The 50,260-nt window shown below is 65.5% G+C and carries 36 protein-coding genes and 3 riboswitches; of the genes, 23 read left to right on the forward strand and 13 right to left on the reverse strand.

The features are described 5' to 3' along the window. On the forward strand, nt 1-10,254 hold a 10,254-nt coding region (locus PMI42_RS22330; RefSeq protein ID WP_008138217.1), incomplete at its 5' end, for a beta strand repeat-containing protein. 11 nt (nt 10,255-10,265) lie between these two features. Next, nucleotides 10,266-11,954, forward strand: coding sequence for a ShlB/FhaC/HecB family hemolysin secretion/activation protein (locus PMI42_RS22335; protein WP_008138218.1), 1,689 nt, complete (start codon nt 10,266-10,268; stop codon nt 11,952-11,954). Between the two features lie 126 nt (nt 11,955-12,080). On the opposite strand, the gene bluB is transcribed toward PMI42_RS22335, so the two are convergent. The 3 genes from bluB to cobU are packed head-to-tail and all read right to left on the reverse strand — an operon-like array spanning nt 12,081 to nt 14,000. After that, nucleotides 12,081-12,713, reverse strand: coding sequence for a 5,6-dimethylbenzimidazole synthase (bluB, locus tag PMI42_RS22340; protein WP_008138219.1), 633 nt, complete (start codon nt 12,711-12,713; stop codon nt 12,081-12,083). A gap of 4 nt (nt 12,714-12,717) precedes the next feature. Next, nucleotides 12,718-13,500 (reverse strand): adenosylcobinamide-GDP ribazoletransferase, encoded by a 783-nt coding sequence (gene cobS / locus PMI42_RS22345; RefSeq protein ID WP_008138220.1) that lies wholly within the window; start codon nt 13,498-13,500, stop codon nt 12,718-12,720. Next, nucleotides 13,497-14,000: a bifunctional adenosylcobinamide kinase/adenosylcobinamide-phosphate guanylyltransferase gene (gene cobU / locus PMI42_RS22350; RefSeq protein ID WP_008138221.1), complete on the reverse strand. Its 504-nt coding sequence runs from the start codon at nt 13,998-14,000 to the stop codon at nt 13,497-13,499. The genes cobS and cobU overlap by 4 nt, the downstream gene beginning before the upstream one ends. Before the next feature lie 123 nt (nt 14,001-14,123). Between cobU and cbiB the strand changes: the two genes are divergently transcribed. Next, entirely contained in the window at nt 14,124-15,065 is a 942-nt protein-coding gene (gene cbiB / locus PMI42_RS22355; protein ID WP_008138223.1) for an adenosylcobinamide-phosphate synthase CbiB, read from the forward strand. A gap of 11 nt (nt 15,066-15,076) precedes the next feature. Continuing rightward, nucleotides 15,077-16,042, forward strand: coding sequence for a threonine-phosphate decarboxylase CobD (cobD, locus tag PMI42_RS22360; RefSeq protein WP_008138224.1), 966 nt, complete (start codon nt 15,077-15,079; stop codon nt 16,040-16,042). On the opposite strand, the gene PMI42_RS22365 is transcribed toward cobD, so the two are convergent. Both PMI42_RS22365 and cobO read right to left on the reverse strand, forming a co-directional pair. After that, nucleotides 16,031-17,479 (reverse strand): cobyric acid synthase, encoded by a 1,449-nt coding sequence (locus PMI42_RS22365; RefSeq protein ID WP_008138225.1) that lies wholly within the window; start codon nt 17,477-17,479, stop codon nt 16,031-16,033. The two genes, cobD and PMI42_RS22365, sit on opposite strands and share 12 nt — an antisense overlap. Before the next feature lie 5 nt (nt 17,480-17,484). Next, nucleotides 17,485-18,120: a cob(I)yrinic acid a,c-diamide adenosyltransferase gene (gene cobO / locus PMI42_RS22370; RefSeq protein WP_008138226.1), complete on the reverse strand. Its 636-nt coding sequence runs from the start codon at nt 18,118-18,120 to the stop codon at nt 17,485-17,487. 40 nt (nt 18,121-18,160) lie between these two features. Beyond that, a riboswitch (cobalamin riboswitch) is annotated at nt 18,161-18,382 on the forward strand. 96 nt (nt 18,383-18,478) lie between these two features. Between cobO and PMI42_RS22375 the strand changes: the two genes are divergently transcribed. From PMI42_RS22375 to cobJ, 7 genes are read left to right on the forward strand one after another with little or no spacing between them, the layout of a single operon-like run. Next, on the forward strand, nt 18,479-18,853 hold the full coding sequence (locus PMI42_RS22375) for a DUF1636 family protein (RefSeq protein WP_008138227.1): 375 nt from the start codon (nt 18,479-18,481) through the stop codon (nt 18,851-18,853). Further along, nucleotides 18,850-19,884: a cobalamin biosynthesis protein CobW gene (gene cobW, locus PMI42_RS22380; protein WP_008138228.1), complete on the forward strand. Its 1,035-nt coding sequence runs from the start codon at nt 18,850-18,852 to the stop codon at nt 19,882-19,884. The genes PMI42_RS22375 and cobW overlap by 4 nt, the downstream gene beginning before the upstream one ends. After that, nucleotides 19,884-23,132, forward strand: a complete 3,249-nt coding sequence (cobN, locus tag PMI42_RS22385) for a cobaltochelatase subunit CobN (protein ID WP_008138230.1) — start codon at nt 19,884-19,886, stop codon at nt 23,130-23,132. Before cobW ends, cobN begins: the two co-directional genes overlap by 1 nt. After that, entirely contained in the window at nt 23,129-24,292 is a 1,164-nt protein-coding gene (gene cobG, locus PMI42_RS22390) for a precorrin-3B synthase (protein ID WP_008138234.1), read from the forward strand. The genes cobN and cobG overlap by 4 nt, the downstream gene beginning before the upstream one ends. Then, nucleotides 24,292-24,921 (forward strand): precorrin-8X methylmutase, encoded by a 630-nt coding sequence (locus PMI42_RS22395; protein ID WP_008138236.1) that lies wholly within the window; start codon nt 24,292-24,294, stop codon nt 24,919-24,921. The genes cobG and PMI42_RS22395 overlap by 1 nt, the downstream gene beginning before the upstream one ends. A gap of 2 nt (nt 24,922-24,923) precedes the next feature. Further along, the gene (locus tag PMI42_RS22400; protein ID WP_008138238.1) at nt 24,924-25,655 is read left to right on the forward strand and encodes a precorrin-2 C(20)-methyltransferase; all 732 of its coding nucleotides are present in this window, start codon (nt 24,924-24,926) and stop codon (nt 25,653-25,655) included. Further along, on the forward strand, nt 25,652-26,386 hold the full coding sequence (gene cobJ / locus PMI42_RS22405; protein WP_008138240.1) for a precorrin-3B C(17)-methyltransferase: 735 nt from the start codon (nt 25,652-25,654) through the stop codon (nt 26,384-26,386). Before PMI42_RS22400 ends, cobJ begins: the two co-directional genes overlap by 4 nt. On the opposite strand, the gene PMI42_RS22410 is transcribed toward cobJ, so the two are convergent. Next, nucleotides 26,362-27,108: a cobalt-precorrin-6A reductase gene (locus PMI42_RS22410; protein ID WP_008138242.1), complete on the reverse strand. Its 747-nt coding sequence runs from the start codon at nt 27,106-27,108 to the stop codon at nt 26,362-26,364. The two genes, cobJ and PMI42_RS22410, sit on opposite strands and share 25 nt — an antisense overlap. Here PMI42_RS22410 and PMI42_RS22415 point away from each other — a divergent pair. From PMI42_RS22415 to cobT, 8 genes are all read left to right on the forward strand, one after another. Then, a complete protein-coding gene (locus PMI42_RS22415; RefSeq protein WP_035966356.1) occupies nt 27,107-28,288 on the forward strand; it encodes a bifunctional cobalt-precorrin-7 (C(5))-methyltransferase/cobalt-precorrin-6B (C(15))-methyltransferase in 1,182 nt (393 codons plus the stop codon). The two genes, PMI42_RS22410 and PMI42_RS22415, sit on opposite strands and share 2 nt — an antisense overlap. Further along, nucleotides 28,285-28,653 (forward strand): cobalamin biosynthesis protein, encoded by a 369-nt coding sequence (locus tag PMI42_RS22420; protein WP_008138247.1) that lies wholly within the window; start codon nt 28,285-28,287, stop codon nt 28,651-28,653. The genes PMI42_RS22415 and PMI42_RS22420 overlap by 4 nt, the downstream gene beginning before the upstream one ends. Beyond that, complete coding sequence (gene cobM / locus PMI42_RS22425) at nt 28,650-29,432, forward strand: precorrin-4 C(11)-methyltransferase (RefSeq protein ID WP_008138250.1); 783 nt, start codon at nt 28,650-28,652, stop codon at nt 29,430-29,432. The genes PMI42_RS22420 and cobM overlap by 4 nt, the downstream gene beginning before the upstream one ends. Beyond that, nucleotides 29,432-30,742, forward strand: coding sequence for a cobyrinic acid a,c-diamide synthase CobB (locus tag PMI42_RS22430; RefSeq protein WP_008138253.1), 1,311 nt, complete (start codon nt 29,432-29,434; stop codon nt 30,740-30,742). The genes cobM and PMI42_RS22430 overlap by 1 nt, the downstream gene beginning before the upstream one ends. After that, nucleotides 30,739-31,470, forward strand: coding sequence for a uroporphyrinogen-III C-methyltransferase (cobA, locus tag PMI42_RS22435; protein WP_008138254.1), 732 nt, complete (start codon nt 30,739-30,741; stop codon nt 31,468-31,470). Before PMI42_RS22430 ends, cobA begins: the two co-directional genes overlap by 4 nt. A gap of 45 nt (nt 31,471-31,515) precedes the next feature. Beyond that, nucleotides 31,516-31,735, forward strand: a riboswitch (cobalamin riboswitch). Nucleotides 31,736-31,772: 37 nt separating this feature from the next. Then, a complete protein-coding gene (locus PMI42_RS22440; protein ID WP_008138256.1) occupies nt 31,773-32,450 on the forward strand; it encodes an energy-coupling factor ABC transporter permease in 678 nt (225 codons plus the stop codon). A gap of 41 nt (nt 32,451-32,491) precedes the next feature. After that, the gene (gene cobF / locus PMI42_RS22445) at nt 32,492-33,241 is read left to right on the forward strand and encodes a precorrin-6A synthase (deacetylating) (RefSeq protein ID WP_035966358.1); all 750 of its coding nucleotides are present in this window, start codon (nt 32,492-32,494) and stop codon (nt 33,239-33,241) included. A 10-nt stretch (nt 33,242-33,251) separates the two neighbouring features. Further along, nucleotides 33,252-34,304 carry a nicotinate-nucleotide--dimethylbenzimidazole phosphoribosyltransferase gene (gene cobT / locus PMI42_RS22450; protein ID WP_008138261.1) on the forward strand — a complete coding sequence of 351 codons (1,053 nt, stop codon included), beginning with the start codon at nt 33,252-33,254 and terminating at the stop codon, nt 34,302-34,304. A gap of 6 nt (nt 34,305-34,310) precedes the next feature. Here cobT and PMI42_RS22455 read toward each other — a convergent pair whose 3' ends face one another. Next, the gene (locus PMI42_RS22455) at nt 34,311-34,883 is read right to left on the reverse strand and encodes a histidine phosphatase family protein (RefSeq protein WP_008138263.1); all 573 of its coding nucleotides are present in this window, start codon (nt 34,881-34,883) and stop codon (nt 34,311-34,313) included. Nucleotides 34,884-34,955: 72 nt separating this feature from the next. After that, nucleotides 34,956-35,158: riboswitch (cobalamin riboswitch) on the forward strand. A gap of 117 nt (nt 35,159-35,275) precedes the next feature. Here PMI42_RS22455 and PMI42_RS39720 point away from each other — a divergent pair. Together PMI42_RS39720 and PMI42_RS22465 are read left to right on the forward strand one after the other, a co-directional pair. Beyond that, the gene (locus PMI42_RS39720) at nt 35,276-37,633 is read left to right on the forward strand and encodes a TonB-dependent receptor (protein WP_008138265.1); all 2,358 of its coding nucleotides are present in this window, start codon (nt 35,276-35,278) and stop codon (nt 37,631-37,633) included. Nucleotides 37,634-37,645: 12 nt separating this feature from the next. Next, nucleotides 37,646-39,076: a PepSY domain-containing protein gene (locus tag PMI42_RS22465; protein ID WP_008138267.1), complete on the forward strand. Its 1,431-nt coding sequence runs from the start codon at nt 37,646-37,648 to the stop codon at nt 39,074-39,076. Between the two features lie 117 nt (nt 39,077-39,193). Here PMI42_RS22465 and PMI42_RS22470 read toward each other — a convergent pair whose 3' ends face one another. Next, nucleotides 39,194-40,591: an amidase gene (locus PMI42_RS22470; RefSeq protein WP_008138269.1), complete on the reverse strand. Its 1,398-nt coding sequence runs from the start codon at nt 40,589-40,591 to the stop codon at nt 39,194-39,196. Further along, entirely contained in the window at nt 40,572-41,768 is a 1,197-nt protein-coding gene (locus PMI42_RS22475; RefSeq protein ID WP_008138271.1) for an MFS transporter, read from the reverse strand. Before PMI42_RS22475 ends, PMI42_RS22470 begins: the two co-directional genes overlap by 20 nt. 29 nt (nt 41,769-41,797) lie before the next feature. Between PMI42_RS22475 and PMI42_RS22480 the strand changes: the two genes are divergently transcribed. Continuing rightward, on the forward strand, nt 41,798-42,133 hold the full coding sequence (locus tag PMI42_RS22480) for a hydroxyisourate hydrolase (protein ID WP_008138273.1): 336 nt from the start codon (nt 41,798-41,800) through the stop codon (nt 42,131-42,133). Between the two features lie 252 nt (nt 42,134-42,385). Further along, nucleotides 42,386-45,883, forward strand: a complete 3,498-nt coding sequence (locus PMI42_RS22485; protein ID WP_157195814.1) for an NACHT domain-containing protein — start codon at nt 42,386-42,388, stop codon at nt 45,881-45,883. Between the two features lie 77 nt (nt 45,884-45,960). On the opposite strand, the gene PMI42_RS22490 is transcribed toward PMI42_RS22485, so the two are convergent. From PMI42_RS22490 to PMI42_RS22505, 4 genes are all read right to left on the reverse strand, one after another. Then, complete coding sequence (locus PMI42_RS22490; RefSeq protein ID WP_008138276.1) at nt 45,961-46,776, reverse strand: ABC transporter permease; 816 nt, start codon at nt 46,774-46,776, stop codon at nt 45,961-45,963. Further along, on the reverse strand, nt 46,776-47,639 hold the full coding sequence (locus PMI42_RS22495) for an ABC transporter permease (protein WP_008138279.1): 864 nt from the start codon (nt 47,637-47,639) through the stop codon (nt 46,776-46,778). The genes PMI42_RS22490 and PMI42_RS22495 overlap by 1 nt, the downstream gene beginning before the upstream one ends. Before the next feature lie 209 nt (nt 47,640-47,848). Continuing rightward, nucleotides 47,849-48,895, reverse strand: coding sequence for an ABC transporter substrate-binding protein (locus tag PMI42_RS22500; RefSeq protein ID WP_008138281.1), 1,047 nt, complete (start codon nt 48,893-48,895; stop codon nt 47,849-47,851). A gap of 24 nt (nt 48,896-48,919) precedes the next feature. Next, the gene (locus PMI42_RS22505; RefSeq protein ID WP_008138283.1) at nt 48,920-50,014 is read right to left on the reverse strand and encodes an ABC transporter ATP-binding protein; all 1,095 of its coding nucleotides are present in this window, start codon (nt 50,012-50,014) and stop codon (nt 48,920-48,922) included. Nucleotides 50,015-50,260 lie beyond the last annotated feature (246 nt).

Consider the following 50,260-nt stretch of genomic DNA (forward strand, 5'->3'; position numbering starts at 1 on the left):
AACGTCAACGCGCTCAGCACCAAGGGGGTGCTGTCCTACGCGGTCCCCGCCGGCATCGGCGGCAGCGTCGGCATCGGCGCGACCGTCGGCGTCATCATCATCGGTACCAACACCGCCGATGCCGACACCCAGGGCCAGCAGACCGGCCAACTCAATCAGAACGGCAACGGCACCATCGCGTCCGTGAACAACGGCACCAACAACGCGCAGGGCAGCAACGCGGTCGCGAGCGGCACGGCCGGCAATCCGAACAGTGCCAACGTGACGTCGACCTACGACGTCAGCAACGTGCTGAGCGGCGGCAACGACGTCGTGGTCGCGCAGATCGCGGGCGGCAACGTCACGGGCTCGCAGGTCAATGTCTCGGCGACCAGCGCGAATGCGGCCAAGATGTATCTGCTCGGCGCGGGCTTTGCCAAGAATGTCGGCATCGGTGCCGGCATCGGCTACACCAGCGTCAACAGTACCGTGGTGGCCAATCTGAGCGACTACGGACGCAACGGCTCCGGCGTGCTGGTGGCCGCAGATACGCCTTTGGCCGTCACGGCACCGATCGTCACCGTTGCGGCGGTCGTCAAGGACGCGGCCACCGGACCTTATGCCGGCAAGACCATCGACACCGAGGCGATCGCCGGCGGTGCGGCGCTTTATTTCGGTGCGCAGGCGGCGGTGGCGGTCGGCAATGTCAGCAACTCCGTGGTGGCGATGCTCGGCGGCCAGATCACCGGCGCGAGCGGCACCGGCAATGGTGTCGCCGTCATGGCGCAGGATTCGACGACCCAGGTGGTCTTCACCGGCGGTGTCACCGGCGGTGCCGTGGCTGTCGGTGCGTCGGTCGCAACGGCAAGCCGAACGAGCTCGGTCGCAGCACGGGTTCTGAACGGCTCCGCCGTCAACGTCGCGACCCTGGCAGTGGGCGCAAGCGGCGCCGGCACGCTGACGACGACGTCCACCGCCCTCGGCGGCGGTATCGTCGCGGGCGTCGGCGCGGATGCGGAGGCCCACGAAAACTCGTCCGTGCTGGCGGAGATCGGCAGCAGTGCCTCGATCACGACGTCAGCGACCGGCGCCGGCACGCTGGTGTCGGCGTCGATCACGCCCGATCTGTCGAGCGAGGCGATTGGCGTCTCGGTCGGCGGCGCCGCCGTCGGCGTCGCCATCGCCAAGTCCACGGTCGGCGCCACGGTGACGGCGGACGTCGGCGACAATGTCAGCTTCTCGGGAGGTGCGCTGGCGGTGACCGCCATGGCGCTGGTTCCGACCAGCGGCACGACGACCTGGGCCAAGGCGCTCGCCGGCGGCGGCGGCTCGCTGATCGGCGCGCAGGGCAGCCTGGCCATAGCGTCCGAGAACGCGACGGTGAACGCCTATGGCGGCACGGGAATTGTGCTGCCGAACGCCAACGTCACCATCGCGGCCGAAAACGACAGCGCCCAATATGCCGAGGCGACCGGCCTTTCGACCGGATTTCTGGCACTCGGCGCCACTGTCGCGCAGACCTCGTCGAGTGCCCACACCTATGCCTATCTGGGTGCGCCGGCAGACATGGATGCGCTGAACCACGGCGCCTACACCGGCATCCTCCGGATCACGGCGACCGGCACCGACACCAATGTCTCCAACGCAATGGTCGGCGCGGGCGGCACCTATGCCGGTGCGGCAGCGGTGGCCACGACCAGCTCGACCGCCGTGACCAACGCACGGTTCGACGGCGGTACGGCGGACGACACGCTCTATTTCGGCGGCCTCCGCATCAATGCCATCCACACCACGAATTACGCCGCGAGCGGCGACGCCTACCAGGCGTCGACGGCCGGCGTGTCCGCCGGCAAGGCGCAGAACGACGTCGACTCGACCACGACTGCCGAGATCGGAACGCATCTGATCATCAACTCGGCGGGCGGCAACATGGTCGTCATCGCCAACGACATCGTCAACCAGGGCGGCGGCGGCGCGCGCTCCGGCTCCGGCGGCTCGTTCTCGGGCGCTGCCGCGCTCAGCACCTCGACCGTCACGCAGACCGTCAACACCAATATCGGCGCCGGCACGGTGCTGAGCCTCAACGACGATCCGCTCACGTCGGTGGCCTTCATCAATATCGAGGCCTACAACACGCTGAACACCAACGACACGGCGAGCCTGGCCACGGCCAGCTTCTTCGCCGGCGGCGGCGCCGAATCCAACATGACCGCGAATGCCACGCTCGCGGTCAACATCAATGCCCGCGAGCTGTTCAGCGCCGGCAAGATCTATATCGGCACGGCGGCGAAGATGGCGGCGGCGAACAACGCCAATGCCAGCCTCTATGGCGCGATCGCGGGCGTCGGCGCCAGCACCAACACCTGGGTGCACGCCAACCAGTCGGTCAATGTCGGCGACAACGCGAAGATCGTGGCTTGGCGCGACATCAACATCTATGCGGGCCTTGCCGGTGACGGCTCAGTCTTCAGCAGTGTGCAGGCGACGGCGACGACGGTCGTCTACAACAATACCGCCATCCCGATCTCTACGCTCTACCGTGGCACGGCCAATGCCGACGACACGACCAGCCTGACGCTGGCCCCGACCTCGAGCATCCTCGGCGCGCGCGACATCTATCTGGGCGCAACGCAGGGGCAGGTCACCGCGGCCGGCAACGGCAGCAACTACAATCCGTATCTGGATATCTTCAGCGCCAAGAACAGCGACAACCACAGCCACACCAGCGGAACCGGCGACGTCGCGCTCAACGGTCTGGTGGTCGCGGGCATCAACAACGATTTGACCATCACGATCGAGCTCGGCGCGAGCACGCCGACGCTGAGCACGACCAGTCCCTACTCGTCGCTGACGAACGGCTCGTCGTCGGTCCTTGAATATGTTTCCGACGTCGATCACTTCAATCCGACAATGAGCTGGAACCACCAGACAGTCCAGTACACCATCGTCGGCAACTTCAATCCCTACCAACTGGTGGTCAACCAACTGGCGACGCTCACCGGTCTGACCGCGGCGCAGGTCCGCTCGCAACTCGCGGCGGCGACGCCGACGTCGCCCGCCACGATGTCGCCTTCCGGTACCGATCCGACCGGCGACATCCAGCGCCAGATCGACACCTTGATCAAGCAGGCGCCCTTCACTTCCGACGCGCCCGGCAACGCCTTCGCGTTCGGCGACATGCTGGTGTCGGCCGGCAACGTTTCGATCCTGGCGCAGAAGTTGACCGGAAACAGCGGCACGAACCCGGCGGCCCCCGCGGTCATCGCGCGCAGTTCGCCACTGATCAAGATCGAGAACAAGGGCCTCGACTTCATGAGCCTGGCCAACCTCACGGTCACCGATGTGACCGGAGGCAACATCACCTACCGCCAGATCGACCATGTCGACCCGGATTCGCAGTCCAATGTGACCTTCACCGCGATGCCGAGCGCGACGCCGGTCATCGACATCTCGGCCACCTACAACCGCCTCGATCCCGACAGCGGCCAGGGCATCGACCAGAACGGCAACGTACTGATCCGCACGCCAGACATCTATTTCAACGGCGCCGTCAACAACGGCAACGGCCTGCTCAAAGTCGTCAACAATCTCGGCAGCGTCGTCGCATCGCAGTCACTCAGCGCCGCAACCGTCCAGATCGTGGTGCCCAAAGGCACGTTTACCTTCCTCGGCGGTATCGGGAGCTTCTACGACAGCAGCAGCGCGGTCACCTCGCAATGGGAGACCACCGAAAACAGGCCGGAGGACGCGCTGACGGCGGTGATGACGGCGGCGACCTATCTCGGCGCCTACGGCGCCTACGAGACCGCGCCGCATATCGGTTCGGGAGGCGATCACCCGTATTTCTATTATTGCTGCGCCAGCGGCAGTAGCGGCATCTATGCGCCGGTCGGCAACGCCGACGCCAGCACGATCTTCACGGCGCGCATGCTGATGACGTTTTACGACGGCGTCTCGCTCTATTCGTCGATCTTCCTGCCGACGGGCTCGGGTGCGCCCGGCAATGGCAATCCCAACGCGGGCAGCGTGCCGAGCGTCGCCACGCTCCAGCAGATCGAGGGGCCGACCACTCAGGTCATCTCGACTGCGCCATGGGAGAAAACGACCTATGACGGGCGAAATGTCTACGCGGATAGCGGTCCGTACAAGACGCCGTTTAATTGTTCGGGATGCTCGGCCTTCTTCCAGGTCATCAACATCCAGCCGGATGCAATCACGGCGAAGACCGCGAATACGCCGGCGACCGCGACGGCGACCCGGACCATCACCGGCCAGGCGGTCATCATCTCGGCGTCGGTGATCAATATTAACGGCACTATCCAGGCCGGCTCGAGCAGCAATTACTCGGTCAACATCGGCGCGGATGCGTTGCAGCAGGTCACGAATCTCAAGAACAACAGCGCCGCTTTTGCGCAGGCCCAGGCCAACGCGCAGAACGGCAGCTATGTCGAAATCTCAGGGGTCAATCTGACCACGTCAGGCGCCGGCGATACGAAGATCGGCGTGAGATACAACGCTCTCACCGACCAGTTCATCCTGAACGGCGTGGTGCAGGGTGCGGGCGGTTACGTCTACCTGAATGGCAAGATCATCTCGACCTCGACCGACAGCACCCAGACCCAGGGCAACATCGAGATCAAGGGCGGTGCCGGCACGATCACGGTCAACAACACGACCGGGCTTGCGCTTGTCACCAACACCATCAACACCGGTGCCAGCGCCCAGAGCGTGGTCGAGATCGTCGACCAGCTCAAAGGCAAGACGACGTGGTGGGTCTACGATCCCAAGGCCGCGAGCAACCAGCAGGTGTCGCGCTACGAGGTCAACAGCGTCACTGCGGCCGCGATCGACCCGTCGATGCTCACCGCCAGGACCGGCACGGCAGGAATCCAGTACGCGACAAAGGAGAACATGCTCTATCAGTGGGTCGACACCGCGACGCTGGATCGTCCGACCACCAGCACGCAGTTCGACTACGGCTGGGCCTTCACGCCCAATCAGGCCACCGGAGAGAACTGGACCCGCACCACCAGTCTGGTTTCGGGCACGCAGAGCACCAATTACCAGAAGGTCACCACCGCCACGGGCAGCTATCACTGGGCGGGGGGTGTGAATCCGGACGGGTCCCCCGTTGGACTCAACACTCACGTGGAAAAGTGTTGTGGCGCGGACGCCCAGTTCAACTGGTACCAGGCGATCTATGATCACCTGACGCTCACGCTGACCAACACGGTCAAGGCGTCGAATCCGATCAATATCAAGTTCACCGGCGGCGGAAGCAGTGACGTCGTGGTCAATTCGACTTCCGGCATCGTCATCAACGGGTCGATCAACAACCTTCAGGGCACGACGACGCTTAGCGCCACCGGCGCCAACTCGTCGATCACGGTCGGCGCCAATGCCAACAATCCGGTGATCTCGGGAACGAGCGTGACGCTTCGGGGTGACGGCGGCATCGGCACGCTCGGCACCACCAAGGCTCCCGTCCAGGTGCAGATCTATGGCGGCAGCCTGACCGCCAGCTCGATCGACCGCGACATCGCGATCTCCGCGATCGGCGCGCTGTCGATCAACCAGGTGAAGGTGAATTCGGCGGGCGCCACGCCGCAGGGCAACGTCTTCCTGTCGGCGACCGGCGACATCAACTCGGCGTCGGCCTACAACGTCGCCACGCCCGTCGTGATCGGCAAGAACATCGAGATCAACTCCACCTCGGGCGCGATCGGTGCGACGAGCGCCGTCGTCAACGGCGCGTCGACCCTGACCAACATCAATCCGCTGGTGATCCAGGCGACGGGGACGGTTCAGGCGAGCGGCGCCGTCGATGGCGGCGTTCTCGACAGCGCTTCGGCGACCGGCACCTACATCGTCCAGTCCAAGGGCGATCTGCGCCTCGGCACGATCCAGTCGACCGGCGGCCCGGTGTTCCTGGAGGCTGCCGGCGCCGACGGCAACCAGGCCAGCATCCTGAACGGCCGGGCGGCGGTTGGCCTGACCCAGGCGCAGAGCGATCATCTTCAGAGCGTTTGGGCGAGCCTCGACCTGCTCAGCGGCAACGCCGCCACCAATGCGGTCAACAGCTACCAGTCGATGGTGACGTCAGCCTACAACGACTACTTCCAGCTCAAGAACATCGCGTTCCAGGACGGCAGCACCTACAATCCGACCTCGGTGGGGTTGACGGTGCTGCGAGCGCAGGTGGCGGCCAAGCTCGGCATCGATCCTGCCAACGTCTCGACGACGGACATGAAGGTCGAGGCCACCACGCGGTTCCTGCGGGACCAGTTCCTGCTCGGCAAGATCAGCACCGCCGAGCTCAAGAGCTCATTGACCACGCTGCTCGGAAGCGCGCCTGCGGATCCGCTGGCGACGGTGTTCGGCAGCTCGCTCTCGACGACCCTGTTCACCAAGCTGTTTGACGGCGTGACGACGGATCAGCAGTTCCTGCCGACCAACGCCGCGCTCCAGGCCGCCCTGCAACCGGGCCACTTCAGCGCGAATTACAGCTACACGCTCGCATCGACCGAGCGGGTCTACAACATCATCACCGCGGGCTCGCAGTGGACGCAGAGCCAGCTCGCCTACACGGTGTCGTCGTCGGCCGTCGGCGCGGCGCCGCCGCCGATCGACGAGAACGTCGTGGCCAATGTCAGCGCCAACCAGATCATGCTCTACGCGCCGCGCGGCTCGGTCGGCAATTCGGCCGCGCCTCAGACCTTCACCTTCACCAGCGTCGATTCCTCGTCGCTGACGCCGGAGCAGAGGGGCTTGCTCGCCACCGCCGGTCCCGGCCAGCTCACCGTCGGCGCGGTCACGGATCCGACGACCCATGTCACGACCTACACGGTCAGCCTGTCGCAGCAGAACCTCGTCGTCGTCGACAACCCGATCGCGATTTCGGCCAAGGCGCTGACGAATGTCTATCTCGGCAGCAAGAACAGCCTCGCACTCGGTGGCATCACCGCCAATTACGGCCCGATCGCGGCCGCGCAGGCCAATGGCATCCAGGTGACCGGCCGCGGCGACGTCAAGCTCGACGCCGTCAATAGCATCTCCAACAATGCGGGCGGGGCGGTGATCTCGGGTGATATCGGCAACCTGACCCTGATCGCCGAGCACGGCAATGTCGGCGCTCCCGCGGGAACCGCCGGAAGCAATCCCGCGAACAATGCAAACGCGCTGCAGATCGCCTTCGCAGATCCGTCCAACGACCAGCTCGACCAGGTTTCGTCGGCGCAGGGCATCTACCTGAAGCAGACCACCGGCGATCTCATCCTCGGCAACATCGCCGCCGGCAATGCGATCCAGCTCGCCGCGGCCGGCAGCATCTACGCCGAAGCCGGCTTCACCGACCGGTCGGCGATCCACATCCTGGGCGCCGACCTCGATCTGCGCGCCGGCGGCAGCATCGGCTTCAACGGCTCGACCTTCCAGCCGCTGCAGGTGAATATCTCCGGCGCGGTGACCGGTTCGGCGGTCGGCGACCTCAGCATCCTCGCGGTCACCGGCGATCTCATGGTTGGTACGAGCGGCCCCTATGGAACGCTGACGGCTGGCGGCGCGCTGACGCTGAATGCTGCGCGCGGCGGGCTCACCGTCAATGCCGACATCACCAGCGGCGGCCTGATGCAGCTGCTCGCCAACCGCGGCATGAGTTTCGCGGCCGGCACCAGCGCTGCGCCGGTGGTTGCGACCAGCGGCTCAAACGGCGTGACGCTGGTGGCAGCGACGCTGTCGATGGGTGCCTATTCCGCGATCAACGCGCCCGGACTGATCTCGGTGACCACGACCGGCGATGCGACGATCGGCCAGCTGAATTCGTCGCTCTCCTACGCCGCCGCCTCGAATACCCCGTCGATCGTCGTCACCGCCGGCGGCGTCGCCTCACTCGGCGCGATCATCGACAATGGCGACGGCCAGACCAAGTTCCTCGTGTCCGGTGCCGGCGCCGAAGTGTCGCTGAGTGCATCGAACGGCATCGGCAGCGCGGCGAGCCGGTTCACCACCAACGCCACGCGGCTGTCGGCCAGCGCGAGCGCCGGCAGCATCTATCTGAAGGCGCTGACCGATGCCGAGGCGAGCCTGTTGTCGGCGGTGAAGGGCAGCGTGGATATCCTCGGCACCGGCGGCCTGACGCTCGACCAGGTGCTGGCAGGCACGGCGGCCGGCGCCAGCGGTAGCTTCAGTGCCGTCGCAAACAACGGCAGCATCGTCATCGGCACCGCCGACAGCAGCGGTTCGCAGACGGTCCGTGCCAGCCAGAACGTGACGTTCAAGTCGCTCACGACGACCGGAAATGCCGGCGACGCCGGCAACATCAACGTCACCGCCGACAACGGTTTCATTCTGGCGCAGACGGTGATTTCGGGCGGCGTGACCACGCTGGGCTCGGTCTCGGCGCATGGTTCGGCGACGCTGCTGGCTGCCACCACCATCACCGGCAACACGCTTGCCGCCACGACCGGCTCGGCGATGCTGACCGCGACCGGCCCGATCGACTGGAACACGCTCAACACCGGGACGACGCTTGGCGCGACGGCAAGCCAGGGCAGCATCACGTTCCAGACCGCGCAGAGCGGCGGCACGCAGACCATCCGCGCCCACGACAATGTGACGTTCAACGCGCTGACGACCACGGGCATCGCAGGCGATGCCGGCAGCATCAACGTCACCGCCGACAACGGCTTCATCCTGGCGCAGACCGCGACGTCTGGCGGGGTGACGAGCCAGGGGTCGGTCTCGGCCAACGGCTCGGCGTCGCTGCTTGCCGCAACCACGATCACCGGCAACACGCTCGCCGCCACGACCGGCGCGGGCCTGCTGACCGCGAGCGGTCCGGTCAACTGGAACGTCCTCAATGTCGGGACGACGCTGGGCGTGACGTCGAGCCAGGGCAGCATCGCCTTCCAGACCGCGCAGAGCGGCGGCACGCAGACCATCCACGCCCATGACAACGTGACGTTCAACGCGCTGACGACCACCGGCATCACCGGCGATGCCGGCAGCATCAACGTCAACGCCGACAACGGTTTCATCCTGGCGCAGACGTTGATATCAGGCGGCGTGCCGACGCTCGGCTCGGTCTCGGCGCACGGTTCGGCAAGGCTGATCGCAGCGGGCGCCAACACCGGTCATAACCTCATGGCCACCACCGGCAACGCGGTCCTGAGCGGCACGGTCGTTCGTTGGGATAATCTCACCGCGGGCGGCACGCTCGACGTCACCGCGACGGCAGGCGGTATCACTGTCGGCACCGCCATCAGCGGCGGCACCCAGACCCTGCATGCCGTGAACGACATCGTCTTCAGCCAGCTCACCACGACGGGTATCCCGGGCGACGCCGGCGACCTCAACGTCAAGTCCGACACGGGTTCGCTCCGCGGCGGATCGATCACCGCCAACGGCGAGACGCGTTTCGATGTGGCCGGGTCGGTCTCGTTCGACCGGGTCAGCGGCGACATCGTCAAGATGACGTCCTCGGGCGACCTGACGATCAACTGGGTCAGCGTCGTGAGGGAGCTCGACCTCGCGGCCGACACGATCAACGTCAAGGGCGAGCAGATCCGCTCGAATCCGTCGATCCCGCTGATCCTGAACATCACCGGCTATAACGGCGGCGTCGCGAAGTCCGCCAACGTCTCGATCGACCCGGACAGCATCATCATCAACCAGCTCAGGGTGGTGGACGCGAACATCTTCACCGACGCACACGCGGTCACGGTCCTGAACGGCTACGTCCCGGGCCAGCTGATGCTCACCACGGCGACCCAGCAGGTGCTGCTCAACAACCGCACGCCGGCACCGTCCAACTGGCCGACGCTCCAGCTCTACCAGCCGGGCGGGGTGTTCACGATGGCCCAGATCGGCAACGCCAATGTCACCAATGCCTATGTGGTGCTCTACACCGGCGACGTCTCGGCGAGCGTGACCAATTACGGGCCGGGCCACACCTGCTGCTACGGCTTCACCGGCGCCAGCATGGTACGCAACATCCCGGTGGACGGTGAGGGCAAGGAGACCATCGAGACCTGGCTCGCGAAGAAGGATGCAGGGACGTTCTACCTGCTCGGTCTCTCCGGCAAGGCGCGGCTCGACGCGCTGCTGACGCCGCGTCCGGTCGAGACCATCGGCGCCGGTCCCGCTGTCAACATCGAGGGACTGAGCGACCTGCGCAAGCTGCGCCGCCAGGGGCAGCGGACCGGTCGTCCGGGTTGGAAGGACGCCTCTGTTGAGACGGCGAAGCCGGCCGTGGGCCGTCTCGCACAGGCATGGTAACGGGAGCCGGGATGCGGATTTGGGGGGCAGTGTTGGGGGTCGGGCTTGCAGCTTGCTGCATCGAATCCGCTCGCGCCCAGTCGATCAATCCCGGCGTGATCCAGAACGACGTTGATCGTCAACGCCGCCAGCTCGAACAGCAGAGTGCGCCGCCCAAGCTCAACGGCCCGGCGGTGATCGGCGGCGAGCGGGAAAAGTCCCAGCTGCTGAAGCCGGGCGGACCGAAATTCCGCCTGCGCAAGGTCGAGTTCGACCAGTCCAAGTTCATCACGCCGGCGGAGCTGGACGAGATCGCCAGGAAATATGTCGGCAAGAATGTCGATATCGCCGCGCTGTTGCAACTCGTCGCCGACATCAACGCCATCTACACCGATCGCGGCATCGTCACCGGCATCGCGACGCTCCCGGACCAGGACGCCAAGGGCGGCGTGGTCAAGATCAAGCTGACCGAGGGCCGGCTCCAGAAGACGAGCATCGAAGGCAACAAGCAGACTCGCACCGACTATATCCTTCAACGCGTGAAAGAGCCTGAAGGCGAGGTTCTCGACGTTCCAAAGCTCAATCGCGACGTGATCTGGTTCAACCGGACCAACGACGTGCAGATCAAGGCGTTGCTCCAGCCCGGCACGAGTTTCGGCCTCACCGATCTCCAGTTCGCGGTGATCGAGCCGCCGGTCGATACCTTGCAGCTCTTCACCGACAACCAGGGCTCCGAGAACACCGGGCGCTGGGAAGGCGGGGCCTTCTACAAGCGCCACGGCCTGTTCGGCGTCGACGATCGCCTGACCTTCTATGGCGTGCGCTCCGACGGCAATCTCAACGGCAACGTCGCCTATAGCGTTCCGGTCAATCCCTGGGGCGGCCGCGTCGGCGTCAGTTATACCGAAGGCAAGATCAAGATCGTCCAGGGTCCGTTCGTTGCGCTCGACGTCACCGGGCGCTCAAGCCAGGCCGCGATTAATTTCAGCCAGCCGCTCTGGGTGACGCAGGATTGGCTGGTATTGTTCAACGCCGCCGAGACCGAGGGCAAGACGGTCAGCCGTTTCGCCACGGTTTCAGTCACCGACGATCATTACGACAAGGCGACGGCCGGCGTCTCGGTGACAAAGTCCGGCAACGCCTATTCGATCACGGTTTCGCCGGCAGTGAACTACATCGAGTGGCAAGACCACGTGCTCGGCAACAACCGCACGTTCAACACCTATACCGGCTCGCTGATCGCGACCAGCGCCGCGGGGCCGGCGAATTTCAGCACCAATGTGCTGGCAAGCTGGCAATACACGCAGGAGAAGCTGCTGCCGGGCGACCAGATCTTCTCGATCGGCGGTCCGACCACCGTGCGCGGCTATCCGACCAATTCCGCATCCGGCGACAGCGGCTATTATTTCAACGCCGAGCTGCACTACAACTGGTCGTCCTGGCTCAAGGGTTTCGACACCTACATCTTCACCGATTGGGGAGCGGTGTATTCGACCTTCCCCGGCGTCACTGAACTCGCCTCTGTCGGCGTCGGCTTCTCCTGGACCTACGCGCCGTGCATGACGTTCGAGGCGAATTACGCGACGCCGCTGAAGATGGCGGTCTCGACCCAGAACCATTACGAGGCCTATGGCCGCGTCATCTTCCGGCCGCTGCTGATGTTCCAGAAACCGGAAAGCCCGGCGCCCGTGGCGGCGGTTGCGGGGAAGAGCAAGTCGTAGCGGCGGATTGCCTTTCTCTCCGTCGTCATTGCGAGCGCAGCGAAGCAATCCAGAATCTTTCCGCGGAGGGACTCTGGATTGCTTCGTCGCTTCACTCCTCGCAATGGCGCAGGATGGTGCGGCGTGCTAACGTCGCAGCGTAAACTCCTCCGCGCCGCGCCGGTGCTCCCATTTCGCCTGCTCCAGCTCGGGCTGGTCGCATTCGACTTCCGGATAGCCGATGCAGAGATAAGCGATGAATTTCCAGGATCTTGGCACGTCGAGCACGGCGTGAATGCGATCCGGGTTCAGGATCGACACCCAGCCGAGCCCGATGCCTTCCGCGCGCGCGGCGAGCCACATCGCGGTGATGGCGGCGACCACGGAATATTCCGTCGTCTCCGGCATGGTGGCGCGGCCGAGGCCATGGCCGATGTCGCTGGCCTTGTCCGCGAACACGGCGAGGTGGCCGGGCGCTTGTTCGAGTCCCGACAGTTTAAGGGTGGCGTAGCGCGCGGCCCGCTCGTCGGAATAGCAGTTCAGCGCATCGGCGTTGCAGACCCTGAAGTCGTCAATCACGGCGCGACGCCTTACCTCGTCATCGACGATGACAAAGCGCCAGGGCTGGCTGAGTCCGACGGACGGTGAGAGGCAGGCCGTCTCGATCAGGCGAGGAACGGCGCCGTCCGGCAGCGGATCGCTCCGAAAGCGGCGGACATCGCGGCGCCACACGAACAGCTCGCGCAATTGCCGGCGGAAGGTGTCGTCGAACGCGACCAAGAGATCAGCCTCCCATCCGGAAGGATGCCGCCACCAGCAGGATCAGGATTTCGCCGGTCTGCTCGAACGCGCCCAGGATGTCGCCGGTCTGTCCGCCGATCTGGCGGATCGCGAGACGCGCCAGCGTGAAGCCGGCAATCGACAGCAGGATCAGGCCGACAAGCGCCTTGCCCGGCCCGAGCGCAAGAACAAGCGCCAATGTTCCAACGGCGAAGGCGATGGCCACGCTGCGGCCAGGCGGAGCGCCGGCGCTTGCAGAGAGGCCATCGGGCCGGGCCGGCGGCACCAGCGACATGAAGGCGGGCACGCCCGCGCGCGCAGCAGTGTGCGCGGCGCACAGTGCGAGCGCGACGGCCCAGGGATTGGCGATCGCCGCGAGCGCGCTCCAGCGCAGGCCGAATGACAGGATCAGCGCGCAGACGCCGTAAGTGCCGATCCGGCTGTCGCGCATGATCTCGAGCTTGTGCTCACGCGTACGACCGCCGCCGAGCCCGTCGGCGGTATCGGCAAGCCCGTCCTCGTGCAGTGCGCCGGTGATGAGGGCGGTCGCGGCGAGAGCGAGCAGGGCGGCGAGGTTTGGCGTCAGTCCGAGCCGGCTGGCGATCTTGTAGACCAACGCGCCGGCAAGGCCGACCATCAGACCCGCGACCGGCAGCGCCCAGGTCGCCCGCGCGACGGCGCCGTCGGCCGCCGGCTTCGACGATGCGACAGGGAGGATCGTGATGAACGATGCCGCCATCCTGAGATCGGCAATGATGTCCTTGAGAAGCTCGGTGCGCGGCATCATTTCAATTTCATCGGAAGGCCTGCGACGACGAACTCGACCTCGTCGGCAACGGCGGCGATGGTCTGGTTCATGATCCCGGCGGCATCGCGATAGCTGCGCGCCAGCGCATTGTCGGGCACGATGCCGAGGCCGACCTCGTTGGTCACGAAGACGACGGGGCTCTTCAGGTCGGGCAGGGCGTCGGCAAGTTTTGTCACCTCGCGTTCCCAGTCGCGCTCGGCATGCATCAGGTTGGAGAGCCACAGCGTCAGGCAATCGACCAGCCTTGCCCCGCCACCGTCGCTTGCGAGCAGCGCGGGCACGAGATCGAGCGGCACCTCCCGCTCGATCCAGTCGGTTCCGCGGCGCGCGCGATGCTTGGTGATGCGCGCGTCCATTTCGGCATCGAGCGCCTCGGCCGTCGCGACATAGACGGGCTGCCCGGGGAAGGCGCGCGTGCGCGTTTCCGCACGCTTGCTCTTGCCCGATCGCGCTCCGCCCGTGATCAAGATGACGGTCATAAGGGTCTCCTGTGGGCCTGACTAATCACCAAACGCGGCCAAAGACAAAGCCGAAATCAGGCGGCGAGGGGCTTGCGCTTGGCGCTCGCTTTGAGCAACAGGGGCGGGACAGGAGGCGTAGGCGTGGGCTTTGCGGGCGCGATGGTGGTGGCGATGGCGGTGGATGCCCTGCTGGGCTGGCCGTCGTGGCTGTTCGCGCGGATCGGCCACCCCGTAACCTGGCTGGGGCGGCTGATCGGCGCCATCGATCGCGGCTGGAATCGTTCCGCCGATCCGCCGGCGCTTCGCCGCGCCGTTGGCGTTGCAGGGGCGCTCGCTGTGATCGCGCTCTCCGTCGCACTCGGCTGGATATTTCAGTCCTGGCTTCCATCGGGTTGGATTCAGATCGTGCTGGTCGGAGTCCTGGCCTGGCCGCTGGTTGCCTTACGGTCGCTTAATGACCATGTCGCTGACGTCGTGAAGCCGTTGATGGCCGGTGACATCGCCGGTGCGCGCGATGCGGTCTCGCGTATCGTGGGCCGCGATCCCGCAACGCTCGATGAAGCCGGCATCGCGCGCGCGGCGATCGAGAGCCTGGCTGAAAATGCATCGGATGGTATCGTCGCGCCGGTGTTCTGGGGCGCGCTGTTCGGTCTGCCGGGGATCCTCGGCTACAAGGCGATCAACACGCTGGATTCCATGATCGGACATCGCAGCGAACGCCACGAAGCCTTCGGCTGGGCGGCCGCGCGCATCGACGATGTCGCCAACTTCATTCCGGCGCGCTTGACCGGATTTCTATTCATTCTGCTGGCACCGCGGCGATCGGAAGCGTTGTCGTGCATGACGCGGGATGCGCGTCGTCACCGCTCGCCCAATGCCGGATGGCCGGAAGCGGCCATGGCCGGTGCCCTCGGTGTGCGGCTCAGCGGTCCGCGCGTTTATCACGGCAACGTCACCAGCGAGCCCTGGCTCAACGAAGGCGCGCGCGATCCGCGCGCTGCCGATATCAGCGAGGCTCTGGCGGTCTACCGACGCGCCATGCTGCTGCTCGCCGGCCTCCTTGCGATCCTGGCTCTCGCGTGAAAGAACGGGGCATGCGCGAGCACGGCGGAAATCTCGATCTGGCCCAGCAACGTTTTGGCGGGCGTGCGGAGGACTGGATCGATCTGTCGACGGGGATCAACCGGTCGCCTTATCCCGTCGGCGAGATCGGTACGCATCAATGGCAGGCGTTGCCGTCGCGATCCGAGATCGACGCCCTGCACCGGGCGGCCCGGCATGCCTATCGGACCGGCGCACCGATCGTCGCGATGGGCGGCGCGCAGGCTGCGATTCAATTGCTGCCGCAACTGGTGCCACCCGGCCGGGCGCGCATTCTCGCGCCGACCTACAATGAATATGCCGGGGTGCTGTCGGCGGCGGCTTGGGATGTTCAGGAGGTTGGGGAGCTCGACGCGCTCGCAGGCGCGGATCTCGCTGTTGTCGTCAATCCCAATAATCCCGATGGCCGGCATTTTGCGCCAAGGGATTTGCTGGCGCTGCTGCCGGACGTCGGCCGCCTCGTCGTCGACGAGAGTTTTGCCGATGCCGTTCCGCAGCTGTCGCTCGCGCCCGAAGCGGATCATCCGGGACTGCTGATCCTGCGCTCGTTCGGAAAGTTCTATGGCCTTGCCGGGCTGCGGCTTGGCTTCGCGATCGGCAATGCGGCCGATATTTCCAAGCTCGCGGCCGCGTCGGGCCCATGGCCAGTCTCGGGAGCGGCGATCGCAATCGGCTGTCGCGCATTGCGTGACGCTGCCTGGGCCGAGGCTACGTCGGTGCGCCTAGCGGCCGACTGCGCTCGCCTTGACGCCATGGCGCCAGCGCAAGGCTGGCGGCTCGTCGGCGGCGCGCCGCTGTTTCGCCTCTACGAGACGCCTGACGCGCTTGCTGCGCAGGAGAAGCTGGCGCGTGGCCAAATCTGGTCGCGCGTCTTCGCGCAAAAACCGACATGGCTGCGGCTTGGGCTTCCCGGCAGCGAGGCCGAATGGACGCGCCTTGCCGAGGTGCTAGCGCGCTAGCGCGAGCAGGCCTTCGACGTCGAGATGCTGTTCGATGTGATCGGCGAGCGCGTCAAGCGTGCTGTCGACCCTGGCGTGGTAGGGCTCGTCGCCCGCGGGAATGTCGAGCTTTGCCAAATAGGCCTTTCGGAAATCGTCCGACGTGAACAGGCCGTGCAGATAGCTGCCTTGCACCCGGCCATCGCCGGAGCTTGCGCCTTCCGGCTCGCCATTCAATTTTGCGAACGGCCGGGCGCGATCCGGCCCATCGGTCCGGCCGATATGAATTTCGTAGGCCTGGATGGGCTGGTCCGTGGCGGCGTGAACGGCCGCGACCCGCGTCAATGTCTTCTGCGGGCTCATCACCGTTTCCACGTCCAGAAGCCCGAGGCCCGCCGTGTCGCCGGCAGGTCCTTCGATCCCGTCGGGATCGGTGACGCTGCGCCCGAGCATCTGATAGCCGCCGCAGAGGCCGAGCACATGGCCACCTCTGCGATGATGCGCGAAGAGATCAATGTCCCAGCCCTGTGCGCGCAAAAAGGCAAGATCGCCGCGGGTGGACTTCGAGCCGGGGATGATGACGAGCCTGACATCGCCGGGGATGACTTCGCCCGGACGCACCATGACGAGATCGACACCAGGCTCGAGCTTGAGCGGATCGAGATCGTCGAAATTGGCGATCCGTGACAGCGCAAGGCAGGCGATCTTGCGCTGGCCCGGCTTGCGCGCATCGCTGAGGCCCAGCGCGTCTTCGGCCGGCAGCTCGCCGGCGCGCGCGAACCAGGGCAACACGCCAAGGCCGCGCCACGCGGTCTTCGCCTCGATCAGCTTGTAGCCGTCGTCGAACAACGTGGGATCGCCGCGGAACTTGTTGATGACAAAGCCCTGGATCATCGCGACATCTTCGGGGTCGATCACCGTCTTGATGCCGACCAGCTGGGCGATGACGCCGCCGCGGTCGATGTCGCCGACCAGCACGACCGGGACATCGGCCTTGCGCGCAAAGCCCATGTTGGCGATGTCGGCCTTGCGCAAATTGACCTCGGCCGGGCTGCCGGCGCCTTCCACAAGCACCAGATCGGCGCGGGCCTTCAGCCGCTCAAAACTCTCAAGCACCGAGCCCATCAGCGAGGGCTTCATCGCCGCGTATTCGCGCGCACGCGCGGTCGCGATGCGTTTTCCTTGCACGATGACCTGCGCGCCGACATCGGTCTCCGGCTTGAGCAGCACCGGGTTCATGTCGGTGTGCGGCTCGACGCCGGCGGCGAGTGCCTGAAGCGCCTGGGCACGGCCGATCTCGCCGCCGTCGACGGTCACCGCCGCATTGTTCGACATGTTCTGCGGCTTGAAGGGGAGCACGCGCAGGCCGCGCCGCGTGAAGGCGCGCGCGAGGCCGGCGACGATAAGCGACTTGCCCACGTCCGAGCCGGCTCCCTGGATCATCAGCGCGCGTGCCATCGAATTCAGAACTCGACGCCGGCTTGCGCCTTGATGCCGGAGCGGAAGGGGTGCTTGACCAACGTCATCTCGGTGACGAGATCGGCGATCTCGATCAACTCGTCCTTGGCGTTGCGCCCAGTGAGCACGACATGCGTCATCGGCGGCTTCGAGGTTGTCAGGAAGTCGACGACTTCCGCGATGTCGAGATAGTCGTAGCGCAGCGCGATGTTGATCTCGTCGAGCACGACCATGCGCAGGTTCGAATCCAGGATCAGCTCCTTGGCCTTCGCCCAGCCGGCCTGCGCGGCCGCAATGTCGCGGGCGCGGTCCTGCGTCTCCCAAGTAAAGCCTTCGCCCATGGCGTGGAACTGGCAGAGATCGCCGAAATGGCCGGTGAGTAGGCGCCGCTCGCCGGTATCCCAGGCGCCCTTGATGAACTGCACGACCGCGCAGGGGAAGCCATGGGCGACGCAGCGGACGACCATGCCGAAGGCCGAGGAGGACTTGCCCTTGCCGGCGCCGGTATGAACGATGATGAGGCCCTTTTCGCCGCTCTTGGTCGCCATGATCTTGTCGCGGGCAGCCTTCTTCTTCGCCATTTTCTGGGCGTGCCGGGAGTCGGTTTCCTCAGCTGTTTGGGGTTCCGGTTCAGGTGTCATCGGTCCCGGTCCTTCGGCTTGACAAGAGGCGGCCGGGGGCAAATGGTGGCCCGGCGTTGGTTCCTGTCCTATGACAGGCGAAGAGGGAATGCGATAGGGTCCGAATCGGCAAGATTTGGGTCCAAAATGCAGCCGCCCCCGCGACCGTGACCGGAGAGATGCCCGAAGCCACTGATCCCCCAGGGGATCGGGAAGGCGGGGATCGAAGGGCCAAAAGCCCTGCTCCGCAAGCCGGGAGACCTGCCAGCGCGGACGAGTTTTGGACCGGCGGACGGGGTGTTCCGCGACGGGGAAACGGGCCTTCGGGGGAATGGTCCGTGTGCCTCTTCGCCTCCCGCTGTCTATCCTGGAAGAGGCGATGACCGTCACACTTCACGTCTGCATCACCTGCCGCGCCGGCGAGACGCCTGGCGAGGGCGAGGCTACACCGGGCAAGCGCTTGCATGGCGCGATCCTCGAGGCGGGCGTGCCCGAAGGCGTCAGCGTGGTTCCCGTCGAATGCCTGTCTGCATGCAGCCAGGGCTGCTCCGTCGCGCTCAGCGCACCCGGCCGCTGGTCTTATGTCTACGGCCGCCTCTCGGACGCAAATGCGAGCGACGTGGTCGCAGGCGCCGCAGCCTATGCGGCCGCGCCCGACGGTCTCGTGCCCTGGCGCAGCCGTCCCGAAATCTTCCGCAAGCAGTCGCTTGCCCGCATTCCCCCCATTGCCGCGTTGCCGGAGGCCGCCGAATGAACTCGCTCGCAAAAGTCCCTGTGACGGTGGTCACGGGGTTTCTCGGCTCCGGCAAGACCACGCTGATCCAGCATCTGCTCGCCAATCCTGACGGCAAGAAGCTCGCGGTGCTGGTCAACGAGTTCGGCAGTGAAGGCGTCGACGGCGAGATCCTGAAATCCTGCGCCGATGCGAACTGCCCGGAAGAGAACATTATCGAGCTTGCCAATGGCTGCATCTGCTGCACCGTTGCCGATGATTTCATTCCGACCATGGAAAAGCTGCTGGCGCGCCCGGTGCGGCCCGATCACATCCTGATCGAGACCTCGGGTCTGGCGTTGCCCAAGCCGCTGCTGAAGGCGTTCGACTGGCCGGAGATCCGCTCTCGCATCACGGTCGACGGTGTGATCGCGCTGGCCGATGCCGAGGCTGTCGCCGCAGGCCGCTTCGCGCCCGATCCGGCTGCCGTCGAAGCGCAACGCGCGGCGGACGAAAATCTCGATCACGAGACACCGCTGTCGGAAGTGTTCGAGGACCAGATCGCCTGTGCCGATATCGTACTGCTGACCAAAGCCGACCTTGCCGGCGCTGCGGGACTTGAAGCCGCCAAGGCCGCCATCACCGCCGAGATGCCGCGCCGCGTGCCGATGCTGTCCGTCACCGACGGCGCGATCGATGCGCGCGTGATTCTCGGTCTTGGCGCGGCGGCGGAAAACGATCTCGCCGCGCGGCCCTCGCATCACGATGGCGAGGAGGATCACGAGCACGACGATTTCGCCTCCGTCGTGATCGATCTTCCTGAAATCACCGACATCGATGCGCTGGTCGCCTCGGTGCAGCGTCTTTCGCGCGAGCAGAACGTGCTGCGCGTCAAGGGCTATATCGCGGTGACAGGCAAGCCGATGCGCCTGTTGCTGCAAGCGGTCGGCGAGCGCGTGCGCCACCAGTTCGACAAGCCCTGGGGCGGAGGCAGCCGCCAGTCGAAGCTCGTCGTGATCGGCGAGCACGGCGATATCGATGAGGCCGCGATCAAAGCGGGGCTTGGTGTCTGATGCACGTCGTCTTCCGCGAGAGCCGCGGTCTCGAGGAGACCGCGACGCCAAGGGACATCGGCCAGGACCCGGCCGATCTCGTGGTGCTCTCGTACTCGGATTCCGACCTTGCGGCGTTCGCGGCGGGCTGGCGGCGTGGCCGCAGCAGTCTGCCGTCGCTGCGGCTCGCCAATCTTGCGGAACTACGCCATCCGCTTTCGGTCGACACCTATATCGAGCGCACGCTGTCACAGGCGCGCGGCATTCTGGTCCGATTGATCGGCGGTGAGTCCTACTGGCCGTACGGGCTTGCGGCGCTCCAGCAACTGGCGAAGGCGCGCGGTATCGTGCTGGCCGTTCTGCCGGCCGACGGCCGCGACGACGAGCGGCTGGACGCTTATTCGACATTGCCGGTCTCGACATTGCGGCGGCTCAAGGTGCTCTGTGACACGGGCGGCCCTGTCGCAGCCCAGGCCGCGATCGCGCAGCTTGCGTTGGCCTCGGGGCTCTATGCCGGTCCGGTCGTCGGCGAGACGACCGTGCCCGAGATGGACTTTTACGATCCCGCGCGCGGCGTCATTGCTGCGCCGCCGGGGAGCGATGCAAAGCCCCGCGCGCTCGTGACGTTCTACCGCTCCTATCTCACCGCCGCGGATACCGGCCCGGTCGATGCCCTGATCGCCGCGCTGCGCGAGAAGGGGTTTGACGCGTATGGCGTGTTCGTCGCCTCGCTGAAGGCTCCGGACGTGGCTGATTGGCTCCGAGAGCATCTTGCGAAAAATCCGCCGGCCGCGATCGTCAATGCAACGGCGTTCTCGGCGATGGGCGATGATGGCACGACACCGTTCGACGCTGCACCGTGTCCGGTGTTCCAGGTCGCGCTCTCCACGGCGCGGCGTGAGGATTGGGCGGAATCGCTGCGTGGCCTGTCGCCCGGCGATCTTGCGATGCACGTGGTGCTGCCCGAGGTCGATGGCCGCCTGTTCGCGGGTGTGGTGAGTTTCAAGTCGGCGGCGGTGCGCGATCCCGACCTGCAATTTTCGCATCTCGCGCACCGGGCCGATGAGAAGCGTGTGAAAGCTGTCGCCGCGCGCGTCGCGGCCTGGCGACGGCTCGCGGAGACGGCGGCCAGCGAGAAGCGGGTGGCGATCGTGCTCTCGAACTATCCAGGCCGTCCACATCAGATCGCGCATGCGGTTGGGCTCGATGCGTTGGCTTCAGTCGAGGCCTTGGTGTCCGACATGGCGGAGGCCGGCTTTGGTGTTGCGCCGGTTCAGGCGCTCGGACAGACGCTGCTCAAGCAGCAACTGACCTGGAGCATTGCCGATTACCGCGCGGCGCTGTCGCGCCTGCCGCAGTCCTTGCAGGATGACCTCGCGCAGGCCTGGGGCTCGCCGGAGAACGATCCGAGCTGCCGCAATGGTTCGTTCCACTTCGCTGCCATCGCTTGCGGACAATCGATCATCGCGGTCCAGCCCGAGCGCGGCGATGCGACCACGCGCGATTCCGACTATCACGATCTCGCCCGCACGCCGCGGCATGCCTATGTCGCGTTCCATCTCTGGCTCCGCGAGCAGGCCATCGATGCTGTCGTGCACATGGGCGCACATGGCACGCTGGAATGGCTGCCGGGAAAATCGGTAGCACTGTCCTCCAGCTGCTGGCCGGAAGCGCTGATCGGTGATCTCCCTGTCATCTACCCTTTCATCGTCAACGATCCCGGCGAGGCTGCGCAGGCCAAGCGGCGCTTGGGTGCCGTCACGATCGGCCATCTGCCGCCGCCGCTTGCAGCATCCGCTGTACCCGAGGGCCTGCGTCGGCTTGAGCAGCTCCTCGACGAATATTCGACCGCTGACGGTCTCGATCCCGCCCGCCGCCAGCGGCTGGTTGCTGCGATCCGTGAAGAAGCCCGCGTCGCCGGCCTGGAGGACGATCTCGGCCTCGATGCTTCAGCTGCGCCGGCCGAAGCGATCCCGCGCCTCGACCGCTTCGTCTGCGATCTCAAGGAAAGCCAGTTCGGCGACGGCCTGCATGTGTTCGGTCGCGGCTCCTGCGGCGATGCCGAGCGGACCGCGTTGCGGGCTGCTCTTGCGGGGCAACGCGTCGCGCCGGGTCCGTCCGGCTCACCCTATCGCGGGCGCCAGGACGTGCTGCCGACGGGGCGCAATCTCTTTGCCGTCGATCCCCGTGCGGTGCCGACGCCGTCGGCACATGCGCAGGGGATAAAACTGGCCGAAGAGCTGCTCCGCCGCCACTTGCAGGATCACGGCGACTGGCCGAAGGGCCTCGTCGTCGATCTCTGGGGCTCGGCGACGATGCGCACAGCGGGCGAGGAGTTCGCGATGGCGCTGCATCTGGCCGGCCTCGCGCCGCGCTGGGATCACGCCTCCGGCCGCGTCACCGGCTACGACATCATCGCGCCGGCCGAGCTCGGCCGCCCTCGCATCGACGTCACGCTGCGCGTGTCGGGCCTGTTCCGCGATGTCTTCTCAGGTCTGGCGCAATTGTTCGAGGCCGCCGCCGAAGCGCTCGCGGGCCGCGAGGACGAGGGCGACGAAAATCCGTACCGTCACCGCGCCTCCCGCGTGTTCGCGCCGCGTCCCGGGCAATATGGCGTCGGCCTCTCGGCGATCCCCGATGCCTTCACGCCCGAGACGCGGGACGCCGCGGGCGAGGCCTGGCTGTCGGCATCGTCCTGGGCGTTCTCCGCCGATGGCGAGATCAGGCAGGATCGCGCCGGCATCGAACGGCGGCTCGCATCTGCGGATGCGTTCGTGCATCTCCAGGACCTGCCGGAAACCGATCTTCTGCTCGCCGCCGATTATGCCGCCCATGAAGCGGGCGTCGCGGCGGCGGCAGCCCATCTCGGCGTTGCAGGACCATCGCTCTATCACCTCGATACGACGCGTCCCGAGCAGCCGCATGCGCGGACGCTGACGGAAGAGATTTCTCGCGTCGTCCGCGCGCGCGCGGCCAATCCGGCCTGGATCGCCGGCATGATGCGCCATGGTTTTCGCGGCGCCGCCGAGATCACCGCGACACTCGAACACATGGCCGCCTTCGCCCATCTCGCCGGCGCCGTGCCGCCGCATCTGTTCGACCTCTACTATGATGCGACGCTCGGCAATGACGACGTCCGCGCCTTCATCGCCCGCGAAAATCCGTCGGCACTGGCCGCGCTGGAGAGCTGCTTCACCCGCCTGCATGAGGCCTCACTCTGGCGAACGCGCCGCAATTCGATCGCGGCGGCGCTGCGGGAGGCGTCATGAGCGCGGCTTCGGTGAAGGGCTGGTGTCCCGGCGCATTGCGCCCGATGCAATCGGGCGATGGACTGGTGGTCCGTGTGCGTCCGTTCGGCGGGCGGCTCGATGCGACGCAGATCTCCGGGCTTGCGCATCTGGCCGAGCGCCATGGCAATGGCCTGATCGACGTGACCAGCCGCGCCAATCTCCAGATCAGGGGCGTCAGCGACACCAGCCACCGGCTGCTGCTCGACGGGCTCGCGCAACTGGCGCTGCTCGATCCGGACGCCGAGACCGAATCCCGTCGCAACATTCTGGTGACGCCGTTCTGGCGCGTCGGTGACGAAACCCAATCGCTCGCCGCCGAGCTCGAAGCGGCGCTCGAGCAATGCGCGCTGCCGCTTCCGACCAAATTTGGCTTTGCGATCGATGACGGCACCTCGCGCGTGCTCGCCGGCGATTCCGCGGACGTGCGGATCGAGCGCGATCGCGCCGGGGGGCTGCTGGTGCGGGCCGATGGCGCCAGGCTCGGCTGTCCCGTCGGACGCGGCGAGGCGGTGACCGCCGCACTCGCGCTCGCCGATTGGTTCGTGACATCTGGCGGTGCCAAGGGCGGACGAGGGCGCATGGCCGCGCATCTTGCCGCTGGCGGCGCCTTGCCTGACGCGCTGCGCGGCGAGGCTGAGCCGGCGCCGATCATGGCCGCGGCGCGGCCCGGCCTTTATCCGCAAGGCGCGATGGTCGGCGTCGCCTTCGGGCAAATGCAGCATGCGACGCTCAGCCAGTTCGCCGGTTGCGGACATGCGCTGCGCATGACGCCTTGGCGCCTGGTCTTGAGCGAAGACAAGCGGACGATGCCGTCCGCCGCCGGATTGATCGCCGAGGCCTACGATCCGGCGCTGCGCGTCATCGCTTGCAGCGGAGCGCCGCGTTGCCGCCAGGCACATGCCGATACCCGTGCGCTGGCGGCGGCGCTTGCGCCGAACATCGGCTCGGCCGCACGGCTTCACGTCTCCGGCTGCGCCAAGGGCTGTGCCCATTCCGGCGCGGCTGCGATCACGCTGGTCGCAACCGGCGCCGGCTTCGATCTCGTCCGCGGCGGATCGACCCGCGACGAGCCCGTCCTGCGCGGCTTGAACCGCGACGACATCGTCGGCAATCCCTCCATTCTGATGGGAGGGCACTGATGCCGTACGCTTATGAAACCGACGGCGCGGCGATCTACCGGCAATCCTTTGCGACCATCCGCGCCGAGGCCGATCTTGCCCGCTTCACCTCCGACGAGGAGCAGGTCGTGGTGCGCATGATCCATGCCGCGGGCATGGTGGGCCTTGAGGCGCATATCCGCTTCACGCCGGGCATGGCGACCGCCGCGCGCGCGGCCTTGCAGAAGGGCGCACCGATCCTGTGCGACGCGCGCATGGTCTCGGAAGGAATTACGCGCGCGAGATTGCCTGCGGCCAATGCCGTCGTCTGCACGCTCAGTGACGAGTCCGTTCCAGCGCTCGCGCACTCCATGCGCAACACGCGTTCGGCCGCAGCGCTGGAGCTGTGGCGGCCGCATCTCGGCGGCGCGATCGTCGCGATCGGCAACGCGCCGACCGCGCTGTTTCACCTCCTCAACATGCTGGAGGATCCCGACTGCCCGCGGCCGGCGGCGATCATCGGCTGCCCGGTGGGTTTCGTCGGTGCGGCTGAATCCAAGGCTGCGTTGATGGCCGATCCGCCGGTGCCGGCGCTGACCGTCGAAGGCCGCCTCGGCGGCTCCGCGATCACGGTCGCTGCCGTGAATGCGCTGGCGAGCCGGAGCGAGTAGCGATGGGACGCATCATCTGCTGCGGCCTTGGCCCTGGTGATCCCGACATGATGAGCGTGCGCGCGGACCGGACCGTGCGCGGCGCCAGGCACGTCGCCTATTTCCGCAAGAAGGGGCGGCCGGGACAGGCGCGCCGTATCGTCGAGGGCATGCTGGCGGCCGACGTCACCGAATATCCCATGGAATATCCTGTCACGACCGAGATTGCTTTCGACAGCCAGGAATATGTCCAACTGCTCGCCGGCTTCCACGACGAGTGGGCCGAGCGGCTGGCGCGGCTGGCACGCGCGGTTGACGTCGTCGTGCTCTGCGAGGGCGATCCCTATTTCTACGGCTCCTTCATGCATCTGCATACGCGCCTGCAAGGCCGCGTCGAGATCGAGGTGATCGCGGGCATTCCCGGCATGGTCGGCTGCTGGAACAGCGTGGGACAGCCGATCGCGCTCGGCGACGACGTGACGACGGTGCTGATGGGGACGCTTCCCGAAGCCGAGCTCGAACGGCGCATGCGCGATTCCGATGCGCTGGTCATCATGAAGACCGGACGCAATCTCGCAAAGGTTCGCCGTGCGCTCGCGTCCGCGGGCCGGCTGGACGACGCCTGGCTGGTCGAGCGCGGCACCATGCCGGGCGAGCGCGTGCTGCGCCTCGCCGGGATCGATGCCGCCGACTGTCCCTATTTCGCGATCGTGCTCGTGCACGGCAAAGGCCGGCATCCGGACGCCGCCGAATGACGGGCACGCTGACCATCGCAGGCCTCGGGCCGGGGAGCGATGCGCTGGTGACGCCCGAGGTGTCCGCGGCGCTGGCGACCGCGACGGATATTCTGGGCTATGCGCCTTATGTCTCGCGCGTGCCGCCGCGACCGGGCCTCAAGTTGCATCCATCGGACAACCGCGAGGAAGTGCAACGCGCGAGCGAGGCACTGCGACTCGCGGCCGAAGGCGGCCAGGTCGTCGTCGTCTCCTCCGGCGATCCCGGCGTCTTCGCGATGGCGTCCGCGGTGTTCGAGGCGCTGGAACAGGCGCCGCAATATCAGGCGCTGCCGATCCGCGTGCTGCCTGGCATCACCGCGATGCTGGCCGCGGCCGCGCGCGCCGGCGCGCCGCTCGGCCATGATTTCTGCGCGATCAATCTCTCCGACAATCTCAAGCCCTGGGCTGTGATCGAGAAGCGGCTGCGGCTGGCCGCAGAAGCCGATTTTGCGATTGCGATGTATAATCCGCGTTCGGCAAGCCGGCCGGAGGGATTTGGCCGCGCGCTCGCGGTGCTGAAGGAAGCCGGCTGCGGCGAGCGCCTCGTGATTTTTGCGCGCGCGGTGAGTGCCGCCGACGAAAAGATCGAAACCGTCACGCTGAACGACGCGACGCCGGAGATGGCTGACATGCGCACGCTCGTCATCGTCGGCAATTCGCAGACGCGCCGCGTCGGACGCTGGGTCTATGCGCCGAGGCGGGCAGAATGACCGAGCCACTGCATGACGTCCGCGACACTTTCGACCCGCAACCGCTCGGGCAGCTTTGGCCGCGAGATCATGATCACGGGCTGGCCAAGCATGCGGGCCGCATCGATCTTGGCGCGCGCACCGTCGCCGCCGGAATTGCGGGCGACGATCCGTGCGATGCCGCGCGTGCGGAGCATATCGAGCTCGCCGTCAAGCGTGAATGGTCCCCGCGACACGATCACGTCAGCCGGGAAGGGCAACGGCGCTTCGGGCGGGTCGACGAAGCGCAATGTGTAGGCGTGCTGCTGTTTGGCCGCAAACGGCGCGATATGCTGGCGACCAATGGCGAGGAACACATTCGCCGGCGTCTCCGGCAGCGCGGTCGCCGCAGCGTTGACGTCGGCGACTTCGATCCAGTCGTCGCCGGACATCTTGTCCCAGGGCGCACGTTCGAGCGCGATCAGCGGCGTGCCGGTTTCCTTGCACGCCCGGACCGCGTTGCGACTCATCTCGGCGGCGAAGGGATGGGTCGCGTCGATCACGTGCGTGATGCCCTCCTGGCGGATGTAGTCGGCAAGCCCGCTCACGCCGCCGAAGCCGCCGATGCGGGTCGGCAGCGGCTGATCGGCAGGCGCACGGGTGCGGCCGCCATAGGAATAGACGGCCTCAAGCCCGGCGCGCGCGATCTCTACCGCAAGCTGGCTCGCATCGCTCGTCCCGCCCAGAATGAGGGCGCGTGTCATGGCTGATCCCTGGCTGACCATCATCGGTATCGGCGAAGATGGCCTTGCCGGGCTGTCGGAGGCAAGCCGAAAGGCGCTCGCCAAGGCAGAAACTGTCTTTGGCGGCGAGCGGCATCTAGCGCTTGCTGATGTGGGTGGTCGCGGCCGGCCGTGGCCGGTGCCGTTCGACGCAGACGTCGTGTTGAGCTGCCGCGGCCGGCCGACAGCCGTGCTCGCCTCCGGTGATCCGTTCTGGTACGGCGCCGGTGCCGGCCTTGCCGAAAAGCTAGACGCCAGTGAGTGGACCGCGCATCCGGCGCTCTCGACGTTTTCACACGTTGCCGCGCGGCTTGGCTGGCGCCTCGAAGCCATGACATGCCTTGGGCTTCATGCTGCGCCGTTTGAGCGCCTCGTGCCGCATCTGGCGCGAGCCGCGCGGATCGTCTGTCTCGTACGCGACGGCAAAGCTGCCGGCGATCTCGCGAAATGGCTGGGCGAGCGCGGATGGGGCACCTCGACCCTCTGGACACTTGCTGCACTCGGTGGGCCGCGCGAAAGCATTGCAGAGCATCGCGCCGATAGCTATGCGGGTGATCTCGCTGGAAACCTGATCGCGGTGGCAATTGAGGCGAGGGGGGCGCAGGGCATTCCTCGCAGCTCGGGACTTTCGGACGATCTCTTCGTCCACGACGGCCAGATCACGAAGCGGCCGGTGCGCGCGCTCGCGCTCTCGGCGCTGGCGCCATGTCCCGGCGAACGATTGTGGGATATCGGCGCCGGCTCGGGTTCGATCTCGGTTGAATGGGCGTTGTGCGGCGGAACGGCGATCGCCGTCGAGGCGCGCGATGATCGGGCTGCCAATATCCGCAGCAATGCCGAGGCGTTCGGGCTGGCGCATCGGATCACCGTCATTGCGGGGACGGCGCCCGAAGCTCTTGCTGCTCTGGAAGCGCCGGATGCCGTGTTCATCGGCGGCGGTCTCGATGGTGCGATGTTTGATGCGATCTGGTCCCGGCTCGCGTCGGGTGCCCGGCTGGTTGCACATTCAGTCACGTTGGAGACGGAGGCGCTGCTCGGTGAGCTGCACCGGCGCCATGGCGGCGAGCTGATGCGGGTGGAGATTGCACATGCGGCTCCGCTTGGCCGCTACAGGTCCTGGGAGGCATCGCGACCTCTGGTGCAATGGAGTGTGGTCCGATGAAGGTCGCCGGACTTGGATTCAAGAAGGATGTTTCGCTGGCTTCGTTGCGAGAGGCACTGCTGGCAGCCGGCGGCCCCGACGGCCTTGCGGCGGTGGCGACCGTCAGCGACAAGGCTGATGCGGAGGTGCTGAAACAGCTCGCGCGCGAATGCGGTGTGCCGATCAAAGCCGTTCCGGCCGAAATGATGGCCGGCATCGACACGCCGACGCAGTCAAAACTCGTCGCGGGAAAGTTCGGGACGGGATCGATCGCCGAAGCGGCGGCGCTCGCCGCGGCTGGCCCTCGCGCACGATTGATTACGACGCGGGTGGTCTCGCAGGACCGCACCGCGACCGCCGCGATCGCCGAAGGAGACGGTGCATGACGGTGCACTTCATCGGCGCCGGGCCGGGCGCTCCCGATCTACTGACATTGCGCGGCCGCGACCTGATCGCGGCCTGTCCGGTCTGCCTCTATGCTGGTTCGCTGGTTCCCGAAGGCGTGTTGGCGCATTGCCCGCCGGGTGCACGGATCGTCAACACCGCACCGCTATCGCTCGACGCGATCATCGCGGAGATCGCCGCCGCGCACGCGGAAGGCAAGGACGTCGCCCGGCTGCATTCCGGCGATCTCTCGATCTGGTCGGCGATGGGCGAGCAGCTCCGCCGCCTGCGCGCGCTCGGCATTCCCTATACGGTGACACCGGGCGTTCCGTCGTTCTCGGCGGCCGCGGCTGCGTTGGAGGCCGAGCTGACGTTACCCGGCCTTGCTCAGTCGGTCGTGCTGACGCGCACACCCGGCCGCGCCAGCGCGATGCCCGAGGGCGAGACGCTTGCCGCATTCGCCGCCACCGGCGCGGTGCTCGCGATCCATCTGTCGATCCATCTGCTCGACAAGGTCGTTGCCGAGCTCACGCCGCATTACGGCGCGGACTGCCCGGTTGCGGTCGTCTGGCGCGCGAGCTGGCCCGACCAGCGCGTCGTCCGCGCCACGCTGGCGACGCTCGATGCCGCTGTCGGAGTTGAGATGGAGCGCACTGCACTCATCCTGGTTGGCAAGACGCTCGGTGCTGCGGATTTTGACGAGAGCCGTCTCTATGCGGCCGACTATGACCGCCGCTATCGGCCTGTTGGTACCGAGCCGCGCTTTCCGGAGGCGACGTGATGCCGGCAGGACTCGTCATCTCCGCGCCAGCCTCCGGCGTCGGCAAGACCACGCTGACGCTGGCGCTCGCGCGTGCCTGGCGCAATCACGGCTTGAACGTGCAGTGCTTCAAGAGCGGGCCCGATTATATCGATCCCGCCTTTCATGCTGCCGCGACGGGGCGCGCTTCCGTCAATGTCGATAGTTGGGCGATGGATCACGCGACGATCGGCCATCTCGTCAGCCGCGGCGCGGATGCCGATGTCGTGCTCGCCGAGGGCTCGATGGGCCTGTTCGACGGCGTCGCCGCGCGCGGCGTTTCCGGCACCGGTGCGACCGCCGACATTGCGGAATTGCTGGGCTGGCCGGTGGTTCTCGTGATCGATCCCTCCGGACAGGCGCAGACGGCGGCCGCGATCGCCGCAGGCCTTCGCGATTATAGCCCCGGCGTGCGCCTTGCCGGTGTCGTGCTCAATCGCGTTGCCAGTTCGCGCCATGAAGATCTCGTGCGGCGTGCGCTCCACGATGCCGGCATCGCCGTGTTCGGCGCGCTGCCGCGTCATGCCGAGATCAGCCTGCCGAAGCGGCATCTCGGCCTGGTGCAGGCCGAGGAGCAGGCGGAGATCGGCAAGCTGATCGAGGAGGCCGCGCGTTTCGTCGCCGAGCATGTCGAAATCGATGCAGTGCTGCAATCGGCCGCCAGCTGGTCGCCGCAGCCTGCCGCGAACGGCCTGAACGTGACGCCGCCCGGCCAGCGCATCGCGCTCGCACGCGATGCGGCCTTCTCCTTCGTTTATCCGCATATGCTGGAAGCCTGGCGCGCGGCCGGTGCCGAGATCACGACATTCTCGCCGCTTGCCGATGAGGCGCCCGATGCAAGCGCCGATGTATGCTGGCTGCCCGGTGGCTATCCCGAGCTGCACGCCGGCAGGATCGCAGCCAATGCACGCTTTCACAGCGGACTGCGCGCCTTTGCCGAAACGCGCCCGGTGCATGGCGAATGCGGAGGGTATATGGTGCTGGGCGCAGGCCTCACCGACGCCGACGGCGTTCGTCACGACATGACGGGCCTGCTCGGGCTGGAGACGAGCTTTGCCAAACGGCGCATGCACCTGGGCTATCGTCTCGCCGCGCTCGCAGAGCCAATGCCTGGACATCGCGCCGGCGCGCGCCTGCGTGGCCACGAGTTCCACTATTCGACCATTCTGGCCCAACCCGACACGCCGCTCGCCGTCGTGCACGACGCGACGGGCGCGGTCATCGCCGAGACCGGTTCGCGCCGAGGCAATACCACCGGCACGTTCTTCCATCTGATCGCGGAGGACCGGTGAGCGGTTTCGTCTCCTTCGTCTCCGCCGGCCCCGGCGACCCCGAGCTTCTCACGCTCAAGGGCGCCGCGCGGCTGCGGGAGGCCGACGTCGTGCTCTATGACGATCTCGCGTCGGGCGCGATCCTCGATCTTGCCCGTCCCGGTGCCAATCTCGTCGCGGTGGGGAAGCGGGCCGGGCGGCCCTCGACCAAGCAGCACCACGTCAACCGCCTGCTGGTCGACTATGCCGCGACAGGCGCGCGCGTCGTCCGCCTCAAGTCCGGCGACGCTGGCATTTTCGGCCGGCTCGAGGAGGAGCTCGAGACGTTGCGCGAAGCCGGCATCGGCTACGAGATCGTCCCAGGTGTCACCTCGGCCTGCGTGGCCGCTGCGCAAGCCGGCATTCCCCTGACGCGGCGCCACACCTCGCGGCGGGTGCAGTTCGTGACCGGGGCCGACGTCACCGGCGAACTGCCGCAGAATTTGAACTGGGCGGCGCTGGCCGATCCGGAAGCGACGACCGTGGTCTACATGGGCCGGCGCACCTTTCCGGCGCTTGTGGCAAAATTGATCGCGCACGGTTTGGCGCCAGACACCCCGGCGCTTGTCGCCGAATCCCTGGGGCGCCCCGATGAGCGGCTGGTCCGCACCACGATTGCCGAGCTTGCTGAGCAGCTTGCGCGGGGCGGGGCCGCCTCGACGGCTGCTGTGATCCTGTTTGGCGCACTGGCGGGAGAATACCCGTCATGATGGCTTCAATCACCCTTCCGCCCTTGACGCCCGGCTGGCGAAAGGGGCACACAGGAGTGGCATGGTGCTCGAGGCGGCGCAAAGCGCCGGAGCATAATCGGGAATGGGGATGGGCGGACCCAGTTGCGGCGCCCAAAACCCCAGCCGCCCCCGCGACTGTAAGCGGTGAGGGGCTCCGATCAGCCACTGGACCGCAAGGTCCGGGAAGGCCGGAGAACCCCAGTGAACCGCGAGCCAGGAGACCGGCCGTGCGTGTTTTGAGGCCAAGGCCGTCGGGTGTGACGGCAGGAAGGAACTGAGCCATGCATATCGAACCCGGTGTCGTCTCGGGCGCCAAGATCGTGTTGAGTTACGCAACAGGCATCGCCGTCGGCGGCGTTGCGCTGAAGCTCGCGGTCGAGACCGTGCGCGAGCAGGGCATCACGTCGTTCGCGGCGCGGACGCTCGCCACCACGGGCCTTGTGTTCGTCTTCTTCGAGATCCTGCCGCACTTCCCGGTCGGCGTCTCCGAGGTGCACTTCATCCTCGGCTCGACCCTGTTCCTGCTGTTCGGCGCCGCGCCCGCGGCCTTCGGCCTCGCGTTCGGACTGCTGTTCCAAGGCATCTTCTTCGAGCCGCCCGACCTGCCGCAATTCGGCATGAACGTCACCACGCTGCTGGTGCCGCTGTTTGGAATCCAGGCGATCGCCACGCGGATCATTGCCCGCAACACCGCCTATGTCGATCTCAGCTATCGTCAGGCGCTGGCGCTGTCGACCACGTATCAGGCCGGCGTCATCGCCTGGGTCGCGTTCTGGGCGCTCTATGGCTCCGGCTTCGGCGCGACCAACCTCGTCAACATCGCGACCTTTGCGGCCTCCTACGCGCTGGTCATCGTGATCGAGCCGCTGGCCGATCTCGGTGTGCTGGCGCTGGCGAAATCGCTGCGCGGCGTCACCGCGCCGGGTCTCGTCACGCCGCGCCTGCACAACGCGGCTTGAGAGACAAAGGGGCGGCCGTCATGGCCGCCCCAGCACGCGCGATGCTCACGCTCTCCCTGATAGGCATCGGTTGCGGCGATCCCGAGCAGCTTACGCGCGCCGCGATCGCTGCCATCAACGCGGCTGATCTCATCCTGATCCCGCGCAAGGGGACCGCGAAATCCGATCTTGCCGATCTGAGGCGGACGATTTGCGCGGATGTGCTCACCAGCGGCAAGACGCGTATCGCCGAATTCGATCTTCCCGTGCGCGACGCCGGTGAAGCGGACTACCGCAAGGGCGTGGACGATTGGCACGACGCCGTCGGCGCAACCTGGTCGCAGACGATCGCCAGCCATCTCGGAAGTGACGGCAAGGTCGCGCTGCTGATCTGGGGCGATCCCTCACTCTACGACTCTTCGCTGCGCATTGCGCGGCGGCTCGATCCCTTGCCTGATATCGAGGTCGTCCCCGGCATCACCTCGATCCAAACGCTGTGCGCGGCGCATGCGCTGCCGCTCAACGACATTGGCGAGCCGTTCCTGGTTACGACAGGACGACGTCTGCGCGAAGGCGGCTGGCCACAAGGCGTCGATACCGTGGTCGTGATGCTCGACGGTGACACTGCGTTTCAATCGCTCGATCCGGCCGGGTTTCACATCTGGTGGGGGGCCTATCTCGGCATGCCCGATCAGATCATCATGTCAGGCGCGCTCGCTGAAGTCGGCCCGCGCATCGTCGCGCTGCGGCAGGAGGCGCGTGAGCGGCACGGCTGGATCATGGACAGCTACATTCTCAAGCGCAGGCCGTAAGCGAGGCAGCATGCTCCCCGAATGGGTCTATCAAAAGTGCCCCGATGTCTCCGCGATCCATCACGACGCGGCGATCGCGCGGCAGGCGCAACTGACGAAGCCGACCGGCGCGCTCGGCCGGCTCGAGCAGCTCGCGATCGAGCTTGCGGGCCTGCAAGCGACCGAGCAGCCGCGCGCGGCACGGGTGCCGATCATCATCTTCGCCGGTGATCACGGCGTCGTCGCGCAAGGCGTGTCGGCCTATCCGCAAGGAGTGACCATCGCGATGATGGCGAATTTTGCATCCGGCGGCGCCGCGATCTCGGTGCTGGCGCGTGAGCTTGGCTCCAGCCTCGAAGTCGTCGATGCGGGCACGCTGGCTCAAGAGACGATGCCGGGCATCGTCACCGACAAACCGCGCAATGGCACGCGCGATTTCAGCGTCGAGGCTGCGCTTACGCCCGCGGAGTTGGCGTTTGCTTTCGAAGCTGGCCAGCGCGCGGTCTCGCGCGCTGGGGCCAGCCAGCCCGATCTTCTGATCTTCGGCGAGATGGGCATCGGCAACACCACGAGTTCGGCAGCGATCGCCGCGGGCTTGCTCGGCGTGGGGGCCGAGGAGATCGCGGGAAGCGGCACCGGCGTCGATGCGGCCGGCCGGGCGGACAAGGCGCGGGTGATCGATGCTGCGATTGCACATCATGGTGCCGCGGGTGCATCACCTGAAAAAATCCTGTCTGCCGTCGGCGGCCTCGAGATCGCGGCGATCTGCGGCGCGATCATTGCGGCTGCGCAAGCCCGCCTTCCCGTGCTGATCGACGGCTTCATCGTGTCGGTTGCGGCGCTGGCGGCTGTGCGGCTCAACCCATCCTGCCAGCCGTTCCTGTTGCCGTCGCATCAATCGGCTGAGCAGGGGCATCGCCTCGTGCTTCGCGCGTTGAACGTGCAGCCGCTGATCAGCCTCGATCTCAGACTTGGCGAGGGATCGGGCGCCGCCATCGCGCTGCCGCTGGTGCGGCTCGCATGCAGCCTTCACAACGGCATGGCGACCTTCGCGCAGGCCAATGTGCCGGATCGCCCGGCCTGATCCGGCTCACACGACGCGCTGATTGACCGATACGACACGCCAGCCGGTCGAGAGGCGGTCGATCCGGGTGAGCGACAGCGGATCGATCATGAAGCGCAGGGCTGCCTGCGGCGCAAGATCCAGCGCGATGCACAGTGCGGCGCGGATCGTGCCGGAATGCACGACGAGGGTTGCCGATCCCGGGCCGATCCGCGACAGCCCCAGCCGAACGCGGGCAACCTGATCCTCAAAGCTTTCGCCCCCCGGTGGTCGTGCGTGAGCCGGATCGCTCCAGAATTGCGCGTAGGCATCGCCGCCCGTCGCGGCGAGCTCATCGTGCTTGCGGCCGGTCCAGTCGCCAAAATCCTGCTCGCCGAACTCGTCGACCAACTGCGGATCCAGCCCCAGCGCGCGCGCTGTTTCGACGGTACGTCGTGCCGGGCTGGCATGGCTCTCGCAATCCCGCGGCAGGCGCTGCCGCAGCGCTTCCAGTTGTGAGCGGTCGCCGAGATTGGCTGGCGCGTCGGCGGCGTGGATCGTCCCTTTGACGCCGCCGACGGGGGCGTGCCTTATCAGCCAGAGGAAGGTCTCGCCTTCCATGCTTGTCTCCAAGGAAGTTGGTTGCTGTGGCAATAACGCCGCAGCTTGCACATTGACTCTGTCTTGATCGTAATCCTAGATGCTTGCGACGGTTTCCCCCGAGAGGGGATGAAAAGGGAATGCGGTGCGGGGACGTTGTCCCCAATGCCGCGGCTGCCCCCGCAACTGTAAGCGGTGAATCCTTCGTCAGATGCCACTGGGTCCTCGGTCCCGGGAAGGCGACGAAGCGGTCACGACCCGCGAGCCAGGAGACCTGCCGTCAGCCGTGGTCACACGCGAAGATGTCGGTCGGGGAGTACAGACATTCGGCTTCATTGGAGGGCTGACAAGCCGGACGATGAGACCTTGGTTCGCGGTGACGTGCCACTGACGTCATACCGAGGTCCAAGACCGTGTTGTCCATCCTTATCGTCCGACCGCGCTCGTTGCTGCTCGCATCCGCCGCGCTCACATGCCTCGCCATTCTTGATCCATCTGCCGCACTGGCGCAGCAGGCCCGCGAGCCGCTGCCGCCCGTCGAGGTCTCGCCCGCCCAATCCCGCAAACAGGCGAGGCACGCCGCCCGGGATGCGCAGGGCCCGCGCCGCGCAGCTGTGCGCAGGCCGGCGGCCGCACCGGCCGCGCCCAAGCCCGCCGTGCCGGCGGCAGCCGAGCAAACACCGCTCAACAGCAACGCGGTTGCGGAAAGCGCCTCGCGCCTCGGGCTGACCGTGCGACAGACGCCCGCGACCGTCGAGGTGATCTCGGCCGAGACCATGCGCGAGCAGGGCTACCGCACCGTCTCCGAGGTCGCGCAGGGCGCGGTGGGCGTCACCTCCGGCGACAACCCGGCCGAGCCCGCGGCCTTCTCGATGCGCGGCTTCACCAACAGCCAGATCAACACGCTGTACAACGGCATCAAGATCGGCCCGCAGAACATGACCTCGCGGATCATGGACACCGCCAATCTGGAGGCCGTGGAATTCCTGAAAGGCCCGGCCTCGCTGATATCGGGCGAGGGCGCCGCCGGCGGCGCGATCAACTTCGTCACCAAGCAGCCGCACACCGGGCCGATCCGGAACGAGGCGGATTTCTCCTGGGACTCCCTGAACTCCTTCCGCGCCCACTACGGTTCGGGCGGCAGCACCAACGTTCAGGGCCTCGACTACCGTTTCGACGTCAGCCGCTCCTCGCTCAACGGCTTTGCCGACGACACCAACACCAAGACGCTCGATGTCTCCGGCCAGCTCAACTACCGCATCTCCGACAATCTCAAGGTCTGGGGCGCGATCGAGTACCGCGAGGATCGCTCGAAGGCCTATTGGGGCGCGCCGCTGGTTTCGGCGACCTATAGCGGCTCGCATGCGACGACGGGGATCGTCTCCGGCAATTACGTCTCGAACTACAACGGAACCAATCTCGGTGCCGTCACCATCGACGACCGCACCTTCAACACCAATTACAACGTCCTGGACAATCGCAATGTCGCACAGGAGGTGTGGCTCCGCGGCGGCTTCGAGCTGAAGCTGGCGCCCGACCTGACGTTGAAGAGCCAGGCCTACGGCTATGGCGCGGAGCGGACGTGGTTCAACAACGAGGTGCAGGCGTACAACTCCGCCACGAACCTGGTCGATCGTGAGCGCTTCTACGTTGCACACAGTCAGCGCCTCGTCGGCAACATCACGGACCTGGTCTGGGATGCGAACATCGCCGGTTTCGACAACCGGCTGGTCACGACATTGTCGTCGAGCTATCTCGATTTCGTCAGGCCGGGCGCCGCAAACTTCCCGGGCGATTCCGTTTCGCTGGTCGATCCCAATCGCGGCTATTACGGCCTGCTCACGACACAACAACAGACCGCGCGCATCGACAACGAGGCGCTGTCGTTTGAGGACCGGTTGAAGCTGACGCGCAGCTTTGCGTTGATCGGCGGCCTGCGCGTCGAGCATATCGGGCTCGATCGCAATTCGACCGACAAGAACGGGCTGGAGAAGGCGGGCTTTCCGTACACGAAGGACTGGGCGCCGGTGACAGGCCGCATCGGTTACACCTGGGAGGCCGTTCCCGGCCTGACCTTCTTCAGCCAGTACGCGACCGGCGCGGACGTCGCGGCCAATAACATTTTCCTGCTCCTGCCAACCCAGCCGCTCGATCTGACGACCGCGCGCACCTACGAGACAGGCGTCAAGCATTTGTTATGGGACAACCGGGCGGAGTGGTCATTCTCGGCCTACGACATCCTGCGCAAGAACGTCTACGCTGCGGCGGGCGGCATGCTGCTCAACATTGCCGGACGGCAGGAATCGAAGGGCGTCGAGCTCGCCGCCTCGGTGCGCCCGATCGACCCGCTTCGCCTCTGGGGCAACATTGCCTATGTCGACGCGCGCTATGCCGACTACAATTTCGTCGGCGGCTCGTTCTCCGGCAATACGCCGCCGAACGTGCCGCGCATCGTGGCCAATGCCGGTGCGTCGTATCGGTTCTTCACGCCCTGGCCGGTGGAGCTCGGCATCACCGGCCGCCATGTCGGTGATCGCTACAACACCGATGCCAATGTGGTGACACTGAAGGCCTACACCGTCGCGGACGTCTATGCCTTCGTCGACATTCCCAAGACGGTGTTCAATGCGGTCGATCAGGCCCGGCTGACCTTCCGCGTGCGCAACATCGCCGACAAGCGTTACGCGATCTGGGGTGATCCGTTCTATCCCGACCAGATCCTGCTCGGCGCGCCCAGAACCTATGAGCTCTCGGCCGCGTTCAAATGGTAGGGCGCTGACCACATGATGGGCGCGATCGTCCTGCTGCATCGCTGGCTCGGGATCGCGTTCTGCCTGCTGTTCGCGATGTGGTTCGCGACCGGGATGGTGATGCACTTCGTTCCGTTTCCGTCGCTGACGGAGGCGGAGCGATTTGCCGGGCTGGGGCCGGTGACGCGCGGAGAGGCGATCAAGACGGTCGCCGATGCGGTCGCCGCAAGCGGCATCACCGACGCCAAGCGCGTCCGCTTGATCCAGCGAAGCGACGGGCCGGTCTACATCGTGTCGGGTCCATCGCGACTTCGTGCGGTGCGCGCGTCCGACGGGCAGGATGCATCGGTGTCGTCGCCCGAGGTCGCGCTCGCCATCGTGCGGGCTGATGCGCGCCAGCGCGGGCTCGATGCAGGGCATGCGGCGATTATCGCTCGTTCGGACTACGACCAATGGAGCGTGCCGAACGGCTTTGATCGGCACCGGCCGCTGTTTCGCGTGGCCCTTGGCGATGACGCGGGAACGGAGGTCTACGTCTCGTCGCGGACCGGCGAGGTCGTGCTGGATACGACGCGGGGCGAACGCGGCTGGAATCTTGCGGGCAGCGTGCTGCACTGGATCTACCCGACGGTCCTCAGAAGCAATTGGGCGCTATGGGATCGCGTGGTCTGGACGCTGTCGCTGCTGGCGCTGATCGGGGCGGCGCTGGGCGCGGTGCTCGGGATCGTGCGGATGAAGATGCGAGGCCCCCGGATCGCAACGCCTTATCGGGGCTGGCACGCGCTGCATCACGTCATCGGTCTCATCGCGACAGGTTTCGTGCTGACCTGGATCTTCAGCGGCTGGCTCTCGATGGACCACGGCCGGTTGTTCTCGCGGGGGCAATTGACCGCGGCTGAGGACGGTGTGATCAATGCCGCGCCGGGCTGGGCCGAAGCCGTGTCGTTCGATCACACGCCGATATCGGCGCTGGCTCGTGAGGTCGAATGGTTCGGCTTCGGAGGCGATCTCTATCGGCGCGAGCGGATAGGTCTCGAGAAGCAGGTTGTGCTCGGACCTGATGGTGGGGAGGCGCTTGTCATCGGCGCGCAGGCGGTCGGAAGCTTCATGGCGCGGCTTGCGACGGGGTGCGATGCGCCGTCCATCCTCGCGGGCAATGACGACTATCCCGCACAGTCCACGGTCCCCGGCGCGCCCGTCTATCGCTCCCGCTGCGGCGATGTCTGGCTCGATATCGACGGTGCCGACGGCCGCGTGCTGCAAAGACTGGATGCCTCGCGGCGGGCCTATCGCTGGGTCTACGGTGCGCTCCACACGCTCGATTTTCCAATCCTCGTGGCGCATCCACGCCTGCGCGATGTCCTGATCGTGGGCCTCTGTGCGCTCGGGCTGGTGTTCTCGATGACAGGCATCGTCATCGGCTGGCGGCGGCTGCGTCTGTCTTTCGCCGGCCAGGACGCCTGATCAAACACAAAGTTCGAAAACAACCCCATGCACAGTAGCCGGCGGCAATGGAATCAATGGCTTACACAGATTTTAGCGGCGACTTGACCCGTCGGGCAAAACAGGGCTATATTGCTATTATTCCGAAATCACCGCGCTGCCCGAAAACGAGGCCTGCAACTGCGCCTCGATCTGCCGCGCGGCGCGCAGCAGTGTGCGGTCCTGGCCGCGCCGGGCGATGATCTGGAGGCCGAAGGGAAGGCCGTTTGCGTCGGTGCCGCAGGGAATTGAGATCGCCGGCAGGCGGGCATGATTGACGAAGGGCGTGAACACCGCATGCCCGCGCGGGCTCGCGGGACGGCCGCCGATCATGTCGGGGCCGAGCTGGGTGAACGGCCAGGCGACGCAGGGCACTGTCGGCGCCAGCAGCAGGTCGGTCTCGGTGAAGAAGGCTGCGAACGCATTGGCGATCATGGCGCTCGCCACCAGCGCGCCAGCGACGTCGGTGCCCGACCAGGACAGCCCCCGCTCGATCTGCCTGGCGATGTCAGGATCGAAGACGGCCGGGTCCTTGCGGAAGGTGTCGCCATAGAGGGCGGCGAGGCCGGCGTGCTGGAGAGGCATGATGGCGTCTTCGGTTGCGCCGGCCGGCCAGACGGGATCGCGCTGCGTGATGCGCAGGCCCGTGGCGGCGAGACGCGCAACGGCGGAGGCGATGCCATTCGCGACGACATCATCGACGGCGACGTCGAGCCCGAGACGTGGCGAAAACGCGATGCGCAAGTCCGCGATGTCCTGCGCTTCTTGCGCGATGTCGGCGGAATCCGGATCGCGCGGATCGATGCCGGCCATGGCCTCGAACGCTAGCGCGATATCGGCAACATCGGTTGCGATCGGCGCGATGACGGAGAGGCCGAAGAACGGCTCGGCGAAACCTGGCCCATAGGGGATGGCACCGTAGGATGGCTTGAAGCCGGCGACGCCGACATGGGCCGGCGGCCTGCGGCTGGAGCCGCCCGCATCGGTGCCGATCGCGAGCGGCACGAGGCCGGCTGCAACGGCAGCGGCGGGTCCACCCGATGAGCCGCCGGGCGTCAGCGCGGGATCGAGCGGATGCCGTGTTGGCCCATAGAGCTGAGAGGTGGTGACGCCCTTGCTGGCGAATTCGGATGTTGCACCAATGCCAACGACGACCGCGCCGGCGTTGCGCAGGCGCTCGATCGCGATCGCATCGCGTGGTGCGACGAAATCACGGAACAAGCGCGAGCCTTGCGTAATGCGCCAGCCGCCAACCCAGATGTTGTCCTTGACGATGACGGGGACGCCGGCGAGCGGAAGTATCTCACCGGAGCGCAGGCGATCGTCAACCGCGGCGGCATCGGCGAGCGTGCGTGCGGGATCGACCGTCACCACCGCGTTCAAAGACCTGGCGGCGTCTATGCGGTCGAGGGCGGCCTTCGCCGTCTCGACGGCGCTCGTTCGCCAGGCCGTGACGTCGGCCGCGATCTCGCGTGCGCTATTTTTTCGCTGTGTCATGGCCTCCCCACGCCAGTGCAACTGTGCCTGCGAGCGCGAGGCAGGCCAGGGTAAAGAAAGCCGCGCCGAGACTGGCTGCGCCATCGAGGATCGACACCAGCGCCGGTGCGGCGAGCAGGCCCAAATAGGACGCCGTCAGCACCGCGCCGGTGGTCTCGCCGATCCGGTCCTGCGGGGCGAGGCGGGCGATCTCGGCGATGAAGACGCCGTTCCATCCCGAGGCTGTCAGGCCGAACAACGCGGCAATCGCAAACTGGCCGGTGCGACCGAGCGATGCGCCATCGAGGCCGAGCAGCGCGGCGCAGAAGGCCATGCCGAGGCCGATGACGACGAGCACGGCGCGGGAGGCGTCGAGGCGCATGGCGAGATAGCCCCAGCCGAGCCGGCCGACGAGGCCGCCGGCTTGTGCGCAGGCGAGCGCCATGCCGGCCTCGATGTGGGTCAATCCGAGTTCGCGGGTGCCGAGCGTGACGAAGACGGTATTGAGCGACACCTGCATCGCGCTGAACGGCATTGAGGCCAGCGCCAGCATCGCGATCCGCCGGTCCGCGGTCACCAGCGCCAGCCGCGCACGCAGATCGAGCTTCGGCGGCGGCACGATCTTGATTGCATAGGCCGGCCGCAGCCGTTCGAACAGCACGATCGCGAGCAGCGCGCAGGCGCCGACCGCCGCATAGCACCAGGCCGGCCCAAGCCAGATGGCGATGGCGGGCAGGGCCAGCGAGCCGCAGACCGCGCCGATCTGGTTGCCGGTCTGGCGCACCGAGAAGACGAAGGCGCGCCGCTCGGCGGTCACGAGCCGCGCCAGCAGCGCTGCGCTCGCGGGCGTCTCCGGCCCCATGGCAAGACCGAGGCAGAGCCCCGCTGCGAGCAGCGCGGCGGTCGATCCGAGCGAGGCCAGTGCCATGCCGACGATGATCGCCGCTGCGCAAAAGGTTGCGATCCGCAGCGAGCCGAGCCGGGCGATGAAGCCGCCGCCCCAGAACGAGGCGGGGATGCCGACCGCGAATATCGCACAGGAGAACATCGAGAGCTGCCAGACCTCGATATGGGCACGCGGCGCCACCACGCCGGGCGCGAACATCGCGAGGGCGACGATGGCCTGAAGCGAGGTCATCGCCGCCAGGGCCGGCAGCAGCGCCGGCGCTGGCCGAATGGCCGTGTTTGCGTCTACCATGGCGGCGCGCTTACGGGAGGGACAGCAAGGTGGCAGGCGGCATTTCCATTCACGCGGTCGATGTGGCGAGCGGGCGTCCGGCGCAGGGGCTGCGCGTCGAGATCTGGCGGATCGACCCGGACTCCTCGCGCGTCGCCGACGGGCGGCTCGGCGCCAATGGCGTGCTCGATCATCCCATTGCCCAGGGCGCTGGGGTGACGGCAGGCGAGTACGAAGTCCTGTTTCATCTCGGGGAGTTCTTTGGCGACAGCGATGGCTTTCTCACAGTGACGCCGTTCCGCTTTCGCATCAAGGATGTCAACGAGCATTTTCATCTGCCGCTGAAATTCACCCGCTGGGGCTATTCGCTGTTTCGCGGCGCGTGAAGCGCGATGAGACAAGGACGCGGTGCGATAAACGCGGATGTCCGGTCTTGGAGGCAAGGCGGAGTAATCCCGCTCTTTCAGATGGTGACCGGTTTGGACCTGAAACAGACTTTAGCCGACCAATCGGACGCGCGATAGGCATGATCAGCTACTTCGCCGGACATCCGTCAATACTCGGTCCTCGTGCTATCTATTTGGCTCTCGCCCAGCGTATATCTTCCATCGTAAGTTAGTTCGCATCGAATAGACAAGGTGAGCATCATGCATTCCGGGCGCACACGAAGCACAATCTCGGCGCTGTGTTTTTTGGCATGCCTAAGCAGTTCGCCGGTCGTTTGCGAGGAGGCGCCACCAAGCTGGCGAGTCGAAGGCTTAAAAGCGGCGTTGAAGGATGTGGATATCGATGTCCGTGTCTTCGCCCTGCGTGAAGCCCTAGACGCAGGTGCGGCCACTTCAGTCCAGCAATCCATGCCAGAAATCGTTAGTCAGCTCTTGAGCCAGCTTTTTTCGTCCGGGCGTAGTGCACACACCAGCCTAGCGCTTCAGGCGTTGATGAAGATGCCGGAGCAGGTGCCAATCTACGAACCCAAAATTCGAAGCCTACTGACCGAAGACTGGAGTGGAGCAGCACTAGCCGCAAGCATTCTGGCTGACGCGAACCTTTTGCGCCAAGAAGACGTAGCGAAGCTTGAAAGGCTTTTCGATCCAGCTCGCTTTATTGCGACAACAGCTTCATCTGCACTGAAGGCGTTGCAGCGAGCGCAATTGCTTACCGAAGAACACGGCAGGCGCATCGCTAAGGTGTTGACGACCGCCCCAGCGAACATGACCGTTGCCGAAGCTGCCAACATCTTGCTCGATATTAAGATGCTCGAAAGCGAGGATGTTGAGGTTATCAAGAAGCGGCTCTCGTCAATTGATCCCGCCGCCGATTCGATCAATTATCACGTATTGGCCTCTGTCTTGATGCGCGCAGGAGTACTCGACGACCAACTTGTGAAAGCATTGGAAGCCATTCTCCGTACGCCCAATTACGAAAAACAATTCGCGGCCGCCCAGACCGTTAAGATTTCTCCGGAGCTTACAGAACGTTTCAGCGTGTTGTTCGTGGCCGAACTTGGAAATTACCGGCTGAAAGATTGGAACGCGCTCGTTCCAGCAATCCAGTTCCTTGGAAAGGGCAATACCCTGGATCTGTCGGCTGTCGAAGCACTGGCAGGAGCAGACAATATCGAGCTGGTGCGCCTTGGCATCGCGACACTTAGCTCATTCGACGCACTCAGACCCTCGGATCGTCCCGCCGCGATCCGCCTTCTGAACGATGCCGACACAACGAAAAAATTGCTTGGGGCAAGTGCTTTGATAAAGCTTGGACCCGATCCGGCTCGTATCGGCCATGCGCTGTCGCCACTGATAGATTCGGCCGATGACTCGGTAGCAGTCAGCGCTTTCGCTAACTTATCGGTCGCGAAGGCTCTCGACAGATCGTACCTTCCAACACTCAAGAAGCTCTTTCTCACCTCATCACGCATCGGAATATTCCCCCTCGCGAATGCAATATGTGAACTCGCCAGCGCGGATCCCGACGTCACTTCAAAGATGAATGAGATTCTAGGTAAAGGACCGCAGTGGGAGGTGCAGTACGCGGCGATAACGCTCCAGCGTTGCGGTGGCTTATCGGACGAGAACATACTGACGATAGCGGATTGGATAAAGGGGGCGGACCCGATCGGAACCGATAGCACGCTGCTGACAAAACTAGCAGAGCTTGGTCCTAAAGCTAAAATCATTTCGAACAAAATCGTGGACTTGCTTCCCTTGACGAGAGCTTCGGATGGTGGGCTGTCTGGAATGCTCGCACATGCGGATGATCGTTATCTGCATAAGTTACCAATGGCCGTTCTTATCGCGAGTGGTCCCCACGATAAGCGGACGCTGGCCAGGATCATGATGCATGCTCATGCGGGAGGATTTGCCCAGTCGGACCTTACCGCGTTTGCCTATGAGCTGAGTGGCGGCAAAAGGGAACAGTTAGATTTCCTAGCACTTCTTCGTACGGGGGAGACGCCAGGTGTTGTAACTACCGAGGATCGTCGCGCCAAGTTGGCAGCGCTTCTCTTGGCATGGAACGTGGTCGGTGCAGAACCACACCCGATGAAGACGTTCCTGGCCCGTCGCGCTTCCTCGGTCGCCCGCAACGGCAGCTGGACGGCCTCTGACCTCTCGACGCTCAAAAGCTGGAGCGAGCGACTGGGGGAAGCAAAATTCCAGGACGAGGCCGAGGTGTTCAACCGGGAGCTTGAAAAGATATTAACCTGGGAAAAGCTGCTTAGCGTCACAAGAGTCGGCGGGCTCGTCGTTCTATCGCACATGACCTTCTGGGTATTGCTGCTACTCTTCTACCGGCGCTCCAAGCCGGTGCAGGCGATTTTCTTTTGGAATCCATTGGTCCGCAAGATTGGAGGATTGGGCTATGTCGGCCTACTTCTTACGTGGGTGCCTTTCCTTCGGCGGCAGCTGCTGTTTCCTTTCACTGAAAGACTAATCGAAGACGCCAATGTTGAAGCTATCGATCTGAAACGCTACTTCCACAAGCGCAGCGTGGCTCTGGCGGATGGATCTAAAGCGCCGCTTCAGAGTGAAATTGCAGAGATACGCGGCCAGATCGTTTTGATCGGCGATTCAGGTATCGGAAAGTCCATGCACTTGCGCTTGCTCTGCAAGAGCGCGGTTCGGCCCACCGTCTTTCTGCGGGCTTCGGCGTGTTCAGATGGGCCGATGAAAGAAATTCAGAAGAGACTTAAGGGTTTGGCTGGCGACGAGGTGTTTCTTAGCCAAATCATATATGCAGGCGCGCTCGATGTGTGCATAGACGCGCTCAATGAGGCGCCCCGCGCCACATTGAAGAAGATAGACGATTTTCTAAGCGACTTCACTGCGGGAAACATCCTTGTTGCAACACAGAATTTCGGCTGGGAGCCGCCGAGCAGCGCGAGGTGCTACGAGCTTCAACCGCTCGCGAGAGACGATATCAAGGAGTTCCTTCAGTCGGAGATTTCGAGCCATTCGGGCATGTCGACGGCTGCACATGAGGCCCAAGTCGAGAATTACTTGGAATACGCGCTTGCGGAATCTCGGCCGATATCGGTTGTTCGCTTGCATTTAGCCATTCTGTCGAACCCGTTCGATGCGTCAATTGTCGCAACGATGCTGAACGAGGGGGTAACACCTCATCCGTACGGAATTGTGCGTCAGCAAATCTCTCTTGCGCTCTCACGCTTTCAGCAGAGGCGTGCTGGTTCCGCATTTCCGGAAGCAGCTTTCGCACATGAAGTTTATCAAGCTCTCACTGTTGAGAACAGCGACTTAGCGTTGTCGGCGAAGTATGTTGATGAACTGGCCGAGTTTGCGGAGCGACGTATTGTTGTCATCTTCAGGATAGGCAACGACGGAACCGATCGTCGTTGGTATTTTCGCCATGACCGCTATCGCGCCTGGTTTCTTGCTAAGGCGATGCTGGCTGATGAGGCGTTGATAAGGCAACACCTCGGAGACCCACGGTTCCAAAATGCCTATGAGATTTTGGCGTCGCTCTTGCCGCCTTCCGAAGCGGATTTGCTTCGCGAGGAATTTGTTGAGCATGCGGTGGTGTCGAGCGACTTGTTGCCGCTGCAGAGATTTGTCCGACTTCTGGGCGAACGGAAGATCGCGGAGGCCTCGGATTATGATGCACTCGAACGCACGGGATGAGTTGTTTATTGGTGTTGAACAAACATGACCGTAGCTCGGTGGTCATCAACGCGGTTGCGTCCGGAACGCCCTAGGTTTTAGTTCGTCAGCCGCCGCGACAGGCCCGTGACGCGCTCCATCACCGCGACCAGCGCGACGGTCGCGATGATCAGCACGCCCGATAGCGCTGCGATGGTGACGTCGAGCTTGCCCTCTAGGTCCTGCCACATCCGGATCGGCAGCATGTCGGTGGCGGCATCGCGCAGGAACAGCGAGACCGGCACGTTGTCGAACGACGACATGAAGGCGATGAAGGCGCCTGCGATGATGCCCGGCCGGATCAGCGGCAGCACGATGCGCCGGAAGGTGTAGATGCGGCTCGCGCCCAGCACCGCCGAGCTTTCGAGCAGGGTCGGTTCCAGCTGGGCGAGCGCGGCAACCGTGTTGCGCACGACATAGGGCACGCAGACCACGGTGTGGCCGATCACCAGCGTCAGTGGCGACACCGGCAGGCCGACCAGCGAGAACAGCATCAGCGCGGCGAGACCAAAAGCCAGTGCCGGCAGCACCAGTGGTGACATGAAGAGGGAATCGAGCAGCCGCGCCGACAGTCTCGGCGAGCGCGAGATCGCAAGCGCGGCCGCGACGCCGAGCACGACGGAGAGACCCGTCGCCCACAGTGCCACGATGAGGCTGTTCTTCGCCGCAAAGTGCAGCTGCCAGGCATTCCACAATTCGGCGTACCAGCGCAGCGAATAGCCCGGTGGCGGGAATCGCAGCGAGAAGCCGCTGGTGAAGGAGACGATCAGCACCACCAGCGACGGCGCGATGATGATGATCAGCGCGATGATCGCGATCACGGTCATCACGAATTCGAAGCTGAAGGCCTCCAGGGTACGCTTGCGCCCGCTCATCACGTGCCTCCATAGCCGCGCGACAGGCGGCCGAGCGTGGTGAAGACGGAGACGACCGCGAGCACGGCGAGCAGGAAGATGATCGAGATCGCGGAGGCGAAGGGCCAGTTCTGCAGCGTCGAGGCCTGCTGGTAGAGATACATCGGCATGAACAGCATCTGCCCGCCGCCGATCAGCGACTGGGTGATGAAGGCGGTGATCGCCGCGGCATAGGTCAGCGTGCAGCCGGCGATCACGCCGGGCAGCGACAGCGGCAGCACGACGCGGAAGAACGTGCGCCAGCTGCCGGCGCCGAGCGAGCAGGAGGCATCGTCGAGATTGGGATCGATGCGGCCGAGCGCGGTGATCAGCGGCAATGTCATCAGCGGCATCTGCACCTGCGCCAGCGCGATCACCACGCCGAACTGGGTGTAGAGCAGCTTTAAGGGCGTATCGATGATCCCAAGGGATTGCAGCGTCGCGTTGATGATGCCCTGTCGGCCCAGGATGACAATCCAGGCGAAGGTACGGACCACGACGCTGGTCAGCAGCGGGAGCAGCACGATCAGGATGATGATGGTCTGAAGCTTTGGTCCGACCCGCTGATAGAGCCAGGCGATGGGAAAGCCGAGCACGAGGCAGACAGCCGTCACCTCGGCGCCCAGCAGCAGCGTCGAGCCGAGCACGCTGAGGCTGAAGGGGTCGGTGAGGAAGTGGAGGTACTGGCCGAGCCCCCAATGGAGCGCGGCCGTGTCGTTGTGCAGGGAGAGCCAGAGCAGTTGCAGCAGCGGCGCCACGAAGAAGACCAGGAAGAACAGCGCCAGCGGCGCTGCCAATCCCATCCCGTAGGAGGTGACGTCCCGTGTTGCTGGTGCTGCGCCCATCGCCATTCCTCGAATGTTCTAGGATGAAATGGTCTTAAGTTGAATCAATCGGCCGCGGACTCGGTGCACCTCTCCCGCTTGCGGGAGAGGTCGGCGCAACGCGCCGGGTGAGGGCTCTCTCCTCTTGGGGATTGTCCCAATGCGGAGATACCCTCTCCCCAACCCTCCCCCGCAAGCGGGGGAGGGAGTAGACTTCCCTCGTTTTTGCACTAGATCTTGATCTCGCGGTTGAAGCGTTCGATCCAGGCCGAGCGCTGCTCGTTGATCTTCTTCCAGTCCTGGAACACGAATTTCTGCTTCAGCTCGGCGGTGTCCTTGGCGAGCACCCGCGCGATCTCGCCGCCCATCGTCACCTTCGAATTGGTGGGAACGATCAGGTAGGGCGGGTTCATCAGCGTGGTCTGCACCTCCGGCGTCAGCGACGCCTCGATCAGCTTGAAGGCAAGCTCGCGGTTCGGCGAGTTCTTGACGATGTGGATCGTGGTCTTGAAGGCGATGGCGCCTTCCTTCGGCGCCACGAACTCGACCGGCACGCCGCGCGCTTTCAGGATCTGGATGGCGTTGAAATTGCCAGGCGAGATATCGATCTGGCCCTGCTGGAACAGGGTTGCGAGCGCGCCGGGATTGGCGGCGACGGCCGCGAGATTGGGCTTCAGCTCCTCGATCGCCTTGAAGCCGGGATCGACATTGGCTTCCGAGCCGCCGCGCATCTTGGCGATCTCGACCAGCCAGCCGGTGCCGAGCGTCGAGTTGAGATTGGTGATGCCGACGCGGCCCTTGAACTCGGGCTTCCAGAGATCGGCCCAGGAGGTCGGCGGCGTCTTGACGGCTTCCGGATTGTAGGTGAGGCCGACGACCTGGAAGAACGGGGCGGGACCCATCGGCTCCTGCGCTTCGGCGATCAGGTCCTTGTAGTAGGCGCTCTTCTCGACCGGATAGGGTTCGACCAGGTCCTGGCCGATGGCGACGAGGGCCGGACCGGGATCGTGCAGCATGACGTCGATCGGCGGATTGGCTTTTGCGGCATTGACCTTCGCGATCTGGTCGACCGAGAGCATGGGATCGAGCACCATCGCGGCATCGGCGTTCGCTTTCCGGAACGCCGGCACCAGCACGGCCTTGTGCGCTTCTTCCCAGCTTCCCGTAAAAGTCGCGAACACCAGCGGGCGGGCCTGGGCGTAGCTCAGCCCGGGAAACGCCTTCATGGCGCCGAGTGTGAGGGCGGTCGTCATCAGGCTGCGGCGGTTCATGATCATGGTCGAACTCCCTATGGACTGGATCTAAAGCGTTGCTGGAAAAGCGTTGGCGAGCGATGGGGCGAGCGGGGCGAGGCGCACCGCGGCGCCACTCTCCAGCGCGCGCGTCTCGCCGATGCGTGCCTGGGATACCTTGACGCCGAAGCCGTCGGCGGTCGTGACCTCGTGCACGACGGTGGCCCCCAGCGGCAGCGACATGCCGACGACGCCGGCAAAGCCGGTCTCGTCACCGACGAATTGCAGATGTTCGGGCCGGATGCAGACGGTGACGCGGCCGCCTTCGCTGAGCGTGCCGCCCGCGGGCCGTGCAATGATCTCCGCGCCGGCATCGAGGCGGACTTTTGCGGCCGTGCGATCGGCCGAGACGACCACGCCGGGCATGCGGTTGCTGGAGCCGACAAAGGTGTTCACGAACAGGGTCTGCGGACGGTCGTAGACGTCGGATGGCGATCCGAACTGTTCGAGCTTGCCGTGGCTCAGCACGGCGACGCGGTCGGCCATCGAGAGTGCTTCTTCCTGGTCATGCGTCACGATCAGCGTGGTGATGCCGGAGACGCGTTGCAGCCGCTTGATCTCGATCTGCATGTCGAGCCGGAGATTCTTGTCCAGCGCGGCAAAGGGCTCGTCGAGCAGAAGGATCGACGGCTTGATCGCCAGCGCGCGGGCGAGCGCGACGCGCTGCTGCTGACCGCCGGAGAGCTGCCGCGGCAACCGCTCGCTCATGGTCGGCAGTTGCACCAGCTCCAGCAGCCGCTGCGCCTCGCGCTGGCGGGTCGCCTTGTCGATGCCGCGGGCGGCCAGTCCATAGCCGACATTGTCGCTGACGGTGAGATGCGGAAACAGCGCATAGTTCTGGAACACGATGCCGACCGCGCGCTTGTTCGGCGGCAGCGCATCGACGATGTCGTCGCCGATGATGATGCGTCCCTGGGTCTGTGCGATGAAGCCGGCGATGATGCGCAGCAGGGTGGTCTTGCCGCAGCCGGAGGGGCCGAGCAGGGCGATGATCTCGCCGCCCTTGATGTCGAGATTGATGTTCTCGACCGCGAGCGCGCCGCTCGGATAGCGGTGGGTGACGGCGTCGACGACCAGCGATCGGCCGCCTTGCATTTCAGCCATGGTGTTGCCTCCCGTTGCCCCAGAGAAGAAAGCAAGTCTCGTGCCCGCCGCGCTCGCCTTTCGATGCGAGGTTTGGCATTGTGGCGCCATGACATCGATTTGCGATCTCTCCGCCACAACCCTTGCGCGCGCGATTGCCCGCGGTGAGCTGTCCTCGCGTGAGGCCGTCGAGGCGCATCTGATGCGGATTGCGCGCAGCGACGTGCAATTGGCGGCCTTCGTCACGGTCGATGCGGAGGGCGCCCG

It is taken from the genome of Bradyrhizobium sp. YR681, from assembly GCF_000282615.1.
Lineage (GTDB): Bacteria > Pseudomonadota > Alphaproteobacteria > Rhizobiales > Xanthobacteraceae > Bradyrhizobium.

What these genes read in the sequence shown, in the direction of transcription:
- PMI42_RS22335 (WP_008138218.1), top strand. Translation starts at nt 10,266, where the DNA reads ATGCGGATTTGGGGGGCAGTGTTGGGGGTCGGGCTTGCAGCTTGCTGC.
- cobS (WP_008138220.1), bottom strand. Translation starts at nt 13,500, where the DNA reads ATGATGCCGCGCACCGAGCTTCTCAAGGACATCATTGCCGATCTCAGG.
- cobU (WP_008138221.1), bottom strand. Translation starts at nt 14,000, where the DNA reads ATGACCGTCATCTTGATCACGGGCGGAGCGCGATCGGGCAAGAGCAAG.
- cobD (WP_008138224.1), top strand. Translation starts at nt 15,077, where the DNA reads ATGCGCGAGCACGGCGGAAATCTCGATCTGGCCCAGCAACGTTTTGGC.
- PMI42_RS22365 (WP_008138225.1), bottom strand. Translation starts at nt 17,479, where the DNA reads ATGGCACGCGCGCTGATGATCCAGGGAGCCGGCTCGGACGTGGGCAAG.
- cobO (WP_008138226.1), bottom strand. Translation starts at nt 18,120, where the DNA reads ATGACACCTGAACCGGAACCCCAAACAGCTGAGGAAACCGACTCCCGG.
- PMI42_RS22375 (WP_008138227.1), top strand. Translation starts at nt 18,479, where the DNA reads ATGACCGTCACACTTCACGTCTGCATCACCTGCCGCGCCGGCGAGACG.
- cobW (WP_008138228.1), top strand. Translation starts at nt 18,850, where the DNA reads ATGAACTCGCTCGCAAAAGTCCCTGTGACGGTGGTCACGGGGTTTCTC.
- cobN (WP_008138230.1), top strand. Translation starts at nt 19,884, where the DNA reads ATGCACGTCGTCTTCCGCGAGAGCCGCGGTCTCGAGGAGACCGCGACG.
- cobG (WP_008138234.1), top strand. Translation starts at nt 23,129, where the DNA reads ATGAGCGCGGCTTCGGTGAAGGGCTGGTGTCCCGGCGCATTGCGCCCG.
- PMI42_RS22395 (WP_008138236.1), top strand. Translation starts at nt 24,292, where the DNA reads ATGCCGTACGCTTATGAAACCGACGGCGCGGCGATCTACCGGCAATCC.
- PMI42_RS22400 (WP_008138238.1), top strand. Translation starts at nt 24,924, where the DNA reads ATGGGACGCATCATCTGCTGCGGCCTTGGCCCTGGTGATCCCGACATG.
- cobJ (WP_008138240.1), top strand. Translation starts at nt 25,652, where the DNA reads ATGACGGGCACGCTGACCATCGCAGGCCTCGGGCCGGGGAGCGATGCG.
- PMI42_RS22415 (WP_035966356.1), top strand. Translation starts at nt 27,107, where the DNA reads ATGGCTGATCCCTGGCTGACCATCATCGGTATCGGCGAAGATGGCCTT.
- PMI42_RS22410 (WP_008138242.1), bottom strand. Translation starts at nt 27,108, where the DNA reads ATGACACGCGCCCTCATTCTGGGCGGGACGAGCGATGCGAGCCAGCTT.
- PMI42_RS22420 (WP_008138247.1), top strand. Translation starts at nt 28,285, where the DNA reads ATGAAGGTCGCCGGACTTGGATTCAAGAAGGATGTTTCGCTGGCTTCG.
- cobM (WP_008138250.1), top strand. Translation starts at nt 28,650, where the DNA reads ATGACGGTGCACTTCATCGGCGCCGGGCCGGGCGCTCCCGATCTACTG.
- PMI42_RS22430 (WP_008138253.1), top strand. Translation starts at nt 29,432, where the DNA reads ATGCCGGCAGGACTCGTCATCTCCGCGCCAGCCTCCGGCGTCGGCAAG.
- PMI42_RS22440 (WP_008138256.1), top strand. Translation starts at nt 31,773, where the DNA reads ATGCATATCGAACCCGGTGTCGTCTCGGGCGCCAAGATCGTGTTGAGT.
- cobF (WP_035966358.1), top strand. Translation starts at nt 32,492, where the DNA reads ATGCTCACGCTCTCCCTGATAGGCATCGGTTGCGGCGATCCCGAGCAG.
- cobT (WP_008138261.1), top strand. Translation starts at nt 33,252, where the DNA reads ATGCTCCCCGAATGGGTCTATCAAAAGTGCCCCGATGTCTCCGCGATC.
- PMI42_RS22455 (WP_008138263.1), bottom strand. Translation starts at nt 34,883, where the DNA reads ATGGAAGGCGAGACCTTCCTCTGGCTGATAAGGCACGCCCCCGTCGGC.
- PMI42_RS22465 (WP_008138267.1), top strand. Translation starts at nt 37,646, where the DNA reads ATGATGGGCGCGATCGTCCTGCTGCATCGCTGGCTCGGGATCGCGTTC.
- PMI42_RS22470 (WP_008138269.1), bottom strand. Translation starts at nt 40,591, where the DNA reads ATGACACAGCGAAAAAATAGCGCACGCGAGATCGCGGCCGACGTCACG.
- PMI42_RS22475 (WP_008138271.1), bottom strand. Translation starts at nt 41,768, where the DNA reads ATGGTAGACGCAAACACGGCCATTCGGCCAGCGCCGGCGCTGCTGCCG.
- PMI42_RS22490 (WP_008138276.1), bottom strand. Translation starts at nt 46,776, where the DNA reads ATGAGCGGGCGCAAGCGTACCCTGGAGGCCTTCAGCTTCGAATTCGTG.
- PMI42_RS22495 (WP_008138279.1), bottom strand. Translation starts at nt 47,639, where the DNA reads ATGGGCGCAGCACCAGCAACACGGGACGTCACCTCCTACGGGATGGGA.
- PMI42_RS22500 (WP_008138281.1), bottom strand. Translation starts at nt 48,895, where the DNA reads ATGATCATGAACCGCCGCAGCCTGATGACGACCGCCCTCACACTCGGC.
- PMI42_RS22505 (WP_008138283.1), bottom strand. Translation starts at nt 50,014, where the DNA reads ATGGCTGAAATGCAAGGCGGCCGATCGCTGGTCGTCGACGCCGTCACC.